48 protein-coding genes and 3 pseudogenes are annotated in these 56,043 nt (G+C 72.9%); 26 read left to right on the forward strand and 25 right to left on the reverse strand.

The window, feature by feature from the left end:
• Nucleotides 1-514: 514 nt before the first annotated feature.
• Nucleotides 515-1,462, forward strand: a complete 948-nt coding sequence (locus tag AB0O19_RS29375) for an amidohydrolase family protein (protein ID WP_363623805.1) — start codon at nucleotides 515-517, stop codon at nucleotides 1,460-1,462.
• 305 nt (nucleotides 1,463-1,767) lie between these two features.
• Here the strand turns inward: AB0O19_RS29375 and AB0O19_RS29380 are convergent, their stop codons facing one another.
• From AB0O19_RS29380 to AB0O19_RS29395, 4 genes are all read right to left on the reverse strand, one after another.
• Entirely contained in the window at nucleotides 1,768-2,469 is a 702-nt protein-coding gene (locus AB0O19_RS29380; protein ID WP_363623807.1) for a hypothetical protein, read from the reverse strand.
• Nucleotides 2,470-2,932: 463 nt separating this feature from the next.
• Nucleotides 2,933-3,709: a LuxR C-terminal-related transcriptional regulator gene (locus tag AB0O19_RS29385; RefSeq protein ID WP_363623809.1), complete on the reverse strand. Its 777-nt coding sequence runs from the start codon at nucleotides 3,707-3,709 to the stop codon at nucleotides 2,933-2,935.
• A gap of 28 nt (nucleotides 3,710-3,737) precedes the next feature.
• Nucleotides 3,738-5,513 carry an amidohydrolase gene (locus AB0O19_RS29390; protein WP_363623811.1) on the reverse strand — a complete coding sequence of 592 codons (1,776 nt, stop codon included), beginning with the start codon at nucleotides 5,511-5,513 and terminating at the stop codon, nucleotides 3,738-3,740.
• A 178-nt stretch (nucleotides 5,514-5,691) separates the two neighbouring features.
• The gene (locus AB0O19_RS29395; protein WP_363623813.1) at nucleotides 5,692-6,903 is read right to left on the reverse strand and encodes a hypothetical protein; all 1,212 of its coding nucleotides are present in this window, start codon (nucleotides 6,901-6,903) and stop codon (nucleotides 5,692-5,694) included.
• A gap of 313 nt (nucleotides 6,904-7,216) precedes the next feature.
• Between AB0O19_RS29395 and AB0O19_RS29400 the strand changes: the two genes are divergently transcribed.
• On the forward strand, nucleotides 7,217-7,732 hold the full coding sequence (locus tag AB0O19_RS29400) for a hypothetical protein (RefSeq protein WP_363623815.1): 516 nt from the start codon (nucleotides 7,217-7,219) through the stop codon (nucleotides 7,730-7,732).
• A 229-nt stretch (nucleotides 7,733-7,961) separates the two neighbouring features.
• Entirely contained in the window at nucleotides 7,962-8,699 is a 738-nt protein-coding gene (locus AB0O19_RS29405; protein ID WP_363623817.1) for a hypothetical protein, read from the forward strand.
• Nucleotides 8,700-8,845: 146 nt separating this feature from the next.
• Here the strand turns inward: AB0O19_RS29405 and AB0O19_RS29410 are convergent, their stop codons facing one another.
• Both AB0O19_RS29410 and AB0O19_RS29415 read right to left on the reverse strand, forming a co-directional pair.
• Nucleotides 8,846-9,391, reverse strand: coding sequence for a hypothetical protein (locus AB0O19_RS29410; RefSeq protein ID WP_363623819.1), 546 nt, complete (start codon nucleotides 9,389-9,391; stop codon nucleotides 8,846-8,848).
• 306 nt (nucleotides 9,392-9,697) lie between these two features.
• Nucleotides 9,698-10,306, reverse strand: a complete 609-nt coding sequence (locus AB0O19_RS29415) for a TetR/AcrR family transcriptional regulator (protein WP_363623821.1) — start codon at nucleotides 10,304-10,306, stop codon at nucleotides 9,698-9,700.
• An 86-nt stretch (nucleotides 10,307-10,392) separates the two neighbouring features.
• Between AB0O19_RS29415 and AB0O19_RS29420 the strand changes: the two genes are divergently transcribed.
• Together AB0O19_RS29420 and AB0O19_RS29425 are read left to right on the forward strand one after the other, a co-directional pair.
• Nucleotides 10,393-12,054: an FAD-dependent monooxygenase gene (locus AB0O19_RS29420; protein ID WP_363623823.1), complete on the forward strand. Its 1,662-nt coding sequence runs from the start codon at nucleotides 10,393-10,395 to the stop codon at nucleotides 12,052-12,054.
• A 683-nt stretch (nucleotides 12,055-12,737) separates the two neighbouring features.
• Entirely contained in the window at nucleotides 12,738-13,307 is a 570-nt protein-coding gene (locus AB0O19_RS29425; RefSeq protein WP_363623883.1) for a pentapeptide repeat-containing protein, read from the forward strand.
• Here AB0O19_RS29425 and AB0O19_RS29430 read toward each other — a convergent pair.
• Nucleotides 13,224-13,568 (reverse strand): annotated as a pseudogene (locus tag AB0O19_RS29430) (M14 family zinc carboxypeptidase); the annotation flags it as partial. The gene AB0O19_RS29425 and the pseudogene AB0O19_RS29430 overlap by 84 nt on opposite strands.
• A 274-nt stretch (nucleotides 13,569-13,842) precedes the next feature.
• On the opposite strand from AB0O19_RS29430, the gene AB0O19_RS29435 reads away from it, so the two are divergent.
• On the forward strand, nucleotides 13,843-14,586 hold the full coding sequence (locus AB0O19_RS29435) for a DUF4232 domain-containing protein (RefSeq protein WP_363623825.1): 744 nt from the start codon (nucleotides 13,843-13,845) through the stop codon (nucleotides 14,584-14,586).
• Nucleotides 14,587-14,640: 54 nt separating this feature from the next.
• Here AB0O19_RS29435 and AB0O19_RS29440 read toward each other — a convergent pair whose 3' ends face one another.
• The 7 genes from AB0O19_RS29440 to AB0O19_RS29470 all read right to left on the reverse strand — a co-directional run bounded on the left by AB0O19_RS29440 (nucleotide 14,641) and on the right by AB0O19_RS29470 (nucleotide 21,286).
• On the reverse strand, nucleotides 14,641-15,069 hold the full coding sequence (locus AB0O19_RS29440) for a lasso peptide biosynthesis B2 protein (protein WP_331745183.1): 429 nt from the start codon (nucleotides 15,067-15,069) through the stop codon (nucleotides 14,641-14,643).
• Nucleotides 15,066-15,323, reverse strand: a complete 258-nt coding sequence (locus AB0O19_RS29445) for a lasso peptide biosynthesis PqqD family chaperone (protein WP_363586890.1) — start codon at nucleotides 15,321-15,323, stop codon at nucleotides 15,066-15,068. The genes AB0O19_RS29440 and AB0O19_RS29445 overlap by 4 nt, the downstream gene beginning before the upstream one ends.
• Nucleotides 15,324-17,156, reverse strand: a complete 1,833-nt coding sequence (locus AB0O19_RS29450) for an asparagine synthase-related protein (protein ID WP_363623827.1) — start codon at nucleotides 17,154-17,156, stop codon at nucleotides 15,324-15,326.
• 11 nt (nucleotides 17,157-17,167) lie between these two features.
• Nucleotides 17,168-17,308 carry a lasso RiPP family leader peptide-containing protein gene (locus AB0O19_RS29455; RefSeq protein ID WP_350878647.1) on the reverse strand — a complete coding sequence of 47 codons (141 nt, stop codon included), beginning with the start codon at nucleotides 17,306-17,308 and terminating at the stop codon, nucleotides 17,168-17,170.
• Nucleotides 17,309-17,599: 291 nt separating this feature from the next.
• A complete protein-coding gene (locus AB0O19_RS29460) occupies nucleotides 17,600-18,826 on the reverse strand; it encodes a cytochrome P450 (RefSeq protein WP_363623829.1) in 1,227 nt (408 codons plus the stop codon).
• Nucleotides 18,807-20,174 carry an acyltransferase gene (locus tag AB0O19_RS29465; RefSeq protein WP_363623831.1) on the reverse strand — a complete coding sequence of 456 codons (1,368 nt, stop codon included), beginning with the start codon at nucleotides 20,172-20,174 and terminating at the stop codon, nucleotides 18,807-18,809. Before AB0O19_RS29465 ends, AB0O19_RS29460 begins: the two co-directional genes overlap by 20 nt.
• Nucleotides 20,175-20,311: 137 nt before the next feature.
• Nucleotides 20,312-21,286 (reverse strand): WYL domain-containing protein, encoded by a 975-nt coding sequence (locus tag AB0O19_RS29470; protein ID WP_363623833.1) that lies wholly within the window; start codon nucleotides 21,284-21,286, stop codon nucleotides 20,312-20,314.
• Nucleotides 21,287-21,341: 55 nt separating this feature from the next.
• On the opposite strand from AB0O19_RS29470, the gene AB0O19_RS29475 reads away from it, so the two are divergent.
• Both AB0O19_RS29475 and AB0O19_RS29480 read left to right on the forward strand, forming a co-directional pair.
• Entirely contained in the window at nucleotides 21,342-21,515 is a 174-nt protein-coding gene (locus AB0O19_RS29475) for a hypothetical protein (protein ID WP_363586896.1), read from the forward strand.
• Nucleotides 21,512-22,117: an NIPSNAP family protein gene (locus AB0O19_RS29480; RefSeq protein WP_363623835.1), complete on the forward strand. Its 606-nt coding sequence runs from the start codon at nucleotides 21,512-21,514 to the stop codon at nucleotides 22,115-22,117. The genes AB0O19_RS29475 and AB0O19_RS29480 overlap by 4 nt, the downstream gene beginning before the upstream one ends.
• A 174-nt stretch (nucleotides 22,118-22,291) precedes the next feature.
• On the opposite strand, the gene AB0O19_RS29485 is transcribed toward AB0O19_RS29480, so the two are convergent.
• Together AB0O19_RS29485 and AB0O19_RS29490 are read right to left on the reverse strand one after the other, a co-directional pair.
• Nucleotides 22,292-23,338, reverse strand: a complete 1,047-nt coding sequence (locus AB0O19_RS29485; protein WP_363623837.1) for a glycosyltransferase — start codon at nucleotides 23,336-23,338, stop codon at nucleotides 22,292-22,294.
• A gap of 214 nt (nucleotides 23,339-23,552) precedes the next feature.
• Nucleotides 23,553-23,657 (reverse strand): annotated as a pseudogene (locus tag AB0O19_RS29490) (helix-turn-helix transcriptional regulator); the annotation flags it as partial.
• A gap of 84 nt (nucleotides 23,658-23,741) precedes the next feature.
• Between AB0O19_RS29490 and AB0O19_RS29495 the strand changes: the two are divergent.
• From AB0O19_RS29495 to AB0O19_RS29510, 4 genes and pseudogenes are all read left to right on the forward strand, one after another.
• Nucleotides 23,742-24,116, forward strand: coding sequence for a hypothetical protein (locus tag AB0O19_RS29495; protein WP_363623839.1), 375 nt, complete (start codon nucleotides 23,742-23,744; stop codon nucleotides 24,114-24,116).
• A 215-nt stretch (nucleotides 24,117-24,331) separates the two neighbouring features.
• Nucleotides 24,332-24,817, forward strand: coding sequence for a hypothetical protein (locus AB0O19_RS29500; RefSeq protein WP_363586906.1), 486 nt, complete (start codon nucleotides 24,332-24,334; stop codon nucleotides 24,815-24,817).
• Between the two features lie 307 nt (nucleotides 24,818-25,124).
• Nucleotides 25,125-25,313, forward strand: a pseudogene (locus AB0O19_RS29505) (DUF4291 family protein); the annotation flags it as partial.
• Between the two features lie 115 nt (nucleotides 25,314-25,428).
• Entirely contained in the window at nucleotides 25,429-26,262 is an 834-nt protein-coding gene (locus AB0O19_RS29510; RefSeq protein ID WP_363623841.1) for an NAD(P)H-binding protein, read from the forward strand.
• Nucleotides 26,263-26,454: 192 nt separating this feature from the next.
• On the opposite strand, the gene AB0O19_RS29515 is transcribed toward AB0O19_RS29510, so the two are convergent.
• A complete protein-coding gene (locus AB0O19_RS29515; protein ID WP_363623843.1) occupies nucleotides 26,455-26,820 on the reverse strand; it encodes a hypothetical protein in 366 nt (121 codons plus the stop codon).
• Nucleotides 26,821-27,227: 407 nt separating this feature from the next.
• On the opposite strand from AB0O19_RS29515, the gene AB0O19_RS29520 reads away from it, so the two are divergent.
• Entirely contained in the window at nucleotides 27,228-30,038 is a 2,811-nt protein-coding gene (locus AB0O19_RS29520) for an SdrD B-like domain-containing protein (RefSeq protein ID WP_363623845.1), read from the forward strand.
• 124 nt (nucleotides 30,039-30,162) lie between these two features.
• A complete protein-coding gene (locus AB0O19_RS29525) occupies nucleotides 30,163-30,672 on the forward strand; it encodes a helix-turn-helix transcriptional regulator (RefSeq protein ID WP_363623847.1) in 510 nt (169 codons plus the stop codon).
• Between the two features lie 74 nt (nucleotides 30,673-30,746).
• Here the strand turns inward: AB0O19_RS29525 and AB0O19_RS29530 are convergent, their stop codons facing one another.
• From AB0O19_RS29530 to AB0O19_RS29555, 6 genes are all read right to left on the reverse strand, one after another.
• On the reverse strand, nucleotides 30,747-31,349 hold the full coding sequence (locus AB0O19_RS29530; protein WP_331745151.1) for an ATP-dependent Clp protease proteolytic subunit: 603 nt from the start codon (nucleotides 31,347-31,349) through the stop codon (nucleotides 30,747-30,749).
• Between the two features lies 1 nt (nucleotide 31,350).
• Nucleotides 31,351-31,989 (reverse strand): ATP-dependent Clp protease proteolytic subunit, encoded by a 639-nt coding sequence (locus AB0O19_RS29535; RefSeq protein WP_363623848.1) that lies wholly within the window; start codon nucleotides 31,987-31,989, stop codon nucleotides 31,351-31,353.
• Between the two features lie 216 nt (nucleotides 31,990-32,205).
• Nucleotides 32,206-34,140 (reverse strand): PIG-L family deacetylase, encoded by a 1,935-nt coding sequence (locus AB0O19_RS29540; protein WP_363623850.1) that lies wholly within the window; start codon nucleotides 34,138-34,140, stop codon nucleotides 32,206-32,208.
• A 367-nt stretch (nucleotides 34,141-34,507) separates the two neighbouring features.
• Nucleotides 34,508-35,809, reverse strand: coding sequence for a nucleotide disphospho-sugar-binding domain-containing protein (locus AB0O19_RS29545; protein ID WP_363623852.1), 1,302 nt, complete (start codon nucleotides 35,807-35,809; stop codon nucleotides 34,508-34,510).
• Nucleotides 35,810-36,052: 243 nt separating this feature from the next.
• Nucleotides 36,053-38,110, reverse strand: coding sequence for a glycoside hydrolase (locus tag AB0O19_RS29550; protein WP_363623854.1), 2,058 nt, complete (start codon nucleotides 38,108-38,110; stop codon nucleotides 36,053-36,055).
• A gap of 222 nt (nucleotides 38,111-38,332) precedes the next feature.
• Nucleotides 38,333-39,079, reverse strand: coding sequence for a tRNA-dependent cyclodipeptide synthase (locus tag AB0O19_RS29555; RefSeq protein WP_363623856.1), 747 nt, complete (start codon nucleotides 39,077-39,079; stop codon nucleotides 38,333-38,335).
• A gap of 846 nt (nucleotides 39,080-39,925) precedes the next feature.
• Here AB0O19_RS29555 and AB0O19_RS29560 point away from each other — a divergent pair.
• The 8 genes from AB0O19_RS29560 (at nucleotide 39,926) to AB0O19_RS29595 (ending at nucleotide 49,121) form a co-directional block, all read left to right on the forward strand.
• Nucleotides 39,926-40,498 (forward strand): sensor domain-containing protein, encoded by a 573-nt coding sequence (locus tag AB0O19_RS29560; protein ID WP_363623885.1) that lies wholly within the window; start codon nucleotides 39,926-39,928, stop codon nucleotides 40,496-40,498.
• A 71-nt stretch (nucleotides 40,499-40,569) separates the two neighbouring features.
• Entirely contained in the window at nucleotides 40,570-42,441 is a 1,872-nt protein-coding gene (locus AB0O19_RS29565) for a DNA/RNA non-specific endonuclease (RefSeq protein ID WP_363623858.1), read from the forward strand.
• 52 nt (nucleotides 42,442-42,493) lie between these two features.
• The gene (locus AB0O19_RS29570) at nucleotides 42,494-43,555 is read left to right on the forward strand and encodes a hypothetical protein (RefSeq protein ID WP_363623860.1); all 1,062 of its coding nucleotides are present in this window, start codon (nucleotides 42,494-42,496) and stop codon (nucleotides 43,553-43,555) included.
• Between the two features lie 231 nt (nucleotides 43,556-43,786).
• Entirely contained in the window at nucleotides 43,787-44,050 is a 264-nt protein-coding gene (locus AB0O19_RS29575; protein ID WP_363586919.1) for a hypothetical protein, read from the forward strand.
• 61 nt (nucleotides 44,051-44,111) lie between these two features.
• Nucleotides 44,112-45,557, forward strand: coding sequence for an NADP-dependent phosphogluconate dehydrogenase (gene gndA / locus AB0O19_RS29580; protein ID WP_363623862.1), 1,446 nt, complete (start codon nucleotides 44,112-44,114; stop codon nucleotides 45,555-45,557).
• A gap of 125 nt (nucleotides 45,558-45,682) precedes the next feature.
• Nucleotides 45,683-47,434 (forward strand): amidohydrolase, encoded by a 1,752-nt coding sequence (locus AB0O19_RS29585; protein ID WP_363623864.1) that lies wholly within the window; start codon nucleotides 45,683-45,685, stop codon nucleotides 47,432-47,434.
• A gap of 114 nt (nucleotides 47,435-47,548) precedes the next feature.
• Complete coding sequence (locus AB0O19_RS29590) at nucleotides 47,549-48,289, forward strand: SDR family oxidoreductase (RefSeq protein ID WP_363623866.1); 741 nt, start codon at nucleotides 47,549-47,551, stop codon at nucleotides 48,287-48,289.
• Nucleotides 48,290-48,563: 274 nt separating this feature from the next.
• A complete protein-coding gene (locus AB0O19_RS29595; RefSeq protein WP_363623868.1) occupies nucleotides 48,564-49,121 on the forward strand; it encodes a hypothetical protein in 558 nt (185 codons plus the stop codon).
• 115 nt (nucleotides 49,122-49,236) lie between these two features.
• Here the strand turns inward: AB0O19_RS29595 and AB0O19_RS29600 are convergent, their stop codons facing one another.
• The gene (locus tag AB0O19_RS29600; RefSeq protein WP_363623870.1) at nucleotides 49,237-49,560 is read right to left on the reverse strand and encodes a hypothetical protein; all 324 of its coding nucleotides are present in this window, start codon (nucleotides 49,558-49,560) and stop codon (nucleotides 49,237-49,239) included.
• 326 nt (nucleotides 49,561-49,886) lie between these two features.
• On the opposite strand from AB0O19_RS29600, the gene AB0O19_RS29605 reads away from it, so the two are divergent.
• The gene (locus tag AB0O19_RS29605) at nucleotides 49,887-50,558 is read left to right on the forward strand and encodes a hypothetical protein (RefSeq protein WP_363623872.1); all 672 of its coding nucleotides are present in this window, start codon (nucleotides 49,887-49,889) and stop codon (nucleotides 50,556-50,558) included.
• Between the two features lie 428 nt (nucleotides 50,559-50,986).
• Here the strand turns inward: AB0O19_RS29605 and AB0O19_RS29610 are convergent, their stop codons facing one another.
• A complete protein-coding gene (locus AB0O19_RS29610; protein WP_363623873.1) occupies nucleotides 50,987-52,375 on the reverse strand; it encodes an NAD(P)/FAD-dependent oxidoreductase in 1,389 nt (462 codons plus the stop codon).
• A 388-nt stretch (nucleotides 52,376-52,763) separates the two neighbouring features.
• On the opposite strand from AB0O19_RS29610, the gene AB0O19_RS29615 reads away from it, so the two are divergent.
• Genes AB0O19_RS29615 through AB0O19_RS29625 form a run of 3 tightly spaced genes read left to right on the forward strand, consistent with a single transcriptional unit; the run spans nucleotide 52,764 to nucleotide 55,943 of the window.
• Complete coding sequence (locus AB0O19_RS29615; protein WP_363623875.1) at nucleotides 52,764-53,630, forward strand: methyltransferase domain-containing protein; 867 nt, start codon at nucleotides 52,764-52,766, stop codon at nucleotides 53,628-53,630.
• Nucleotides 53,627-54,640: a terpene synthase family protein gene (locus AB0O19_RS29620; protein WP_363623877.1), complete on the forward strand. Its 1,014-nt coding sequence runs from the start codon at nucleotides 53,627-53,629 to the stop codon at nucleotides 54,638-54,640. The genes AB0O19_RS29615 and AB0O19_RS29620 overlap by 4 nt, the downstream gene beginning before the upstream one ends.
• Nucleotides 54,624-55,943 carry a cytochrome P450 gene (locus AB0O19_RS29625; protein ID WP_363623879.1) on the forward strand — a complete coding sequence of 440 codons (1,320 nt, stop codon included), beginning with the start codon at nucleotides 54,624-54,626 and terminating at the stop codon, nucleotides 55,941-55,943. The genes AB0O19_RS29620 and AB0O19_RS29625 overlap by 17 nt, the downstream gene beginning before the upstream one ends.
• Nucleotides 55,944-56,043 lie beyond the last annotated feature (100 nt).

The raw sequence follows: 56,043 nt of genomic DNA on the forward strand, positions 1-56,043 counted from the left end.
CGATCGTGCCCCGGAGGCCGTGCCGCAGAACCGTGCGGCATCCGGCGGGTTCTCCCGGTCCCGCTGAGTGGCCGAGGCCCGGGCCGGACCGGACCGGGCCGGGCCGGACCGGACCGGGCCGGACCGGACCGGGCCGGGCCGTAGCCGTGGCAGCGGCGGTGACGCGTGCCGTGTCCGTGGGCGAGCTCGTCGCCGCACTGCGGGGGGGGCGGTGGTCAGCGGCAGGGGGGATCGCTTGGGGACGGTCCGGGGGGCGGGAAAGGAGAGCCCGGCGCGGGCGAGGTGCAGGAGGCCAGTTCCCGAAGCAGCTCGGCGCGCAGTTCGAGGTCCGGGCCGGGGTCGGCGGCGAGTGCGCGGGTGGAGTCGATGGATTCCATGCATCCGGGCTCTCTCTCGCGCGGTATCCGGCATACGCCCGCGGACTCGTTGCGACCGATCCGGGCCGATCCGGATACTCGGTGCGCAAGCCGGCGCGGGCCTGCGCGGCCGCCGCCGTCGAGGAAACGAGGAACCCATGCGACTGATCGCCGTCGAAGAGCACTTCCTGCCGTCCGAGCACGGAAAGGAGGTGATGGCCGGGTATGGCCTGCCACCCGCTGCGGCGGGCCCGTTGGCGGATCTCGGCGCGGGTCGGATAGCGGTCATGGATGCGGCCGGCATCGATGTCCAGGTGCTGTCGGTGGTCGCTCCGGCCGCTCAGGAAGTACCTCGTCCGCGTGCGGTTGACCTGGCGCGGGCGCTGAACGACCGGGCGGCAGAGGCGATCCGGCAGTACCCGGGGCGATTCCGCGCGCTGGCGAGTCTGCCCATGCCCGTCCCTGAAGCCGCCGCAGCCGAAGCCTTCCGTGCGGTGCGCGATCTGGGGTTCTGCGGAGTCATCATCAACGGCCATACCGGTGGCCGATTCCTCGACAGCGCCGAGTTCGAACCGGTCCTCGCGGCGGCGGAGGAGCTCGGGGTCCCCGTATACCTGCACCCGACATATCCGCCGGCTGCTGTCATCAAGGCATACGGAGCAGGTCTCGACCCGGCTGTCGCTGCGTTGTTGATGACCGCAGGGTGGGGCTGGCACGCCGAGACCGGGATGCACGTCCTGCGCATGGTGCTGGGCGGTGTGTTCGACCGGCACCCGCGTCTGCAGGTCATTGTCGGGCACATGGGGGAGAACCTGCCGTTCTCCCTGCTGCGCGCCGATGAGGTCCTCAGCCGTCTGCGGCCGGGGAACGAGTCCGTCGCCGACACGGTGCGCTCCCACGTCCACCTCACGATCAGCGGGTACACCACCGTCGCTCCCCTGCAATGTGCGCTGACGGTGTTCGGAGCCGACCGGCTGATGTTCTCCACGGACTATCCCTTCGGAGACCCCGTCCAACACGCCACGTTCCTGCAAACCGCTCCGCTCAGCCCCGAGGACCGCGACAAGATCGCGCACACCAACGCTGAACGCCTTTTCAACATCTGAGACTTGATGTCGCCCTTCCAGGTGGCAGTGGCCGACGCGGCGCCAGCACGGGTTCTCCACCCATCCCCTTCGACCAAACACGAGGGCGCCTCATGCAAGTGACCCACCACCGAAACACCAGGGGCGGCACGCCACTCGTGAGCAGACCGCGCAGACCGCAAAACAGCAGGCGGGCACGGCGCCGGGCACCAGAACGGCGTCCTGCCCGGGCGGTTCCCCGCAGGCCCGACGCCGCGCGCGCTCCGCTCAATGGAGAGTGCCTCCGATCCCCGGTACACCCGCTTCCTCCACACCGAGTCAACCGATCAGCTCGAACCGACGCCGAAGGTCCGCAGTTCGTAGTAGTCGCCGCTGTACGTGCCGTCGGGTCCCTTCTGGAGCATGAAGGCCACCGGGCCGGAGCGGTGGAGCGGGCTGTCGATGGGGGCCCGGCCGGCGGCGAAGGCGGTGTCCACTCGGGGCTTCATGGCGTCCAGCCAGGTCTTGGTGGACTCCGGTTCCGCTCCTGGGTGATCCAGGCCGGCGCAATCATGGAGGAAATCGGCTTGCTTCGCGGCGGTGGCCGTCACGTGGCAGGACCAGGTCGTCAAGTCGCCGTCGATGGTCCACGCCGCGGCGATCCACATCGCGGTGTTCCCGTCCTGCTTGACGCCCGAGGCGTGCCAGACCGTCGGCCGGCCGGGGAAGTCGACCTTCTCCCGGGCCTTCATGGCGATGCCCCAGGTGGTGGCCAGGTGGTTCAGATACGACTCGCCGGTGTACCCGGGCTCGATCACCTGGCTCCTGACCGTCGGAGCCTCGGCGGCGGCCACCGGCTCGGTGGGCCAGTCCGCCGGACTCCCCACGCTCGGGGCGGCGCTGGAGGGTGCTGCCGTGCCAGCCGGGGGCGGTAGGTCCGGGCCTTCGCCTGGGCCGAGCCGAGTGGCGGCTTCGACTCCGGGCCGGTGCGGCTCCTTGCCGTGCGAGGACGAACAACTGGCCAGGACGGCGAGGGTCGCTGCGGTCACGGCAAGGCGCGTCAGGGGGTGACCGGCACTCAAGAACGGCTCTTTCGGGCTGCGGTGTCGCGCGGTCGACCAGGACGGCCCCGCTCGCCGACGCGAACGACGCCCTGGTCCCGCTCTGGGGGTCGTGCCTGATCCTGGCCGCCGCGATCGCCCTGCTGGCGGGCGCGACCGCGCTCTTCCTCAGCCGACGGCGGCGTCTGGAGGGCCGGCCGCAGGCCGAGCGGCTCTGGAACCAGGCCTGGTACTGCGCCCGGTGCGGCACCGCTCACTTCCCGCCCACCTCCGGGCAGGGCACCCAGGCGCTCGTCCTCGCGGACTTCCGCAAGGCGGTCTGGACGGCCGGCGGCTACGGCGACCTCGCCGAGCAGTACCGGCCGTAGGCACACGTCCGCCCGGCCTGGCCCGGCTGGGGCGGGCGTGCGTCTGCGGGGCGGGTGAGGCGGTTCGTGCTGGTGGGGCCGTGTCAGCGGGAGGGGCCGATGCCCCAGGCGGCGGCCCGGGCGGCCGCGGCCGCGCGGTTGGGCAGGTCGAGCTTGGCGAGGATGTGCTCGATGTGGGTTCCCACCGTGCGGGGCGTGATGTGCAGGCGCTCGGCGATCTGCCGGTTGGTGCGGCCGGCGGTCAGTTCGGCCAGCACCTGGAGTTCGCGTGGCGAGAGCCCGCCGGGCCGGGGCGCGTTCGCGGCCGGGCCGGGCGCGGCGAGCGCCTCGGGTGGCGGGCCCGCGTGGGCGGTGACGGCCGCCGCGAGGGCCTCGGTGAGGAGGGTGACCACGGCGCGCGCCGGATCGGGCGCGCGCCGCGGCCGGCGGGTGCTGACGTTCAGCATGCCGACGTACCGGCCGTCGGCGGCGAAGAGGCACTGGGCCACGCCGTCCTCGATACCGAGGGGGCACAGCACCTCCCGGAAGCCCGGGGATGCCGCCAGGAGCCGCCCGGGAACGTCCCCGAGCCACAGGGCGCCCCGGGCCGGCCTGCGGAGCACCGGGAACACCGGGTCGCGGTGCAGGCGGGTCTCGATGTAGGCCGTGGCGTCGTCCGGGTAGCTCCCGGCCAGGGTGGTGTGGCGCCGGCGCAGCGGATCCCACCTGGTCAGGGAGGCGTGGTCGTACTCCACCACCTCCGACAGCGCCGCCAGGACCGCGTCGACGCCGCCCGCACCGCTCGTGGCGCTCCTGGCGGCCTCGCGCACGTGCAGGGCCGCCTCCAGGATGTCCGCACCGCCGCGCCGTGTTGCCATCATCCAAGGATGATCATGTGCCCGGGTTGCGTCAATCGCGCAGGGTGTCGTGCACGACCTGTCCGTCCACGACGGTCAGGACGACGGGCATCGCCGGGATGTCGTGGGCATCGGCGGCGAGCAGGTCCCCGTCCAGCACGCAGAGGTCGGCGACCTTGCCCACCTCCAGGGAGCCCTTCCAGTCGTCGGCGAAGTCCTGCCAGGCCGCGTCGATGGTGTAGGTGCGGATCGCCTCGGCCAGACCGATGCGCTGCTCGGGACCGCTGACCCGGCCGTCGGCCTTCGACTCGCGCAGCACCATGGTCGCCACGCCCTGGCGCCAGTCCGGGAACGTGACCGGGGCGTCCGACCCGCTCGCGACCCGCACCCCGGCGTCGATGGCGTCGCGGTAGGGCCAGGCGTAGGCGGCCCGCTCGGCGCCGACGAAGTCCTCCTCCATGTCGGCGACGGTCCACTTGATGGTGGGGTTCATGTTGACGCCGAAGCCGTGCGCGGCCAGCACCTCCATGCCGTACGGGGTGAGGAAGTCGCCGTGGATGACGTAGTGGCGGGCGTCTGGCCGCGGGTGCTCGGCCATGGCCGCGGCGAAGGCGTCCGCGACGGTGTCGATGGCCCGGTCGCCGGTGACGTGGACGCCCACCTGGTGCCCGGCGGCGTGGGCGTGGCGGATGATGGCGGCGATCTCGGCGCTGCGCTCGGTGTCGCTCCGGCCGCCGACGCACAACGAGCCGCAGCCGCCCCCGACGTACGGCTCGTGCATCCAGGCCGTCTTGTTGGGCACGACACCGTCGGCGAAGACCTTGACGCCGTGGATCGCGAGGCGGCGCGGATCGGCGCCGCCGGGGGCGGCGGGTTCGAAGGGTTCGCCGGACCCGCCTGACCCACCGGACCCGCCGGGTTCGCCGGGTTCGCCGAGGGCCGTGAGCACGGCGAGGCCGCGGGTGAACTCCTCGGTGGTACTGGCCATTCCGGTGGGCAGGAGCAGGACGCCGACGCGGGCGGTCAGTTCACCGTCGGCCAGCAGCCGGCGGTAGACGTCGAGGGTCTCCGTGCCGAGCGCGCCCCGCATGATGCCGTCGCCGCCGGGGCCGAGCCCGGGCTCGGTGTAGCTGGTCACGCCGAGCCGGGCCAGCGTGGCGAGGGCCGACCTGACCGCGTCGGTCCGTTCCTGCCGGCTGAGCGCCGGCAGCGCGTTCTGGACGAGGTCCTGGGCTCCCTCGTGGAGCAGCCCGGTGGGCTCCCCCGCCTCGTCCACGACGATGGCCCCGCCGGGCGGCGCGACGGTGTGCCGGTCGATCCCGATCAGCTCCAGCGCCTTGGAGTTGACCCAGGTGGCGTGCCCGGAGAAGGAGTACAGGACGACCGGGTGGTCCGGGCTCACGGCGTCGAGATCGAGCCGCGAGGGCAGCCGCGACGGATCGGCGACGCACTCGTCGAGGTAGCCGGTGTCCCAGCCGTGCCCCGTGATCCACTGCCCGTCCGGGACCCGGCCGACGGCCTCCCGCACCGCCTCGGCCACGTCCGCGAGGGAGGGCACGGCGGGGTGGCCGAGGTGGAGGGAGAGCGGCGGCGACGCCATGCCGAAGGCGCATCCGTGCAGATGCGAGTCGTTGATGCCGGGAAGCAGCGTCGCCCCCCGCAGATCGACGACCCGGGTGCCCGGTCCGATGAGCGGTGCGACGTCGTCGCGCCCGCCGACGGCACTGATGAGCCCGCCGGTCACCGCCAGGGCCGAGGCGACGGAGAACTCCGCGTCGACCGTGACCACCTTCCCGTCGAGAAACACCAGGTCCGCATACGTGTGCACAGAAAGGCCCCTTTCGAAGACCGGGCGCACCACGGCCGCCCGGAAACGCTCTCCCGAGGACTATGTCCGTGCACCCGTCCCTCGCACATCGGTCATCCCACCGATACACGCTCCCCCGGTGGCGGGGTGACGCCCCACGGCGGTCGGGTCAGGTCAGGACGGCACCGGGCCGTGCAAGCTACATGGTCCAGCGGATGGTCAACGGCTTGCCGTAGCCCGCGAGGCCTCGAAGGAGCAGCTCACCCAGGACGATTCCGCTGTCGGTGACGAAGAACGGCATGGAGTACGGGAAGTCCTTCGACCACGCGGGAAGCGCGATGACGGACCCGTCGGGGTTCCAGCGCTGCGCGTAGAGCTGGGCGCGGGCCGGCCACGGGTCACTGGTGTACCCGACGATGACGCCCTGGTCGTTGATGCCGGTGGCGATGCTCGTGAGCGTGGTCGGCGCGAGCGGCAGAGGCGTGCCGTCGACGGCCCAGCGCGCTGCCTGTCCTCCCAGGCCGCCCACCACCGTGCCCTCGTTGTTCACGGCCTTCGCCTGGCTGCCCGCACCCAGGTCGGAGACGGCGCCGGCGGCGTTCCAGACGAGGGCGTGGTCCGCGCCCGGCTCACCGCCCGGCCGGCCGGCCCCGATCACGACGCCGGAGTCGGTGATGCGGGCCGCGCTGCTGGTCACGTAGCCCGCCGGCACGTCGAGCGCGGTGACGGTCCCATCGGGGCTCCACGCCACCGCCCGCCGGGAGACGATACCGCCGGCCGGGTACGAGTAGCCGACCGCCGTACCCGAGCTGTTGACGGCGACGGCCTCGCTCTCGGTGTCGCCCGGCAGCGGCGGCAGGACGACGGGGGCACCGCTCGGCGGCCACGCAACGGCGTGCTTCGCGGCCGCCGCGCCCCAGGAGGACCCCACCGCGGTGCCGTTGTCACCGATCGCGGCAGGGGCCGCCGTCGTGTCGCCGGGTAGCGGAAGCAGTTCGGTCGGTGTGGACGGGGAAGTCCATCGCACCGCGTGCTGCCGGCCCCCGACCTGCGCAGCGGAAGTCCCCACCACGGTACGGGCGTTGTTGATCCCGACCGGACTACCACCGGCGTCCCCCGGCAGCAGCGCGAGTGGTTCGGTCGACCAGTCCGCCCTCCAGAGCAACATGTACGTCCTGATGTTCTCGTTACGGGTGAGGTCCCCCACGATGACGAAGGAGACGCTGTCCCCGTTGCCGTTGGCGGCCTTGAGCTCACTGGAGTAGGTACCGGGCTCGATGGGCGGCGACCCGACCGAGATACCCCCGGGGTAAGGGTTGGCGGCCGCCGCCGGTGCCGAACCCACGGCCAGGGCCGCGGCCGTGGCGGCGGCGACGGCCGCCGCGACTGTGCGAGAGGTGCGCTTGCTCATGGGATGTGCAGCTCCTGTCTCTCGTTGACGTCACGGAGGCACCGCCGAGCCGATGGCACGCCGCTTCCCCGCCCCCGTGCCGCGCACCAGTCTCCGCCAGCCCGGCCGGGACGCGCAGCCCGATCGGTGATTTGCCCCCGACCGGTTCGTCACCGGATCAACGCGAACTCGCCGACAGAACACGGATGTTGCGGCACCGGAGGGCGGCTTGCGGCCGGATCCTGAGGGACGAGGGGCAGGTGTCCCGCTATGGTCGGCTGGGCACTCGGGATCCGGGGTACCGGTCATCGACGGAAGCGGGGCTGGAATCGTCATGGTCAGGTCTGTGGTGCGGTTGATCACCGGGGCACCGGGGGCGGGCAAGTCGACACTTCTGGGTCGGCTGCGGGAACGGCCGGTCGCGGTGGTCGACTTCGACGAACTGCCCGACGACGACGGTCGGTTGCTCGGTATCGACATCACCTCCCCGGACGCGTCCGGCATCTGGCCCGACTACAACCGCCTGTGGGTGCGGATCGCGGGCATGCTCGCGCGGGGAGGCGGGCCCGTCCTGGTGTCCTGCCCCATCACCCCGGCCGAGTGGGAGGCCGCCGCGGCCGATGTGCCGGACGCCCCGGAGGTCGTCTGGGCGCGGCTGGACTGCGCGGACCACGACCGCCGCGTCCGTTTGGCCGCCCGTGGCTGGAGCGCGGAGCAGGTCGAGGAAGCCGTCCAGGACGCCGACGAACTGCGCGAACTCGTCCCCACGGCCTTCACCAGCTCCGACCGTGCCCCGGCGGAGGTCGCCGAGGACGTCCTGCGGTGGATCACCGACTCCCCCAACGCCTGACCCGGCGACGATCGGAGCCGATTCCCTTCCCCCGGCCGGGTCGACCACGGCGACCGCTGCCGGCGGCTGCACGACCGGCGGCGGTGACCCCCGGCCGTCGGCCGTCGGTTGTTGGGTCTTGGGTGTTGGGTGTTGGGTGTTGGGTTGACGAGATCGTTCGTGCCCGGGAGCATGTGTCGCCGCGTGCGTGCGCGGGTGTGTGCAGACCGGATTCGTGGGGTGTGGGGTCATGAGGTTCGTGGTGTCCGAGCGGTGCGCTGGAAGGATCGGGCCGGCCGTCGGCGCGGTGCTGGTGTTGGCGGCCTGCGCGGTAGGCGGGGGCGATGGAGCGTCGGCCGGTTGGTCGGGGGCAGGCAAGCAGGCGTACGGCCCAGCCCCCACCGAGGCGGTCGACTCCCTCAACTCCCTCAACTCCGTCGGCTCCGTCGGCTCCGTCGGCTCCGTCAGGGCCGTCAGGGCCGCGTTCGGCAGGGCTGCCGGGACCATGGACCTCGCCGGGCCCGGCGCTGCGTCCGGCCCGGTGGCCGAGGTCCGGCAGGCCGGTGCGCCCGCGACCACCCTCTCGATCACGGAGGGCGAGGTCGGCGAGGTGGGTCCGCACGGGACGATCACCTACCCGTCGGTGACCAGCTGCCTGGTCGTCACCGTCTACCTGCGGGACGGCGGCAAGGTCGGCGGCCACGCCAGCCTGTTCCAGGTCCCGGGGAAGTACTACTCGGACGAGGTCCTGCCGGCCATCAAGCGTGCCGTCGGTGGCCGACGGGTGGCGGCCGTCGACGTCAGCGGGGCCGTCGGAGCCTGGAACCCCTCCTACTTTCAGAAGGCCATCGAGCGGTACACCGACGGGTCGGTCCCCGAGCCGACGGGCGACGCGAAGGGGATCGGTGACGTGGTGGCCAAGATCCTGGGCCGACAGGGCAAGGAGGTCACCGTCCGGGACGTGCCGGACGGCGACATCACCAGGTGAGCACCGCGTCGACGGCCCCCGTACACGGGGGGGGGGAATGACCACGGCCCGCGCGCCATAGCCTCCGAGGAGAACGAGCCGACGGGGCACCGACCACCGGGGCGCGGGCCCGGCCTTCGGCGGGACGGGACACCCGCCGGCCCCACTCAGAGCGCCAGTTCGACGAGGCCTGCGAGCAAGCCGACGACGATGCCCAGGACCGCCACGGCCGTAAGCCCGATGAGGAGGCCGACCACCAGGGTCATGGCCTCCGGGGCCTGACCACGCCGGACTCCGACCAGCAGCCAGCCGGCCGGCACCGCGCCCAGTACGAGAATCATGCCCACGCCGATCCCGTACTTCACGGCGGGCGCCGACGACGGCTCGTAGGCCACGCCCCGCACCAGCCGCACCGGGAGCCGGGTGCCGGCCCGGTGCTTGCCGGTCGTGCCGTTCACCACGATCGGGCGGACCTCGCCCGCGGAGGCGCCGGCCGGCGTGAACCGCCCCTGGCAGTCGGTGCCGTCGCTGTTGCCCTCGCTGTCGGACACCTCGTAACAGCGGTCCACCAGCACCACGCCGTCCGGCGGGCCCAGCCCCATGGCCGCGCCCATCCGTTCCGCGCTCAGCCACCAGGCCAGCCACACCGCCCCGGTCAGGAGCGCCGCCGCCAGCATCCCCGCCGCCACACGCACCGCCGCACGCGCTGCCACACCCCACACGCCGCCTCCCCGCGCACGCACCACGACCGCTGCCCACCGTTGTTGCTGCTGCGCCCACCGCCCCCGCCACGAAGCCGTACGAGCCGCACGAGCCGCGCCCGCGGTGCGGGGCCTGCCCGACCGCCGGGACCGGCACGGCCAACTGAGGATGTCAGCAAGGCAGTTGGCGCGCAATGCCCCACCCCGGCCCGGCGGCACCCGATGCCGGTGAACGACGCGGTGCCGGACGGGCGCGCCCGTACGCACGTGGAGGCGGTGTCGGTGCGGCGGAGGCCGCGGCCCAGTCCGCTCTTCTCCTCAGCTCGGCGCGGGCGCCGCACCGTCGAGGACGAGGTCGATGATCCGCCGGCTTGCCCGTTCCGGGTCCAGCTGGTCGGTGCTGCCCGATGCCATGCGGGCGAGGAGGGGGGACACGAGGAGTTCGGAGACCAGGTCGAGGTCGATGTCGGGGCGGATCTCTCCTCGTTCCACGCCGCGTCGCAGGACATGGTTCATGGCATTCCGGCGGGGAGTGACGATCTCTTCGAAGTAACGGCTGTGCAGCCGCGGGAAGGTTGCCGCCTCGGCGTTGAGAGCGCGCAGCATGCTGCTGGCCCGTTCGTCGACGACGCGCTCGGCCAGGGTCTGGAGAAGGACCGCGAGGTCGGCGCGGGTGTCGGCGCCGGCCGGCAAGGGCCGCGGTTCGTTGATCGTCTCCAGCACGTCGAGGTAGAGCTCGTCCTTGGTCTTCCAGCGCCGGTAGACGCTGTTGCGCGAGACCCCGGCCTGCTTGGCGATGGTCACCAGCGACAGGCCGGTGAGGGTGGCGCCCGAGGCGACCATGCCGAGGACCGCATCGATGATGGCCGTGTCGGTGGCGGGGTCACGCTGCCGGCCCCCGCGGCGGCTGGGGAGTTCCGTGGTCACGCCGGTAACGATACAGGCCTGTTGCGTTAGGGGGCCGCCAGCAGGCAATAATGGAACAGAGCTGTTCTGTTTCCTTTGGAGGGTCCATGCCCGTGCCAGGTCCCATCGCTCCCGCCACCAGAGCCGACAGCAAGACCGCTTCGTCCGCTGCCGCCCCGACGCCACCGCCCGCACGCGTCCCCGTCCTGATCGTGGGCGGCAGCATCGTCGGGGCTTCGGCCGCCCTGTTCCTCGCGGCCCGGGGCATCACCCCCGTCCTGGTCGAGAAGCACTCCGCGGTCTCGACCAGGCTGCGCGCCAAGCTGTTCTATCCGCGAACGATGGAGGCCTACCGCTCGGTCGGGGCCGACCAGGACGTCTACGCCGTCCAGCACCGACTCCCACCGGCCGACCACGCCGCGGTGGTCGCCTCGCTCAACGGCCCGGAGCTGCGGCGCTGGCGGCTACCGGCCGCAGCGGACTTCAGCCGCCTCTCGCCCTGCCCCAGCGCCTTCGTCAAACAGGCCGACCTGGAGGAGGTCGTCCGCGCCCACGCCCTTGCGGCCGGCGCCGACCTGCGCCTCGGCCACCGCCTTCTCGAACTGCGCCGCCACGACGACCACGCCGTGGCCCGGATCCGCGGCGCCGACGGCGCCACCTACACCGTGGCCGCCGACTACCTGCTGGCCGCGGACGGCAACGGCAGCGCCGTCCGCGAGCACCTGGGCATCGGCCGCAGCGGCGCCGAGGTGGTCGCGCACGTCATGGAGATCGGCTTCGAAGCCGACCTGCGCCAGGTGCTCGACGGCCGCCGGCTCGCCCTCGCCTTCACCGGCCCGCCCGAGCACGCGTTCCTGAGTTGGAACACGGCGCAGGACCGCGGGACGGTGTCGGTGACCTACGACCCCGGCACCACGGATCCAGCCGCGTTCGACGTCCAGCGCTGCCGCGGCATCGTCTCGCGCGCGCTCGGCCTGGCGCCATCGCACTTCACGCTCACCGGACACCGGCCCTGGCAGATGGGCGGCTGGCTGGCCGACTCCTACCGCGCCGGCCGCGTCTTCCTCCTCGGCGACGCGGCCCACGTCACCCCGCCGACCGGCGGATTCGGGGCCAACACCGGCATCCAGGACGCCTGGAACCTCACCACCAAACTCGTCTCGGTCCTGCGCGGCCACGCCGACCCGCGGCTGCTGGACGACTACGAAACCGAGCGCCGCGCAGTGGGCCGGATCACCGTGGACCAGGCACTCCTGCGCGCCCGCGACCGCGCCCTGGTCCCGATCGAGGACCGCCCGCTGCTCAGCGAGGCGGCAGTGGCCATCGGCTACCGCTACCCCGTCCCCGGCGACGACCCGGCCGCCGCCCTCCCGGCGGCCGACGAGCCGGAACGCTGGCACGGCGAGCCCGGCACCCGGCTGCCGCACCTGCCGCTCCCCGACACGGACCGGCCCCGCTCCACGCTCGACCTGGTCCGCGCCGGCCGCTACCTGGTTCTCGCCGGACCCGAAGGACACCCCTGGATCCGGGCCGCACGCGAGCTGGACCCGCACAACGCCTTCCTCGACACGGCACTCCTGCCCCGCCGGATCGCCCCGGCAACGGAACGGCCCGCCGACACCTGCGGCATCGGCGACCACGGCGCCCTGCTGGTCCGTCCCGACCACGTGATCGCCTGGCGCACCGCCCACGCCGCCCCGGACCCCCTCACAGTCCTCGCCCCCGCCACGCGACGGGCGTTGGGAGCCGACCGCCCCTCAGCACGCTGAGGCGGCTTCGACCGGCGGCCGCAACCACGGTGCCGAAGCAGCGGAGTGCTCTACCGGTCGCGCCGAGCGCCGGGCGTCGTCGGACGGCTGAGCGCCACGGCGGCCTGGACGGTGTTCGCCTGGTGCTCGGCCTGGCGGGCGACGGGCAGCCAGGTCGGCTGGAAGCGCCGCTGGTACTGGGCGCACCAGTCCTGGAGGAGGTGGTCGAGTCGGGCGGTGGCCGGTGTGGTGGGTGCCTTGGCCGCCTTGGCCGCCTCGGCGGCGCGGCGGAGCAGCGCGGCCGCGCGGACCGGGATCCGGTGGGCCCACAGTTCGATGCCGGCGAGTTTCGCCTCCGTCATGGGCGTCGGGTGGAGGAGGCGCTGTCCGGCGGCCCGCGGGTCCCATGCGTGGGCCAGTTGTCGCGCTGCCGTCAGCGGCGTGCGCGCGGCCCGGAGCAGGGCGGTGTCGTCCAGGTGGGGCAGAGCTTCGTCCATCAGGTCGGTGAGCAGGCGCCCTCGTTCCCGGACCTGGTCGGCGCAGGCGGTCAGGCGCGTGTGGGGGTCGTCGGCCGGGCGGGTGTCCCCGAGGTGGGCGCCGGCCCAGGCCGGCGTCTCGACGATGACCGTCTCGCCGCCGTAGCGCTGGGGGGCGAACCAGGTGGTGGCGCGGACGCCTCCTGTCTCCTGCTGGGGCTGGGCGGTGTGAGGTTGGCCGGGGCGAGGTTGGCCGGGGCGAGGTTGGCCGGTGTGAGGTTGGCCGGTGTGAGGTTGGCCGGGGCGAGGTTGGCCGGGGCGAGGTGGCGCCAGCATTCCGGTGCTGCTTTCCTGCTGGTCGATGTGGTGCGGCGCCATCATGAAGACGCCCGGGCCCGCTTCGCGCAGCCAGAAGGCGTCGTAGGGGCCGGTCTCGACCGGGATCCCCAGTCCGGCGGCGGAGTTCGCGAACGGCTCGGCGAGGCCGGCCGGATCGCAGGTCGACTGGAGGAAGGTCCCGCCGACGTCGGCGCTGTGGAGGGAGAACTGGAGGGACGGCCGGAGGTCGTCGATCAGGTCGAGGAGGATCCGGCTCTCGGGAAGTCTCCCTCCGATCGCCGGCGCCCACTCGGGCTGCTCCTCGGCGGCGGGGCGGAAGTAGTGCTCGAAGTACTCGGGCAGGCTTCGGGTGCTGGCGCCGGCCTCTGCGAGGCATGCTCCGTCGGGGTCGAGGCAGAGCAGGAAGTTCCAGGTCACCGCCTGGTGCAGAGACGGCTGTGCGAGGACGCGGTGGGCTAGTTCCACGATGCCGGCGCGGCCGGAGAACTCGTCGGCGTGCGCACCCGTCACGATCAGCACGTTGGTGGTGGCGGCGGCGTGGCCGATCGTCAGGAGCACCAGCGGCCGGCCGGCGCGGGATGTCCCGACGGTGCGCACGCGGCAGAGTTCCGGGTGTCTGGCGGCCAGCAGGTTTGCTGTGTCGGCGAGTTCTTCCAGCGTGGGGTACCGGTCGTGAAGCAGGACCGCCCTGCCGGCGCTGGTCGACGTATCGGTCAACATCGGTGCCCTCCCTTGTACGCTCGTCCCGGCCTCGCGCCAACGGCGGCCGGCTCGCACTGATCACTACCCGTCCGGCATCAAGGCCGCCCAGAACGGCTGGCTCTGACGGGCCCGAAGTGCGCCGTGTCAACCCGCGGCATCCCGAGCGAATGTCACAGTCCGGTCCTCGCGATGTCCTGGCGATTGTGACGCCGCGAATGCCACCGAAAGCCACTGACCGACCGTCATGGTGGATGTCCAGCAAGCCAGCACGCACCGCCATCAGGGAGCCACCATGTCCGTCCGCCGCCGTCACCCGCTGCTCGTCACCGCCGTCCTCGCCGTCGGCGCCGGACTCGTCCTGACCGCCTGCGGGCCCGACAACACCGACCCGGCCGCCGGCCCGAAGGCCTCCCCCACCACCGCAGCCGTCACCCCCGCCCCCACCGGCGCAGCCCCCGCAACCGGGGCACCGACCGCACCGACCACGGGCCCGGCGTCGCACACCCCCACGAACGCACCCCACACACCGTCCGGCACCAGCCCCTCCACCAGCACCCGACCCGGCACCGGCAACGCCCCCGCCGACGCCACCCCCTGCGACATCAACAACCTCTCCATCCACGTCACCACACGCCCCGGAGCACCCAGCCAACGGGTCATCGACATCCACAACACCGGCACCACCGCCTGCAGCCTCAGCTCCTCCCCCGGCGTCAACCTCGGCAACTCCACCGCCCGCGACCAGAGCAACAACATCCGGCCCGTACTCGCCAGCGGCACCCAGCGCTTCCCCCTCCCCGCCGGCCAGAACGCCTACGCCGTCATCGACCTCAACCCCAGCGGCGCCACCACCGGCACCACCCCCGACATCAACGAACTCAACGTCCTCGCCGACCAGGACGACACCAACATGCCCCTCGCCGCCACCCACAACTTCCCACTCACCAACGACACCCGCATCCTCAACCCCCACATGGGCAACTACCGCGCCACCATCGCCGACGCCGTCACCTCCATGACAGCCGCCGGCAAGTAACCCCGACCACACCACCGGCACCCACCCACGGCCGGACCCGGGTGAGCGACGAGGTCACGGGCCCGGTCGGTGTTCCGGTGCGACGGTGATCAGCGGGTGGAAGTGGGCGAGTTCGGCGGGCTCGTCGACGGGTTCGCCGTCGGCCTCGATCCACGCGTGGGCGCGGAAGGGCGCGGTTCGCACGCCCGTGCGCCAGGTCGGCCAGGTGCCGCGCGTGCGGCACAACAGCGCTGCGGCGATCGAGCGTTGGAGACATCCCTGGCCGGCGCAGCGCATGCTGAGGGCGACCACGGCCTGCCGGGCGGCCAGTGCCTCGGCCCGGCCGGCGGGGCGGGCGCCGCGCCGCAGTGCGCTCATCAGCCGACGGATCCGGGCCGGGGGGAGCCGTTCGACCAGCCGCGCCGCGCCGATCGCCGCGAGCACGGCCGGTCGCAGGTGCCAGGGCGGCCGGCCCACGTGGTCGGCGTGCGCGTGCAGGCTCATCCGGTGACCAGCCCGGCGGTGCGCAGGCTCTCGTGCAGCCGGTCGACGTCGGAACGTGCCCGGGCCGCCGTGACCGGGAACCGGCCGCCGAGGTCGGCGGCGATCTCGTCGGCGGTCCGGTCCTCCAGCAGGGACCGCAGGATGAGCAGCCCGGTGCGGTTCAACTGGAAGTAGCGGCCGGAGCGTTCGTCCAGGACGACGGCGCCGTCGTCGGTCGGGGTGAGCGTCACGTCGGGGCGCAACCGGGTGGCCATTCAAGCTCCTTGGGCGGTGGTCGGGGAAGCGGGGTGCCGGCTCGTCCCGTGGGCGCGCAGCCAGTGCTCGCAGGCGAGCGTCGCGTCCAGGGCCGCGTAGGAGGTGCCGGGCGGGTACAGCCCGAGGCAGGCCTGCCGGAGGACGGCGGGGTCGACCAGTCCGGCGCGGGCCAGGGCGCTGTCGTCGATGAGCGCGGCGAGTTCGGCGCGGTGGCGGGCGAGCCCCTGGTAGGTGTCCGGACTGAAGTCGCCCTTGCCGGTGCGCCGGAGGAGGTCGGCCGGCACGTCGGGAGCGACCGCCGCGGTGAGCAGCGGCTTGTACGCGAAGGGCGTTCCGCGGGTGGCGGGGTCGGCGGCCAGGCAGGCGTCCAGGACCTGGTCGTCCAGGAAGGGCACGCTGTACGGCGTTCCCGCGCGGGCGGTGGCGTCGATCAGCTGCCGCATGGCCGCCGCGCTGTGCCGGACCATGCGCAGCGCCTGGTGCTGGGCGTGCTCCGGCGCCAGCGGTTCCGAGCCCTGGCCGGCCCGCAGCTGTTCGCGTACCAGTTCGGCGGTCCGGGCGGTGGCCCAGGGCGGCAGCCGGGGTGCCATCCCCCAGCCGAGCAGTTGGGTGGTGCGCGGCGGGTCGGGGTGGGTGAGGCGGTCGGCGGCGCGGGCGAGCCAGGCCGAATACGGCCGGGGGTCGCTGAGGGCGCTCAGGGCGTCCGGCAGCGTCCAGCGCAGGCGGGCCCGGTGTCCGCGCAGGTGGCGGGCGGCGGTGGCCGGGTGCCGTGGCAGGACGGTGCGCAGGTAGGCGGGCAGGGCCTGCAGCACCTCGTCGCCGCCTTCGCCGCTGATCCGCAGCCGGGCGCCGTGCGTCGCGAGCAGCCGGGCGACGGCTTCGTCGCGGGCCCTGGTCCGGGTCCAGGCGAACGGTTCGTCGCCCTGCGGTCCGGGTGTGTCGATGTCGGCGAACATCGCGGGAATGTCCTCGGCCGCCAGCACGAGTCGCCGGCCGGGCAGGTGGTGCGCGGCTCGCTGCGCCCAGGCGGCGTCCTCGTGGTGGGGGTCGACGGAGCCGATGGTGACGGTGAGCAGTTCGGCCGGGCCCGTGGCGGCCAGGAAGCACAGGGGTGTGGAGTCCAGCCCGCCGGAGAGGTCGGCGGCGATGAGACCGCCGTCCCTGGTCCGGGTGTCGACGGCCCGGTGCAGGGCCTGGCCGAGCGCCGTCGCGGCTTCGGGCCGGGCTCGCCGCAGGGCCGGCGGGTGCCAGTGGGCGAGGGTGCGGGCGGGGCGTCCGGGGGCGAGCACGGCCGCGTGGTTCGGCGGCACGGCGGTGACTCCCGGCCACAGGGGCAGCGCGTCGACGGGGTGCGGCAGCGGGTCGGCGAGCCTGAGGGCGAGCCGGTCGAGGGACGGGGCGAGGCCGGCGGCGGCGGCCAGGACGTCGGCCCGGTCGGACAGCACGGGGACGCCGTCGACCTCGGCCAGGTGGAGTCGGCGCAGTCCGGACAGCGAGCCGCGCGCGGCCACGGTGCCGTGCACGGTGGCGAGGAGGTGGAAGCTGCCCGCGAGGTCGCCGCCGAGGGCGAGCACGTCCCGCGGGTCGCGAACGCGTTCGGCGTGGCGGCGCAGGCGGTGCGGGTCGGCGTCGGAGGTGCCGAACACGGCCAGCGCGACCGGTCCGGCCTGGGCGGTGACCGGCTCGTCGGCCGGCCAGTGGCCGAGGATCCAGGGACGCCCGCTGGGGTGGTGCAGGGCACGGCACTCGGCCGTGCCCCACACCGCGGCCGTCGCGGCCCCGGCTTCGGTGTCCGGAAGGACCACGAACCAGGTCCGCGGGTGACCGCTCATCGGCCGGTTCCTCAGGGGGCGAGGTAGTAGCCGTGGACATCGGACTGGTTGCCGATGTCGAAGCCCCGGGTGAGGTCCGCGAAGTCACCGAGTTCGATCAGCATCGGGGGCTCGTACACGTCCAGCGTCGGGGGCTCGTACACGTCGGTCATGACGATGTCCTCTCGTTCACAAGGAGTGGGACGCGATCACCGGCCGGTCGAGTACAACTGTTCTCTGCCGACTCCCCGATGGACAAGCGGTGCCGGAGGCTTCGGCCGGAACCTGACGGTCTCCCACCTGGGCGGCCGGTGTCGCTCCCGGGGCTGCCGGGCACGTGAGTGCCGGTCCGCGCGCACGGAGGGCGGAGGGGCTGGATCCGGCCAGAGGGAAACGCGGGAGAACGCGGGCCCGCCGCTGCCGTGGCCGGCGGCGGGCGCCGCGAGCCCTCGAAGCCCCGGACGTCACCAGAGGACCGGCATGCTCCGCAGGCCGAAGACGATGTCGTTGTGCTTGAACGCGGACTGCGTCAACGGCTCGGCCAGCCGTAGCCCCGGCACGCGGCGCAGCAGTGTGGTCAGCGCGACCTGCAACTCGATCCGGGCCAGCTGCTGGCCGATGCACTGGTGCGGACCGAACCCGAACGCCAGGTGCGTGCGGGGCGGTCGGCGCAGGTCGACGGTGTCCGGGGCCGGGAACAGGTCCTCGTCCCGGTTTCCGGACGGGATCGCGGCGACCAGCCAGCTTCCCGCCGCCACCGCGGTACCGCCGACGGTGACGCCCTCCGTGGCGTACCGCAGCAGCCCGAACTGGATCACGGACAGGTAGCGCAGCAGTTCCTCCACGGCCGTGCCGATGGTGTCCGGGGCGGCCCGCAGCGCGGCCGCCCGCTCCCGGTCCGCCATCAGCACCAGGACGCTGAGCGCGATCATGTTGGCCGTCGACTCGTGCCCGGCGACCAGCAGCAGTACGCCGAGCGTGGCCAACTCCCCTACAGTAGGGGGGTGTTCGGTCTCCTCGCCGCGGACGATCAGCCGGCTCAGCAGGTCGTCCCGCGGCTCGGCCCGGCGCCGAACGATCAGCTCGCCGAGGTAGCCCTCCAGCCGTCGGGTGGCCGCGTCGCGGGTGGCCGCGTCGGCCCCGAAGCCGATCAGCACCTCGCTGTCGTGTTGGAAGGACTCGTGGTCGTCGTAGGGCACGCCGAGCAGCTCGCAGATCACCAGCGACGGGATCGGCAGCGCGAAGTCCCGTACCAGGTCGGCGCTCGACCCGGCGAGCATCGCATCGACGTGCCGGTCGGTGATCCGCTGGACGGACGGACGCAGCGCCTCCATCCGTCGCACGGTGAACTCGCCGATCAGCAGCCGTCGCAGCCGTGCGTGCTCTTCCCCGTCCAGCTGGATCATCGAGCCCGGGGCCGGGTCGCGCCGGTCGTAGGAGGGCAGCATGTGCATCGATCCCGCGCCGCGGGAGCTCAGCCGGGGATCCGTGAGCACGCTCCGGATGTCCTCGTAGCGGCTGACCAGCCATGCGTCCATCCCGGCCGGGCAGCGCACCGGTGACACCGGCGCGTGGGCGCGCAGCCGGGCGTAGGTCTCGTCGGGGTCGAGGGGGCGGGAGTCCGGCCGGGTGACCGGGAATTCGGGGAGTCCGGGGAGTTCTGATGCCGGGTCAGGGCTGGGTTTCGTCATGGGTGACGGCTCCAGGATGAGGGAGGGAGAGCTCATCGCGCCGACGCGTACGGGGCCGGCCGTCCTCACGGACCGGGGTGGGTCCGGCGCGGCGGCCGCGCGGCCGGCTGAAGCGTCGGACCGCCGGGCGTTCGACCAGTGTGTAGAGGGCCGCCGCGAGGACGAGGCTGATCGCGACGGTGAGCAGGATGTGCACCAGCCGCGTCGACGCGGCGCCGCCCGCCGTCCCGCCCGTGGCGTGCACGCCGTCGATCGGGCCGTACTGGATGACGAGGTAGTGCACGAGGTAGAGGGCGAACGAGATCTCGCCGAGCCACACCATGGTCCGGCCGCTGAAGGGGGTGCGTGCGGTGCGTACGTCGGCGGAGGCGGCGGCCGCGATCAGCAGGGCGAGTGCGGACGCGGTCGGTCCGGCGCAGAGCCGGAACACGCCGGGCAGGTGGGACTGGACCACCACGCAGGCGATGGTCAGCAGGAACGCCGGCGTCATGCCCAGGCGGATCCACTTCCCCGAGATCACGATGCGCGCCATCAGGATGCCGAGGACGAATTCGAGCATCCTGGTGAAGGGCAGGCTGTAGGCGAACCAGGACTGCAGCTCGGCGATCGCCGGGTCCCATGAGGTGGCCGGCCGCGCCGGTAGCGCCTGGGCGGCGAACGGGACGGCGATGATCGCGATGGCGACGCCCACCGCCCACGGCCACAGCCGCGGCGGCCGGATGCGCCCGATGAGGCGGATGAGCCAGGGGAACGCGAGATAGAAGACCAACTCGCAGCCGAGGGTCCAACTCGGCACGTTGATTCCGGTCAGCCCGCCGAGGGCGTCGAAGTCGGGAATCCAGGGCTCGATCAGCAGCAGCGGCGGGATCGTGTTGATCACCATGATCGGAACGCCCGCAGCGGCCATCAACGCCACGGTGGCCGTGAAGGTCGTCAGGTGATTCGGAAGGATCTTCACCAGGCGTCGGCGCCAGAACAGTCCGGCGGTGTCGTTCGGGTCGGCGACCCAGGTGAGGATGAAGCCGCTGAGCACGAAGAAGAACGCCACCCCGACCGGTCCGAGGGTCGTGATCAGGTACGGCAGACCGGGGTGTATCGATCCGAAGATCTGACCGGCCAGGTGGGATACCACCACGGCGAACGCCGCGATGAACCGCATACCGGTCAGCGACGGCAGGCGGCTCGGACGAGCGGACGGTTCCGGCGTCTGCATCACCGCTTCTCTGTCGATGACGACATCCACGCACCAAGGCTTCCCGGGTGGAATCCGAGCACGTGCGCAGACTGTTTGGGCCACTATCAAATGCCCCGCCGGAACGGTCAAGCGGATTTTCTCGATGCACCGCATCGCACCGTGCGACCCAGCGGATCGGCCCGGCGAATCGACCCAGCGGATCGGGCAGGCAGGCCGGCCCGGGCCGGCGGACAGGCGACCCGGCACACGTCCCGCCAGAGACGGAGGGCAGGGCCGGGAATTCACCCACGTCAGGCCCCGTATCGGTCGGCGAGTGCGCGGGCTGTCGCGGCCAGCCGGGCACGCAGCTCCGGTGGTTCGAGGACCTCCACGTCGGTGCCCAGTCTCAGGAACTCGTCGTGGGCGTGGCCAAGGGACTCGATGGGCACGGACGCCCTGGTCCAGCCGTCCGCCTCGGCCACCCCCGAATCCGCGACTGCCCGGTCGAACGCGCGGCCGAGCTGCTCGCGGCCCCGGGCGACACCGCGCGGCGACAGTCGCACCGTCGCCTCCGCGGTGTGCAGTCGGGCATGGAAGTCGGCGAGCCGGTCCCGCCAGTGTGCAGCCAGGTCGAAGCTCGCGGGTATCTCGAACTCCTCTTCCAGTTCTCGCAGTTCGAGGATCTGGTCGACCCGGTACGTACGCGGGGTGGCACCGCCCGCGGCAGCGACCAGATACCAGCGGCCGGCCTTGAGGACCAGTCCGTACGGCTCCAGTCGCCGTTCCACCTCGGTGGGCGCCTTCCACCGCCGGTAGCGGACCCACACCCTGCGCCGGTCCCAGAGCGCAGCCGCGACGGCCGCCAGGTGCGGCGTCTCGTCCACGTCCCCGTACCAGCCGGGCGCATCGAGGTGGAAGCGCTCCTGGATCAGCCCGGCCCGCTCGCGGAGCTCCGCCGGTAGGGCGGCCCGCAGCTTGAGCTGGGCGGCCGCCAGGACCTCGCCCAGGCCCAACTCGGCCGCCTGGCCGGGCAGCCCGGCCAGGAACAGGGCCTGCGACTCATCGGCGGTCAGGCCCGTCAGCCGGGTGCGGTACCCGTCGAGCAGCCGGTAGCCGCCGCCGTGACCGGCCTCGCCGAACAGCGGGACCCCGGCGGCGCCGAGCGCTTCGAGGTCCCGGTAGACCGTGCGGACCGACACCTCCAGCTCGTCGGCGAGCTGCTGGGCCGTCATCCTTCCCCGGTTCTGGAGGAGCAGGAGCAGCGAGATCAGTCGGCTGGCGCGCACAGCTGTCAGTATCCACTGACAGGAGGTGTCAGTGGACCGGTTCTAGCCTGCGGCCATGATCGATTCCGACTTCCTCCACGGTTCCCGGGGCATGGCCGTCCGCAGACTCACCGGGGTTCCGGCCGGCGGTGACAGCCGGGCGCAGGAGTTCTCCGTGAACGGCGGACACAGCCGGGCGCTCGACCGGGTCACCGAGCTCAGCCGTGTCCAGTTGCAGGACGCCTCGTGAGCATCGTCGAACTGCGCCAGTACACCCTGCACCGAGGTGCCCGCGACACTCTGATCGACCTCTTCGAGCGGGAGTTCGTGACCGGACAGCAGGCAGTGGGCATCACCGTCGGCGGCCGGTTCCGGGACCTGGACGACCCGGACCGCTTCGTCTGGCTGCGCAGCTTCCCGGACATGGCGTCGCGGGCACGAGCACTGCACGCCTTCTACTACGGGCCGGTCTGGAAGGAGCACCGGGACGCCGCCAACGCGACGATGGTGGACTCGGACGACGTCCTGCTGCTGCGCGGCCCGGGCTTCACCACCCCGGCCGAGGCCGGACCGGTCGTCGCGACCATCTGCCACCCCCTGGACCCCGCCGCCTTCGCCGACCACTTCGAGCGGCGTCTGCGCCCGGAACTGGCCGCCCGGACCCCGCCGTTGGCGGTTCACCGCACCGAACACGCGGAGAACGACTTCCCCGCCCTGCCCGTACGGGCCGGCGAGGACGTCCTGGTGTGGTTCACCACGGGCGACACCGCCCCCCTGCCGGACCTCTCGACACACCTGCACTCCGCCCCGCAGCAACTGCACCTCTCGCCCGTGCCGCAACACTCCCGCTGAAGCCTGTCGCAGAGGGCCGTGGGTGGGCAGGCCGACGTCCGGCCTGACCTGCTGCGTCACCCGCCGGGAACGGGGTCGTGCGAGGTGGCGACGGCCTGCACCACGCTGGTGCGGGCCGTCGCTCCCCGCTTTCGGGCCGGTGGCCGGCGGGAACGGAGCAGTCCGGCTGGAGCACTACGAAGCGGCCGGTGGTTCCACCCGGGCGTGCGTCTCCGGCGGCACCGGGAAGCGCCTCAACAACTCCTCCATCCAGGCGGCCGGATGGGTGGCCTTCGCCGCCCCGCCGGGGAGGGCACGCGCTTTGCGGATGCCCTCGATCAGTGCCTCGACGGCGGCCCGGGTGGTGTACCGGTCGGCGACCCACTGACGGCCCGCCCGCCGCACCTCCTCCTGGCCGGGCAGGTCGAGCAGCTCAAGGGCCTTGTCCGCCAACCGATCCGTTTCGAGCTCCGGGATCCGCCACGCGGACGGCGAGTCGAACAGTTCCGCTCCGCCGCCGGCGGCGTAACCGGTCACCAGGCAGCCGCTGGCCATCGCCTCGGCCGGCGGCAATCCGAAGCCCTCGCCCTCGGGCGCTCCCAACGCGATGAACACCGACGTGTCGGACAGGACGCGAGCGACCTCCTCGTGGGGGACCGCGTGGATGTCGTATAGCTCCACGCCCTCGAACCGCGGGTCGGCGTGCAGCAGACGGCGGAGCAACGTGGTCTCGATCGGGCGCTTGCGGGACATCCACGCGATGCGCCGAACCCGCTCGGTCGACGCCGGTCGGAACAACTCGGTGTCGATGACGTTCGGCACCAGGTGCGGTTCGAACTCGGGCAGGGCGCGGCGGAACATGTCGACGCCCGCCTTCGAGATCGTCCACAGGGCCGGCCGGTCCGACCAGCCCGGATACGGGCCGGGTTCGGGGCAGGTCAGGAAGTTGACGTAGTGCCCCTGCGAGTAGATCACCTTGTGGCCGCCGGGCGCCGGGTCGTGGCCCGGCACCACGCTGACCTCGTGCAGCACGAGCACGTCCTCGGGCCCGAGGTCCAAGGTCATGCCGGACAGCGTCGGCACGTCGTCGTCGAACCACGTGTAACGGAATCCCGGCGTTGGCGTCCAGCGGAACGCCTCGACGCCGACGGCCCGCAGCAGCGAGACCTGCTGGTTCAGCACCCGAATGCCGCCCAGCGGGAACTGGAACTCGAACGACGCGTAGATCACCCGGCCGGTCATCGTGCCTCCCTGAGAAACAACGATCGGTAGGACCAGACCACGGGGGTTACGGGCGTGGGCGGTTGGGCCGGGGAGGCGGCATCGCCTTCCCGGGGCCGTGGAGCAACGTCCGTGCACAGCGGCTGGGCCTGGCCCGTACTCATACGCTCAGGGTGGCAGCAATGACCCCGCGTGTCACCGACCCGACGGGTCAAGTGGTGCGGGCTCGGATGCGAGGCGCGCCCACGAGGTCGTCGAGGGGCACGGCGTGGACCTCGGCGAGCGGCAGCAGCAGTTCCAGGGTGGGCTTGCGGGTGCCGCCCTCCAGGCGGGAGAGGGTGCACCGTGACGCGACCGCGGATAATGGCCGTGGCCGCGGGCCGGCGGCGCCGGCGGCCTCGATCGATGGAGAGGCAGAGGACGGATGACCCTGAAGGAAGGCCGGCGCGTCAGGTTGGCCGAGGATCTCGGGATCGGTGAGGCGGTCGCCGGGGAGCCCGGGGCCGTCGTCGGGTTCCTCTCACTGGGATCCGGGATGGAGGGCACCGTCGAGCGGGTGGACGGGGAACTCCCGGAGAGCCATGAGGTTCGCGAGTACCAGCGGCTCAAAGCGCTGTTCGAGGACTACGGGCACACCATGCCGGTGGCGAGCCGCGAGCGCCTGGAGGCGGAGATCGCCGCGCTGGAGCCGCAGTGGACCGCGCACCGGGAACGGGGGAACCGGGTGACGGTCCGGGTCCGGCTGGACAACGGCTTCGTCCTCGACGGGGCGGACCAGGACATCCTCACTCCACTGTGAGGGAGGACGTCTCCGGGGCCTTCGTCGGGACGGGCGGCCGCCCGGGTGCTCGTACGCCACGCCAACTGACAAACGATGGACGGGCGTTGCGAACGGTGCGGTGAACGGCGCGGGACGCACCGTCCATCGTTTGTCTGTCGGCGCGGCCCATCGTTCACCACGGCGCGGGACACCGCCCGCGCCACCCACCGAAGGCACACGGAATCGAGGGAACCATGCGTACCTCCGCACGCTTCGCGGCGCTGGCTGCGGTAAGCGCCATCGGGCTCGGCACCATCGCCACCGGCACCGCCCAGGCCGCCCCGGCCACCGCCCAGGCCACCACCCAGGCAGCCCGGAGCACCACCGTCCACCTGCACAACGGGACCGGCTGCTCGCTCTACCGGACCGGCTACGCTCTGGCCCACGGCATCTGGACGCAGGGCCAGGAGCCGCCGCAGACCCTGGGGAACACCGGCGACGCCACCTTCCAGTCGGAGAGCAACGGGTTCCTGACCGGCACCGAGGGCTGGGCGACGTTCAGCACGTACGGCTGCGAGGAAGGCTGGCGCAACAACAACACCGTCCAGCTGCACTGGGCCAACCCCTACACCGGTTCCAACAGCTACGACGAGAACGGCACCAGCAGCGTCTTCCGCACCACCCGTGAGAGCGGCTCCGGCGACAACGCCGACGTCTACTGGGGCGTGTGGAAGAACTGATCCCGGCCGTCGGGCACCGCCAGGGTCGGGCAAGCGCCGCCAGATAGTCCAGGATCTGTCCGGCCCCCGCCCCCCCCCGGCGCCTGTGTCGGGTGATCCGGCGCCTGTACCGCCGCGCCGCACGCCGCACGCCGCCGCATGAAACGCATGAGAAGCATGAAAAGACGGTGCCCCGCCACTGGGTGCCGAACGGCCCGGGCCGTTCGGCACCCGCCGGCCGGCACCGCCGGGAAGCGGAGGAACCCGGGAACACCTCCACCACGCGCTCACCGCAGGTGCCGCAGCGACCGCCGAGCGCCGCACCGGCGGCCTCGCCGGCGAGGCCGCCGAGCGTTACGCGGAGCAGTGGATCGTCTCGATCGACGACGTCACCGCACTCGCGCACACGGTCCAGGCCCAGGTGAGGGGCGGGGCTCTGGATGCCGCCCGGCAGCTCCTTCCCGCCGAGCGCCCCTATCCGGCGGACGACGCGCTGCTGAACCACCTGTGCGGTTGAGCCGGTCCCGAGCGCTCGGGGCCACGGGCTGCTCGTTCCGTCGCCGTCCGCCAGGGCAGCTCGCGACGGTCCGAGACGTGGTGCACCATCAGTTGACACCGGGGCCGGGGTAGCGTTGCCCGTTCCAGCCGCCGGTGGTCAGCCGTCGGCGGCGAGGCGGTTCAGCCACTCCCCCAGCAGATGCTGCTCGGCGCCGGCGCAGAACTTCGCCGACCAAGGGGTACGGGTGCGCCAGGGCAACTTCACCGACGCCGCCGGCCTCGCGCACGCCTTCGAGGACGCCGCGCAGGTCCTCGTCGTCTCCGTCGACAAGATGGGCGAGGAGTGCGTCAGGCAGCACCGCACCGCGATCGAAGCGGCCGTCACGGCGGGCGCCCGTCGCATCCTCTACACCAGCCAGATGGGGGCCGGCGCGACGTCGCGCTTCCAGGCCTGCCGCGACCACGCCGCCACCGAGGAGGCCCTGCGCACCTGCGGCGTGCCGTTCACCTCGCTGCGCAACGGCTTCCACGCCACCAGCGCGGCGCACTTCCTCGGCAACGCGGCACAGTCCGGCCGGCTCGCGCTCCCCGCGGACGGGCCGGTCGCCTGGACCGCGCACGCCGACCTCGCGGACGCAGCCGCCGCCATCCTGGCCGACGAAGGCCGCTTCGACGGCCCCACGCCGCCGCTCACGGGCCGACAGGCGCTCACCTTCGACGACATCGCCGCCATCACCACCGAGCTCACCGGCCGCACCGTCACGCGGACCACCGCCCCCGACGACCAGTTCCGCACGCAGCTGACGGGCCAAGGCGTCCCCGCGGAAACCGCCGACCGGTTGCTCGGCATCTTCGCCGCCAGCCGCGCCGGCGAGTTCGCCGCCACCGACCCCACCCTGGCCGACCTGCTCGGCCGCGATCCCGTCACCCTGCGCACGGTGCTGCGCGAGCAGCTGTCCGAAAGCTGATCCACCGAGGGCGCCGGCTGCCGGATGCCGGTGCCCGGTCCTGGCCGCTCGGCGGCGGTCGGGCTTCGGGCCGCCGTCCGCGCCCCGCCTACACCACCGTCCGGGAACACCTCCCGGACGGCGGCCCGGACGGCAGGGCACCCCTCTCCTGAGGGAGCGCCCCGGGTGTGCCGGCCCAGCGGAGTCGCCCGGTCAGGAGACGCGCTTCAGCTGCCAGGCGTTGTTGTTGAGGCTCGGGTTCGACCAGGCGACGCAGCTGCTGGTGTAGTACGAGCCGGTCTGGACCCAGCCCGCCGGCGGGTAGGTGGTGGAGCAGGCCTGGACCACGGTGCCGACGGGCAGTCCGGTGAGCTGCTTCATCTGCTTGATGTTGGGGCTGAAGCTCTGCGTGCCGCAACTGCTGCTGTAGCCCCAGCTGACGTCGACGTAGCCGGCCGGGGTGAGAACGCTTCCGCACGAGGTCGTGACGTCGCCCGGGGCGGCCTGGGCGGGCGCGGCGGTCAGGGCGAACGTCGCCGCGGCGCCGACGATGGCCATACAGGTGCGAAGACGGATCATGGGCGAGGGCTCCTTCTGATCACGGGTGGGTGGCCGATCAGGCCGTGGAGCCATTCCTACGGTTTGATCACCGGCTTCGGATAGCGGCTTTCAGGCCTAAAGGCCCCCGGGCAGGACGGCGTCCGGGCACCGGAACGGCGGCGTGGCAGGGGGGCGTTGTGGTAAAACGCGTTGTGGTAGACGCCGTCGGGCGGGACTGCGGGGAGTTGCGGATCCGCTCCGCCTCGGGGGTCCGGGCGCTCCGGGCGTCGGGATTTCTCCTGCGGTATGCGAACTTGTGCGGTCGTATCCGAACTTGATGCGATTTCCGGCCCTTCACCTGTCACACACACCAGTGAATTCGCCCCGAAACCAGGACGTGGACGACCGGTTGTCGCTCTCCTGGGGGTCCTGCCCGGATCGGGCAGATGTCCGCCGACCATGAGAGTGGGGATCAGGTGGGGACGAGAAGGAGAAGGAAGGGCGTCGCGCGGGCCGCGGTGCTCGCCGCCGCGCTGTGCGGCGGCGGGGCGCTGACGGCGCCGGCGGCGTTCTCGCAGACGGAGGACGGGACGGTGACGGTCCGGGTGATCCGGGCCGTGGACTCCTCCGGGGTGTGGACGCCCGCGCTGGAGCCGGGGCTGGCGGGCGTGAAGGTGACGCTCACCGGCGAGGCGCGGGCCCACGTCGAGGGCACCACCGGGGCCGACGGGACGGTGACGCTGGCGCCGCCGCGGAGCCGGGAGCACGGCGGCACGTACCGGGTGCAGGTGGTGAATCCGAAGCCGGGCGTGCTGTTCCCGGCGTTCGCCTCGCGGCAGGGGCTGGACGGCGCGCCGAACCAGCTGAGCTCCAACGAGGAGTTCGTCGACCTCTCCGGCGGCAAGAACGTCTCGTACACCACCGGGCTGTGGTACCCGGGGGACTACTGCCAGCAGAACGCGCCGCTGGTGACGACCTGCCAGAACACCACCTGGGGAGGCGGCGCGCAGCGCACGCTGGTGTCGTTCCCGTACCGCGCGCGCGGCCAGGACGGCGTGGACGTCAACGTCACGAACCTCGCCACCGACGCGCAGACGGGCACGCTCTACGGCATCGCGTGGAACAAGGCCGACCGGCGGATCTTCTCCTCGGCGGCGGCCAAGCGCACCACGGACTACGGCCCCGGCGGCGCCGGCGGCATCTACGTGACCGACCCGGCGCAGGGGCGGACCACGCTGTTCACCACCGTCCCGGACGCCGGCAGCACGGCGCACGGACCGGGGACGGACGACGCGTTCCTCGTCGCGCCGGGCAAGGAGAGCCTCGGCGGGCTCAAGGTGACGAACGACGGCAGGGACCTGTTCGTCGTCAACCTCAACACCCGCACGCTGTACCGCTACGACGCGACCGCACCGACGGCCGCGCAGCCGAGGGGCGTCTACCCGATCCCGGACCCGGGCTGCGCCTCGGCCGGGGACTGGCGGCCGTTCGGCCTGGGCCTCCAGGACGGCGTCGGCTACCTCGGCGGGGTCTGCTCGGGCGAGTCGACGGGCAAGGCCTCGGACCTGCGGGCGGTCGTGCTGCCCTTCGACCTGGCCACCGGCCGGTTCGGTGCGGCCGTGCTGGACCAGCCGCTGGACTACCCGCGCCAGTCGACCGTCGGATCGGGCCCGTGCGACGGCGCGGGCTGGTTCCCGTGGACGAACACCTACCCGACCACGCAGAACGGCCAGACCTGCGCCGGTTTCCGCGCGCAGCCGGAGCCGGAGCTGGGCGAGGTCGGATTCGAGACGGACGGCTCGATGCTGCTGGCCTTCCGCGACCGCATGGCCGACCGGGCGACGGGCCAGTCGGGGTCGGGCGCGGCGGTGGGCGAGGTGCTGTCGGGCGGTGACCTGAACAAGGCCTGCCTGAGCGGCGGCACCTACGTGCTGGACGCCAACACCGGCTGCGGGCTCTCGCCCCGGGGCGCCCGCTTCTTCGACACCAGCCGGATGGGCGTCCACCACAACGCGGCCTACGCCGGGATGGCGCTGTCCAAGGTCGAGAACACCATCGGGACCTCCGGGTTCGACCCCAACAGCACGGCCTTCGGCTACGGCACGTCGTTCGTCCAGCGCGACGGCAGGCAGGACCCGGCGTTCGGCCTGCGGCTCAACCCGGCGAACGTGCCCGCGCCGTTCGGCAAGGGCGCCTCGATGGGGGACCTGGAGGTGCTCTGCGACCAGGCGCCGCTGCAGATCGGTAACCGGGTCTGGTACGACGCCGAGCACAAGGGCATCCAGAAGCCGGGCCAGCGCCCGGTGGAGGGCGCCACCGTCCACCTGTACGACGGGCCGGGGAAGCTCGTCGGCACGGCGCGGACGACGGCGCGCGGCGAGTACTACTTCGACGACTCGAACGTGGACGGCGGGCTCAAGCCGCACACCAAGTACACGATCCGGCTGGACAACCCCGCCGACTTCGCCCAGGGCGGCCCGCTGTACCAGTGGGTGCCCACCCGGCACGACGTCGGCGACAACCCGTTCATCAACTCCAAGGGCGTCGTCCCGCCGGGCGGAACGTACGCCGAGCGGGAACTGACCACCGGCGGGCCGGGCCAGGACGACCACACCTTCGACTTCGGCTTCCGGCCGCAGGAGGGCGCGCTGACGCTGGTCAAGCACGACCAGGACGGCAGGCCGCTGGCCGGGGCGACGTTCCAGCTGTGGCGCTGGAACGGCGGGCCCAGCTGGCCGCAGACCGCCGGCGGGCACCAGGACTCGCCGGTCGGCGATCCCTGCACCACCGGGGCGGACGGCATCTGCCGGATCGTCGTCGGACCGGGGACGTACTACTGGGTGGAGGTGAGCCCGCCCGACGGCTACGCGGCGCCGGCCGTCACGGTCTTCGGGCCGCTGGTGCTCACCTGCGAGACCCTGGACGACGGGATCACGGTGACGGTCGTCAACCGGCTGCTCCCGTCGGCCGGTTCGGGCGCGGCCCCGTCGTCGCCGGATGCGGTCTCGACCCCACCGCCGACCCCGGCACCGAGCCCGTCGTCCTCGGTGGCGGCGGTGGCGTCCTTGTCGCCGCCGTCGCCGCCGCCGTCGCCGAGCGCCTGGCCGTCCCGGCCCGATGAGCGGCCCGGCGGCGCGCTGCCGACCACCGGGGCCGGCAGCATGCTGCCGCTCGGTGTGACCGGTGCGGCGGCGCTGCTGGGTGCGGGCGGCGTGCTGGTCGTGGTCGCGCGCCGGCGCGGGGCGCGGCACGCGTAGTGGAACCAGGCCGGGCCCGTGGCGAGTTCGACGGCCACGGGCCCGGCCGGGCGGCCCGTACGGCTTCACCCAGGGCAGAACGCCACTCCCTTCCCCTGGTGCCCCGGATCCCTAGGCTGGAGGGGTGAGCACTCATGCGCCGAACGAAGCCCGCGTCATCCCCCTGCGCCCGCACACCTCGTCGCCCGGTTCCGGCGGGGCGACCCGCGCCCCGCAGCGGCCGGCGGGAGCGTCACCGGCGCCCGTGCCCGCGCCCGCGAACGCGCCGAGGGAACCCCTGTGGCGCGACCTCGTCGGCGACGCGCTGCGCCGCGAACGGCTCGCCCAGGAAAGGACGTTGAAGGACGTGGCGGAGGCGGCCCGGATCTCGATCCCGTACCTGTCGGAGCTGGAGCGCGGGCGCAAGGAGGCCTCCTCCGAGGTCCTCGCGGCCGCCGCCCGTGCCCTCGGACTCGGCCTCGCCGACCTGCTCTCGCTCGCCCAGGACGAGCTGACCCGGCACACCCGGAGCCAGATGGGCCGGAGCCAGGTGGGCCAGAGCCAGGTGGGCCGGGGCGCGGTGGGCCGAAGCCGGTTGGACCGGAGCCGCACGTCGCCCACGGCGCAGTACGACGGGCTCTGCCTCGCCGCCTGATCGGACCTGCCCCGGCCGACGGCCGGTACGACGGTGGTGCGCCCCGCCGTACCGGCCACGCCCGCACGGAGAAGTCAGCCGAACGCGAGCCGTCGGCTCAGCACCTCGTCGGCGAGCCCGTAGGCGACGGCCTCCTCGGCGGTGAACACCTTGTCCCGGTCCATGTCCGCGCGCAGTGTCGCCACGTCGTGGTGCGTGTGCCGGGACAGCACCTCCTCCACCTGCGAGCGGGTGCGGACCATCTCCTTCGCCGCGAGGCTGAGGTCGGACACCGTCCCCTGCCGGCCGCCGCTGGCCGGCTGGCCGAGCAGCACCCGCGCGTGCTGGAGCACGAACCGCCGCCCGGGGTCTCCGCCGGCCAGCAGCACCGCCGCCGTCGACGCCGCCTGACCGACGCAGAACGTGGAGATCGGCGCCTGCACGAACGTCATCGTGTCGTAGATCGCCATCAGCGAAGTGAACGATCCACCGGGCGAGTTGAGGTAGATCGAGATCTCGCGTTCCGGGCTCTCCGACTCCAGGTGCAGGAGCTGCGCGATGACCACGTTGGCGACCCCGTCGTCGATCTCGGTGCCGAGGAAGATGATCCGCTCGTTCAGCAGCCGGCTGAAGACGTCGTAGGAGCGCTCGCCCTGCGCGGTCCGCTCGATGACATAGGGAACCGTGTACGACCCCATGTCACAGCCCCATCCGTCGGCGCGACGCGGCCGGGCGGATGTCGGCGACCGACTCCACCACCCGGTCCACGATCCCGTACTCCCTGGCCTGCTCGGCCGTGAACCAGCGGTCCCGGTCGCCGTCCCGCGCGATCGTCTCCTCGCTCTGACCGGTGTGCTCGGCGGTGATCCGCTCGATGGCCTTCTTGGTGAACTGGAGGTTCTCCGCCTGGATCTCGATGTCCGCGGCGGTGCCGCCGATGCCCGCCGATGGCTGGTGCATCATGATCCGCGCGTTCGGCAGCGCGAACCGCTTGCCGGGCGCCCCCACGGTGACCAGGAACTGGCCCATGCTGGCGGCGAACCCCATCACCAGCGTCGAGACGTCGTTCGGGATGAGCCGCATGGTGTCGTAGATGGCGAGCCCCGCGGTGACCGACCCGCCGGGGCTGTTGACGTACAGGCTGATGTCGGTGCGCGGGTCCTCCGCCGACAGCAGGAGCAGTTGCGCGCACACCCGGTTGGCCGACACGTCGTCGACCTGGGTGCCGAGGAGGACGATCCGCTGGGCGAGCAGCTGCGCCGCGAGGTGGTCGTCGAAGCGGCTGGGCGGCGTGCCGCCCTCCTCCGCGCGGGGCGCGAGCGTGGTGAGGGGAGTCATCCGGTCTCCTTGTCGAGATGCCGAGGTGTCGAGGTGTCGAGCCGAGGTGTTGAGGCGGGCTTGCCCTCGACTCCACTCTTGACCCCGGGAGACCTCCGGATGCGTTTTCTCTGCCTGCCGCAGATTCGCCACGGGCAGAGGCGACGGCCCGGCCCGGCTGCGCACGGCCCGGCGGCCGGCCGGGAGAGCCCCCGACCGGCCGCCGGGCGGGACCGGTCAGAGCGGCAGGCCCTGCCAGCCGCCGAAGGTGGTGGGCGTCGCGCCCGTGCGGTAGTAGACGCGGCCGTCCGAGCCGATCGCGAACACGTGGAGGACGCCGCCGCCGTCGACGAGTGCGGCCGGGTAGTCGAGGACGGTGCCGCCGAGGTCCTGCCAGGTGCCGTAGCCGGAGTTCGGGGCGGTCTGGGCGGTGGTGCTCACGCCGCCGCCGCGGTTGCGCTCGAACAGGACGACCCGTCCGCCGACGGTGGCCGCCGCCGGCTCGCCCACTCCCCCGTCTCCGCCGAGGGGGGCCGGGGACCGGCTCCACTCGCCGCCGGGCCGGGTCTGGTAGCTGACCAGCATCGCGCCGGTGCCGACCTCGCGGTAGGCGAGTTCGATGCGGCCGTCCTGGTCGAGCGCGGCCTTGGGCGGGCTGGCCGGCCGGGCACCCGGGATCGGGCCCGGGCCGCCGAAGGCGCCGTTCGGGGCGCCCTGCCACCAGCCGAGGATTCCGGTGCGGGTGCTGGCGAACACCTCGATCGCCCCGACGCCGTTGCGGATCGCGGTGACCGGGTCCTGGAGGTCGGTGCCGCCCAGGTCCGTCCAGGTGCCCGTCCACACCCCGCCCGGGGTGGTCTGCCGGATGCTGCTGAGGCCGCCCCCGCCGTTCTTGACGAACAGTTCCAGCCGCCCGTCCTGGTTGCCGGCCACCACGGGCACGCCGACCTGGTCCTCGTTGCCGAGTCCGGTGTTGGGGTTGCCGTGGTCGGCCCAGCTGTTCCACCACCAGCCATTGGGCGCACCCTGGGGCAGGGAGATGATGTGGTGATCGGTCAGGCGGCGGGCGAAGACCTCCAGCCGGCCGTCGGCGTTGGTCCCGACCGCGATGCCCGGCGCCAGTCGCCCACCCGGGTCGGCCATCCGCACCGGACCGCCCCAACTGCCGTCCGCCTGGCGCCAGTAGGTGTAGAGGGCGCTGGCCCGGACGACGAAGACCTGAGGCCGGCCGTCCTGGTTCAGCCCGGCCCAGGAGGTGCCCCGCGACCAGCGGTAGTACATCCGGGAGAACCAGGCGTCGGAGTAGTTCCCCGAGTGGTCGTGGCTGGCGTACTCGGAGACGAACACGCCCTTGGCGCCGGTCGTCGCCGGGTCGAGGTTCACCGGGGAGTCGCTGATGTTGTAGTCCCGGTAGTTCACCTGGATCAGCGGGCCGCCGTACAGCAGGGCCGCCTGGCCGGCGAACTTCGCGGCGGAGACGTGGTCCGAGTGGTCGCCCGAGTAGCGGCTGTCCGGGAGTTCGTCCTGGGCCCGGAGCACGGTCGGCTGGTACATCACCATCAGCTGCCGCAGCACCTCGACGACGTCCGCCGCCGTGTAGGTCGACGGCCCGGACAGCGGGCTGCCGACCGGGACGACCGTGGTGTCGGTGCCGCCGGCCAGGACGGCGCCGAGCCCGGCGTCGTGCAGGTTGAGGAAGATCAGGTGCACTGGGCGGTCCTTGAGGACGTACCGTTCGACCTGCTTGCCCGCGACCGTCCACGCCTCGGCCGTCCAGTGCCCGACCTCGTCGGTCGCCGGGTCGGTGTCGCCGACCCCGGTCATCCGGGAGTAGGCGTTGATGGCGCCCATCTGCCGGTTCCAGGTGCGCAGCGGCTCGCCGGCCGTGTCCCAGCAGGACGTGGCGCACGGGTCGCCGGTCGCGTTGCCCGCGGTGACGAACACCGTGACGGACGGGGTGCCGATGGCGAGCGCGTTGGACAGGTCCGGGTTCATGAACAGGATGTCGTCGTCCTCGTGCGCGACGACCTGCATGAACAGCGGCCCGGAGGGGGCGGCCGGGGCCGCCCCCACGGCCGCGGCCGCGCGGGTCGCGGTCCCCTTGGCCAGGACGGGCGCGGCCAGGGCGGTGAGCGCGACGGAGGTGAGGAGTTGCCGTCGTCCGATTGCCATGTGATTCCCCCCAATTCGAGATCGGCATGTGATCACGCCAGGACGAGGCTAGCGCATATCGGGAAGGCAATACCCTGGACCGCATCGCGCAAATTGCCATCGGGGGAAGTCAATTGACGCATCATCAAATTACTTCAACCGCTCCCCGCCCATCGGGCCTCTTTCCGGACGATCCCGTTCCTTTCGGAGATGGAATCGGCCCAGCGAGCGATAAGACGACAAGCCGAGTCCAACCCGTGCGGCCGGGTGGGGCAGAAGACCGGTCCGTGCGGCCGGGTGGGGCAGGAGGCCGGTCGCGCGAGGTGACGGCGTGTCGGCAGATCCCGTCGGTCGGTCCTCCCGAGCACCCGGCGGCGCCCCGCGGCGGTCAGCCGAGCGAGTCCACCAGTTCGGCGATCGCCGTCAGCGGCTGGTGGGCCGCGAGTTCGGCGGCCAGGTCGGCGGCGTTGGCGCGGTAGGCCGGGTCGGCCAGGACCCGGTCGACGGCCTCGCGCAGCTCCGGCTCGCCCGGGCGCCCGGTGCGCAGGTCGATGCCCACACCGCGCCAGGCCACCCGGGCGGCCACCTCGGGCTTGTCCTCGCTGCCGCCCGCGACCACCAGCGGCACCCCGAAGGCCAGCGCGGTGTGGACACCGCCGTAGCCGCCGTTGCTGATCAACACGTCGGCGTGCGGCAGGAGCCGGTCGAACGGCAGGTAGCCGGCGGCCCGCACGTTGTCCGGCAGGCCGCCGAGCGCCTGCGCCAGCAGCTCGGGCCCGTCCGGGCGGACCGTGGCCGCGACCACCAGCAGGTCGGGGCGGTCGGCCAGCGCCCGCACCGCGGGGATCAGCAGCTCGGTCAGGTCGTCATTGGCCAGGGTGCCCTGGGTGACCACCACGACCGGGCGGTCGGAGGCCAACTCCGGCCACCACTGCGGCAGTTCCACCTCGTTCCGGTTCTGCGGCGCCAGCGCGCCGATGTAGCGCAGCGAGGCCGGCGCGTCGCTGCGCGGGTACTCGAACCCCGGGACGGTCAGCTGCAGGTAGTGGTCGGGCCCGGTGACGGCGGCGTTCGCCCGTGGCCCCGGCGGCAGTTCGGCCCCGACCCCGGCGAAGACCTCGGCCGCGTACTGCCGCAGCGGCTCACCGCGCAGCGCCGCCTCGGCGTTCAACTCCCGGTTGCGGGCCAGCCCCTCCGGTCCCGCCTGGGGCGCCAGCGCAAGCCCGAAGGGCGCGGTGTCGACACTCTGCAGCATCGGCGGGGACACCCCGATGCCCACCACGGCCGGCCGCTCGCCGCGCGGATGGGCCAGCGCCAGAGCCACCGCGCCGTGGAAGAAGCAGTCACCGAGCACGACCGTGGCCGGGAACTCCGCCAGCAACGCGCGCAGCGCCCGGTACTGCGCGGGCACCGGGTCGATGAAGATGTTCCGGGCGTCGAAGGCCAACCGCTGTGGCCCGGGCGGCAGTTCGGCCCGCCCCGGGAAGGAGTCGTTGATCCGGCGGTCGTCGAAATCCGCCTCCGGCGGCAGGGCGACGAAGCGCGCCCCGGTCTCCTCGGCGGCCCCGGCGAACCGCGCCCCGCCGAGGAAGACCACCTCGTGCCCGCGCGCCACCAGGTCGGCGGTGATCGCCAGCATCGGCGCGGTGTGCCCGTGCGCGGGCATGGCGGCAGTGATGATCCTGGACATGTGAAACCCCCCATAGTCGTTCGTCGGCCGGTCCGTACGCACCCCGTGGTCGCCCCCGCGCACCCGGCCCACAGCGCAGGCTAACCCACCACGCCGCGTCCGCCCGACACCGACACCGGCGGCGGGGCGGCGGGGCGGCGGGGCCAGGCGGGACGGGCGGGGGTGCCCGTCCCGCCGGCTCGTCAGGCAGTCAGGCAGTCAGGTCCTCAGCTGGTCAGCTCCTCAGCTCGTCAGCCACGGTCGTCAGGAGACCACGTCAGCCGGGCAGAGCCGCTGGGTGCCAGGGCGTCCGCGCACGGTGGCGTCCACGCAGCCGCCCGGCAGGCCGTCGTGGACGGTGGTGCCGAAGTTGGCGGTGACGGTCAGCGCGCCGTCGCCGAAGACGGTCCGCTGCACCAGGTGGTCGCCGGTCAGCCAGCGGAAGGAGGTCAGCTGCTGGGCGCCGGCCGCCTGGTGCAGCGGCGCGAAGTACTGCTGCAGGGCGGCCAGTTCCCGAAGGTTCTGCCCGTCGTGCGGGTCCTTGTCGCTGAGCACGAAGTTGAGCGGGGTGTTGTCGAGCATCGCCAGCAGCGCACGCGTGGTCTTCTGCTCCGGCAGCTTGCTGAAGGGCAGTTCCCAGCGTTCGACGTTGACCAGCGAACCGTGCAGCGCCGTCTCGTACAGCGGCACCCGGTACCGCGGGTCGTACATCGCCTTCAGGGCGGCGGCCACCCGGGCCTGGTGCTCGGGCTTGAAGTCCGTGGTGCGCACCGGCTTGAAGAAGGTGGCGGCGGCCTGTTCCGGGGCGTAGCCGCCCCAGGCGCCGTCGTCCTTGGGGTCCTGCGGCCCGTTGTCGAAGTGCCCGGACTCCATCGCCCACAGCCGCCCGTCCACCGGGGTGCCCGAGCCGTGGTCGAAGGCCAGCACCTGGTTGGCCCAGGAGCCGGCGGACTCCGATCCCAGGACCAGCGGGGCGGGCCGGCCCGTGGACGCGTCGTACGAGCCGTCCGTCAGGCGCCGCATCCGGGCGAGCCGGTTGGTGCGGTCCTCGTCCATGGTCATCGCGTGGCCGGGGTCGAAGTCCTGGAAGAGCTCGCCCGCCGCGTCCACGTCGAGGAAGTAGCTGTCGGCCCCGTTGGCGACCAGCGAGCGGGTGCGGTCCGCGAGGTAGTGCTGCTGCGGCTCGGCCTGCTCGAACGCCTGCGAGCTGAGGTAGCAGCCCTTCTTGTGGAAGCCGGGTTGCGGCGTTCCGTCGGCCCTGAGGACGCAGAACCGGGGGTAGACGTCGTCCGGCCAGACGGAGTTGGGGGACGAGTCGTCCGTCTTCTGCTGGCCGTTGGCGAAGGAGTCGTACGGCCCGACCAGGTAGCCGGCGGCCTCGGCGGCCTTGACGTCCTCGCCCGTCATCGGCGAGTCGTCGGAGTCGTAGCCGAGCCAGAGCCGGGAGACGCCCAGTTCCTTGAGCCGGTCGAGGTAGGCGGGCCGGCGGGCGCCGCCCCAGGCGTAGGCGTGGAAGGCGCCGAGCAGCTTCGCGGTCTGCGGGTTCTGCTTGATCTTCTCGCTCAGGCTGCCCAACTGCCCGTGCTCCGAAAGCCAGTTGCGGTAGTCCACGGCCGGGGCCACCGGGGAGCCGTCGGTGAGGGAGAAGGCCACGGTGTACGCGCCGGTGCCGTTCCCGGCGGAGAATCCGTGCTCGGCCGTGGCCCGCAACCGCCCGTCCTGGGAGGCGAACGTCAGCGACGTGCCGATGTCGGTGGGGACGATGTAGCTGACGCCGGCCCGGCCGGAGCGGAGCGTGTAGCCCCACATCGGCATGGACAGCTGCGAGCTCAGCTCCTGCTCCTCGCCGACCAGCGCCCCGTCGGAGGAGTTCCAGAACGGGTCGTCGACGGGAACGGACAGCCCCTCGCCGCGCGGGAGCTGGACCTCGGCGGCGGCCGCATCGGTGGCGGTCACCGGCCACCGCACCGAGGTGTCGCCGCCGCTCCCGGTGAGGGCGGTCCCGGTGAGGGTGACCAGCAACCGGCCGTGATCGGGACGGACTTCGGCCCGCAGGCCCTTCTCCGGATACGACCAGGCGGCGCCGCTCGCCGTCCTGACCGGGGCGCTCGCCCTGCCCAGCCCCTGGGCGGCCGGAGCGGACAGCAGGACCACCCGCCCGTCCTCGGTCCGGGCCTCGGCCCGCAGCGTGGCCGCGTCGATGGTGGCGGTGCCGCCGCGCACCGGCACGTCGACGCGCCCGTCATGGACCCGCACCCGCATCGGCGAGGCGGAGCTGCCGGTGGCGCTCGCCACGGTTGCGGACACCAGCGCGGTGGCCATGGCGAGGACGAGAACGGCGCGCGGAACGTGCCGGCGGGCGGGGCCCGCAAGGGATGACGTATGAGTACCGGTGTGCATGACACAGTGATACGGAGGACTCCTAAGAAGTCCTTAAGAACCGACCATTGACCACCGGTCATGCTGACGCGGCACCCGAGCTTGGACGTGCTGGTCCGGCGGTCCGGCGGTCCGGCAGGGCGCTCGGTGGGGTGAGGGACGCCGTCAACGCCTCCGCAGATCGAGCGAGACGACGGTCAGCCGACGCAGTTCCTCCGGAGCGTCCGGGTGCCTCCCGTCGGTGATCTCCGAAAGGGTGCCGAACGAACCGGGGTAGACCATGACAGAAAGGCCTTCCTGGACAAGACACGCGAATATTGCGGACTCCTCCAGAAAGTACTGTGCGGACATTTCGACCCGCCTCTCCAGGTCGGCCTCGGCAAGTTGGCCGGAATGCCTGGTGTGGAAGCTCCGCCCGAACGCGTCCACGGACTCCCGGAAGTTCCGGTCGGCCCGGTGGTAGTCGGTGAGGCTTCGATGCTGCTTTGCGTAGGAATCCCACCGCTGCACTTCGGAGCAGCGCAGGAACGTGAATTCGGTCTGCTCGCGTTCGGCCGCGAACAGGGCCCGGGTGTCGGCGATGAAGCGGTCGCCCAGGGCCAGCGCCCGGGAGAGCGCCTCGTCCTCCGGCAGGCCCCGGGTGGACGCCAGGGTGATCCGGTGGATGCTGTCCCCGACCAGCACCGTGCAGCGGGGGAACCGCCTGGCTATCCAGCGGAGCATCGCGGCGATCTTGCCCGGAGCGAAATTGCCGCTCTCCAGACTGACGCCGAGGAAGCACTGCCCCTGATCCGCCAGTCCGGTCCGCCGGGCCGAAGGGGAGACCAGGTCAACACTCGCCTTGTAGGAGGTTTTCGGTTGATTCTCGGAAATTCCTGATATGCCGACAGGGGTCTGTTCGTAAGGAGGCATGCGAAAACCCCTCCGGGCCATCGAACGAGTGAGCGACGATCAGTACGGGGTCGACGTTAGATTTCGTCTGACTGATCGTCAAATCTCTTCAACTCGCCCACGAAACAGGGGCGGTGGGGCATGGGTGCGACAGAGGCCCTGACCTTGACGGACAGTCGATGACAACGGGGACGACCGTCGCGGGGGGAGCCGGCGGCCCGTCAGCGCGCGGCTTGTCCGAGGCCGTCGAGGATTCGGCAGACTGGCACTCGCCCTGCCCGACGAATGATGTCCACGGTCGCCGCCGACAGCGCACCACCCACCGGCAGCCCCTGGGAGCTCCGATCCTTCGGCTCTGCGCGGCACGACACGGGTTGATCCAACTTCGGGGCTCTGGGTGTCAGTTCGCGGTTTCGGCGAAATGCTCAGACGGTCCTCAAATCCGACCGGAAGGTCTTGCCCCGCCGCGTCGGATGAGTGACGGTATGTACCGGCTTCGTTTGCAGAACGCAACCTGAGTCGCCCGGATGGCGGCGTGTCGTGGGGGAGATCAGCGTGGCCGAAGACGCCGACTACATCATTTCGCCGCCGACGGGCCCGGGCGGTGGTGGCCCGGCAGGCGCTGGGGCCCGTCCTGCTGGGCCGCCTTCGGCATCCGGCGCGGCGCCGTCGCCGTCGCCGCAGTCGCAGTCGCAGTCGCAGCCGCCGGTTCCGCAGCACGCGCCGACGGCAGGCCCGGGCAGGCCCCGGCTCGCTCGGGTACCGCGCCACTGGCAGCTGATCGTGGCCGCGGTCGTGCCCTGCCTCGTCCTGGCCGGCGTCGGGTGGTGGCTCTGGCCGCAGCAGCCGACGAGCCTGCCGCCGCACGTGGCCGCGGGTACGGTCCAAGCGGACCTCGTGAGCCCTGACAGCGTCAGTCGGCTGGCCGGGACGACGCTGGTCGCCGGCCCGCAGTCGAACCGTCCGCACGCCCCGCTCGCCGTGTCGCCGTCGGAATGCGCCGTCGCGGCGGGGCCGACGACCCAGTCGGTCTACGGACAGGCGTGGACCGCGTTCCTGTCGGCGACCTACCAGGACGCGGGGGCCACGGGCGCCTACACCGTGAACCAGGTCATCGGCGTGTTCCCGGACAGCGAGAAGACCGGCGCGGCCTTCCAGGCGCTCACCGACGGTCTCACCAAGTGCCCGTCCTCGACGGTCACCGACCAGGCAGGTCGTACCGCGAAGTGGGCCTACACGGCCCACCCTCCCACCGAGGTCGCCGTGGCGTGGACGGCGGCGCAGGACGGCGCACAGGACGGCGGCGCGCAGTGGGCCTGCCACCACCAGGCGCGGGTGAAGGGCACGAGTCTGGTCCAGGTCGCCGTCTGCCAGGCGGGCGACGGCCAGCCGACCACCGCGAAGCTCGCCGACGAGCTCACCGGGAAGGTGAGCGGATGACCGCGTCCCCGTACGGCCCGGCCGCTCGCCGCCGGCGAACCGTACGGACGACCGTACGGGCGACTGTGCGGATGACCGTACGGACGGCCGTACGGCGATTCGTTCTCCTGGCGCTGGCGGCCGTGCTGGTGCCGGTCGTCGGCGCGGGAGCGCCCGCGTTCGCGGCCACCGGCGCTGCGGCCGTCCTGGCCCAGTCGGGCGGCGTCGCTGTCCTGGTCCCGTCCGGGGACGTCGCGGCCGCCTCGGCGCAGCTCATCCGGGAGGTCGAGGACTTCAACCGGCAGGAGGCGGAGATCGCGCAGCAGGAGAAGGCCGTGGTCGCCGAGGCGGAGCAGATCACCAAGGATGCCGCCGCCCTGCGCAACGACACCGCGGCGTTCGAGACCAAGGCCGCTGCCGCGAAGCAGAAGGCCGGCAGCTTCGGGACGCGCGCGGCGGCCCTGGCCTCCAGGATCGATGCCCACAACAACAAGCCGCACACCTTCCAACTGCCCGCGCAGGCCGCCGCGTCCAGCGCGTACGACGCCGAGGCGAGCGAACTGAGGACCGAACAGGCCCAGCTCCAGGCCGAGAAGGGCAGCCTGGAGAACGAGCAGTCCCAGCTCGGGCAGGAGGAGTCCAAGCTCAGTTCCAGGCAGTCCCAGCTCAGCGCCGCCGCCAAGGCCCAGGAGGCGAAGGCCAAGGAGCTCCAGGCCAAGGAGCAGCAACTCCAGCCCCGGGCACAGCAGTTGCTCCAGCAGATGGCCCAGGCCACCCAGAGCCTCGCCGACAATCCACCGGACCCGGCGGCGGCGATGGACCAGGGCGGTGACGCGGCCGCCCCTCCGCAGCACCGCACTCGCGCCCCGTCCCAGAGCCAGAACCAGAACCAGGGTCAGAGTCAGAACCAGTCCCAGAGCCGGAGGCGGGGGGTCGACACCGTCGACACGGCCGACGCCGCCGGCACCGCCGACAGCCCGTACCAGCAGCCGCGAACCTCCGCCCTGAAGGCCTACGCGAAACAGGCCGGCACCACCGTCGACATGCGCCCGGGCACGGCGTACCTGCTGCCCGAGGCCGTCGGGCAGCTTCCCGCCGCCCAGGCGGCACAGCTCGGCAGCCCGTCCATCGCCTACGACGGGCTGGTCCGCAAGCCCGACGGGAACTACACGGCCCTCCAGGTGCAGATGCCGGGGGCTGCCGCGGCCCCCGCCCTGGAGGTCTTCAGAACCGCCATGGACCGCCGGGGCCGGCTCGTCGCGTACAAGGCCGGCGTGAAACTCGTCATCGACGAGATCAAGACCGTCCAGCCGGCGCCGGAGCCTCCGGAGACCGGCCCCGGGAGCCCGTCGCCCTCTCCTTCCGGCAAGGCCGCCTGCCTGACCCAACCCCGGGGCAGGCCGAGCGGCAGCGGATGGATCCTCAACACCGAGCAGCCCGTGCCCAGTCGCAACCGGACCGCGGGCCCGAGCCCCTCCGGCTCCCGGGCCCCCGCGCCGGCCACCAGGGCCGGCAAGGCGGAGGCCTGCCTGACGAACCCCCTGGTCAAGGGGGACGAAGCCGGCGGCGACATCACGGGCTGGGAGGACGCGAACGCGCAGTCCCCCGGCGGCGGCCTCGCCCGCTGCCACCTGATCGCCAACGTCCTCGGGGGAAGGGGCAGCCACAAGGAGGACTGGATCAACCTCGTCCCGTGCTACCAGCTCGGGATGAACATCAAGGGGATCAGCATGAGGATGTTCGAGGCCAGGGTCCAGAAGGAGGTGAACGCGCTGTCCGCGGACGGGGACGCCGCCGTGTACTACGTGGTGACGCCCCTCTACCGGGACGACGGCAGCACGATCCCGTGGGGCGCGAGCATGAGCGCCACGGTTCAGCTGCCCGACGGCGCGTCATGGCCCGTCTTCAACGAGCAGACCCTCCTGAACGTCCCCGGGGACGGCGGGCCCAGTCTGGGGAACTGAGACCGGGAGACCGGGACAGGGGAACCGAGACCGGTACGGCTGGGAGGCCGGAATGACCCGCACCACCCCGCCGAGGCCGGATGACATCGTGGCGGCCTTCCCACGGCTGGCCCCGCTGGCCCGGACGGCGACCCGGCTGCACCCGCGGCCCGGATCGCCGTCCCCGCGGGAGAGCTCGGTCGGAGGTCCGCTGCTGTGGCCCGCCGCCGAGCCGTGGCCGCACTGCGAGGGCACGCACCGGGTGCCGGCCGTGCTGCCGGCGACCTCCCCGGCCGATGTCCGGTTGTTGCGCGAGATCCGGGCGGCTGCCCGGGCCCGGCCACCGGGCGCCCGCTCCTACACCCCGCAGGAGCGCGCCGTGCTGGCTCGGGCCGGCGCCGGCCGCCCGTGCCCGCAGGGGCCGGTCGCGATGCTGGCCGTGGCCCAGCTGTACGTCCGCGAGGTGCCCGACCTGCGTCCGCCCGAAGGCGCGGACCTGCTCCAGGTGCTGTGGTGCCCCTTCGACCACCCCTTCGACCGCCCCTTCGACCACCCCTGGGGGAACATGCCGAGGACCGAGCTGTTCTGGCGGTCCGCCACCGCGGTCGGCGAGGTCCTCACCGCGCCTCCGCAGCCGCCCGCGATCCAGTACGAGGACTACCTGCCGCAGCCGTGCCTGGTCTCCCCCGAGCAGGTCACCGAGTACCCGTTGGCAGTGGAGCTCGACCCGGACCTGCGCGCGCGGGTCCGGGCGTGGAGCGCGCGGCGGAAGACCGGCGCGGAGCCGGGCAGCGCCTACGACGGGGCGGAGGACGGCTACTACGACCGGGAGTTGTCCGTCGCCCCCGGTTGGAAGGCCGGCGGCTGGGCTCCCTGGAGCTTCACCGATCCCGCTCCGCAGTACTGCCGCGCCTGCGGCTGCCGGATGGACCCGATGCTGACCATCGCCACGAAGGAGCACCGCGCGGACGTCCACAGCTGGATCCCGTACGAGGACCTGGCCGCCGCGAACCGGGCCGCCGTCCACCCCGACCCGGCGGCACCGACCATGATCACCGTCGGCGACGGGTACAACCAGCAGATCTACGCGTGCCCGGCGGCCCCGGACCACCCGCACACCGCACTGCTGCAGTAGCCGGCCGGAGCCGCCGCGCTGCGCCCGGGCCGACGCCCCGTGACCCGAACGGAGTATGCCGCGCCCGGAAACCCGGCAGCGCCCACCGCGGGCGACGGGCGGCGGGAAGCGGCCGCGCCGGTGCGTGGACGTCGAGCGGCTGGTGGGGCGGTCGCGGACGCGGATCGGCAGAATCGAGGCGTGGGGGCGGCCCCGGCTGCGCCGCAGGCGGCTACGTGAGAGGACCATGCCATGCCCGACTTCCACCCGAAGCACGATCATCTGATCGTCAAGCCGATCGGGGTTCCGACCCCGCAGGACCCGGAGACGTGGACGGGCGAGGTGGTGGCGGTGGGGCCCGGCCGACAGCTGGGGAGCGGCAAGCCGCACCCGGTGGACGTCAAGGTCGGCGAGAAGATCCTCTTCAACAGGCTCTCCGGTTCGGAGATCCGGGTGGAGGGCGAGGAGTACGTCGAGCTTCCCGAGGACGAGATCCTCGCGCTCTCCGCCGAGTAGTCCCGACAGCCCCGAGTCGCTGTACCACCGTGCCCCCGAGACCCCCTTGGAGATTCCCGCCATGACCGAGCAGGCACCGGCCCGGATCGGCGTCACCGGATTGGCCGTGATGGGCCGCAACCTGGCCAGGAACTTCGCCCGCCACGGCTATCGGGTGGCCGTGCACAACCGCACGGCGGCGCGGACCACGGCGCTGCTGGAGGAGTTCGGGCACGAGGGCGAGTTCGTGGCCGCCGAGACCACGGAGAAGTTCGTCGCGGCCCTGGAACGCCCCCGCCTGATCGTGATCATGGTCAAGGCCGGGGCGCCGACCGACGCGGTCATCGACGAGCTGGTGCCGCTGCTCGACGAGGGCGACGTGGTGGTGGACGGCGGGAACGCGCACTTCCTCGACACCAGGAGGCGGGAGGCGGCCCTGCGCTCACGCGGCCTGCACTTCGTGGGCAGCGGCATCTCCGGCGGCGAGCAGGGCGCCCTGGAGGGGCCGAGCATCATGCCCGGCGGCACCCCGGAGGCCTACCGGGTCCTGGGACCGCTGCTGGAGGACATCGCGGCCAAGGTCGACGGCAAGCCCTGCTGCACCCACGTCGGACCGGACGGCGCCGGCCACTTCGTCAAGATGGTCCACAACGGCATCGAGTACGCCGACATGCAGCTCATCGCCGAGGCGTACGACCTGCTGCGGCACGGCGCCGGACTGCAACCCGACGCGATCGCCGAGGTCTTCCGGACCTGGAACGGCGGGCGCCTGGAGTCCTACCTGATCGAGATCACCGCCGAGATCCTCGCCCACACCGATGCGGCGACCGGGAAGCCCTTCGTCGACATCGTGCTGGACCAGGCCGAGCAGAAGGGCACCGGCCGCTGGACGGTCCAGAGCGCGCTGGAGCTCGGCGTGCCCGTCAGCGGGATCGCCGAGGCGGTCTTCGCCCGGGCGCTGTCCGGCAGCGTGCCGCTCCGGCAGGCCGGCCGGGGGCTGCCCGGCCCCACCGAGACCTGGCTCGACAGCGCGGCGGCGGACCGGTTCGCGGACGACGTCGAGCAGGCGCTGTACGCCTCCAAGATGGTGGCCTACGCCCAGGGCTTCAACCAGATCCAGGCCGGCAGCGCGGAGTACTCCTGGCAGATCGACCCCGGTGAGATGGCCGCGATCTGGCGCGGCGGCTGCATCATCAGGGCCCGGTTCCTGGACCGGATCAGGGCCGCGTACGAGGCCGACCGGGAGCGTCCCACGCTGCTGACCGACGCGCACTTCCGGGAGGCGCTCGGCTCCGCGCAGTCGGCCTGGCGGCGGGTCGTCTCGACGGCGGCCCAACTGGGGGTGCCCGCCCCCGGCTTCGCGACCGCGCTCGCCTACTACGACGGCCTGCGGGCGGAGCGCCTCCCGGCCGCGCTCGTGCAGGGACAGCGGGACTTCTTCGGCGCGCACACCTACCACCGTGTCGACCGGGAGGGGACCTTCCACACCCGTTGGGAGCTGGAGAGGCGCCCGGAGGAACAGCGCTGAGACACCTGAGACACCCGCAACCACCGTGCGGGAGCGGCATACGGACAGACCGGCGCCACAGAAGGTGATTCCGCGGTCACCATGGGTAGGAGCGTGGCGCAATCCCCTACCTCCAGGAGACCCGCATGGCCCAGCAGGCCGACCTCATCCTCCACGGCGGCGAGATCGTCACCGTCGCCGAGAGCACCGGAAGCACCGCGAGCAGCGAAAGTGACGCCCGGCGCCCCGAGGCCGAGGCCGTGGCCGTCAAGGACGGCACGATCGTCTTCGTCGGCCCCCGGCAGGAGGCGCTGGACCAGTGGCGCGGCCCGCACACCGTCGTACGGGACCTCAAGGGCCGCGCCCTGCTGCCCGGCTTCGTCGACGCGCACGGGCACCTCGGCGGCATCGGCCTCCAGGCCACCATCGCCAACCTGCTGGCCGCGCCGGACGGCGACGTCACCGACCTCGACTCGCTGAAGGACAAGCTGCGCGACTGGGCCGGGAGCACGGTGGGCGCGGACTCCGAGTGGATCGTCGGGTTCGGGTACGACGACGCGATGCTCGCCGAGGGCCGCCACCCCACCCGCGACGACCTCGACGAGGTGTCCACGGACCGCCCGGTGCTCGCCATCCACCAGTCCTTCCACCTCGGCGCGGTGAACAGCCTCGGCCTGGAACGGCTCGGCTACTCGGCCGCCACGCCCGACCCCGAGGGCGGGGTGATCCGGCGGCGCGAACTCGCCGTCCCGCCCGCGTACGGCGAGCCCGACGGGGTCCTGGAGGAGAAGGCGTTCACCCCGGCCTCGGACCTGGCGCTCGCGGGGCTGCCGGAACGGGCACAGCTGATGCTGTTCATCACCGGCGCCGCCACGGCGGCGAGCTTCGGCTTCACCACCGTCCAGGAGGGCGGCACCACCCTCGCCAACCTCAAGGCGCTGCGGGACACGGCCGCCGCCGTGCCGTTCGCGGTCGACGTGGTCGCGTACGTGAAGGCCGGCGAGGCGACCTCCTCCGCACTGGACGACCCGATCGGGGTGAGCGACGAGTACGTGGACGGCGTCCGCGCGGCCGGGGTGAAGCTGGTGCTGGACGGATCGCCGCAGGGCCGCACGGCGTGGCTCACCGCGCCGTACCTGACGCCGCCGGCCGGGCAGCCCGAGGACTACTGCGGGTACCCGGCGGAGCGGGACGACGCGGTGGTGGCCAAGCAGGTCAGCACGGCGGTCGAGCGGGGCTGGCAGGTCCTGGCGCACGTCAACGGCGACGCGGCGATCGACCAGTTCCTCCGGGCGGTCGAGGCGGCCGGGCCGGGCCGGCGCCCGACCGTGGCCATCCACGCGCAGACCGCCCGCGAGGACCAGGTCGAGGCGTTCGCCCGGCTGGGGATCGTGCCGTCCTTCTTCTCCATGCATACCTACTACTGGGGCGACTGGTACCGCGGGACCGTCCTCGGCGAGGAGCGGGCGGCCGCCATCTCCCCCGCCCGCTGGGCGCTCGACCGCGGCCTGCGCTACACCTCGCACCACGACGCGCCGGTGGCGCTGCCCGACTCGATCGCCGTGCTGTCCAGCCAGGTGACCCGGCGCACCCGAACCGACGGGGTCGTCCTCGGACCGGAGCAGCGGGTGTCGGCCCTGGAGGCGGTCCGCGCGATCACCCTCGACGCCGCCCACCAGTACGGCGAGCAGGACCGCAAGGGCAGCATCGAGGTCGGCAAGCTCGCGGACCTGGTGATCCTGAGTGCCAATCCGCTGACGGTCGACCCGGAGGCGATCCGCGACATCGAGGTCGTCGAGACGATCAAGGCGGGAACGACCGTCCACCCGCCGGCACCCGCCGCCCGGGCCTCCGCGACCCCGGCCACCGCGCCCACCCCGCAGTGGGGCTGCTGCTGAGCGTCCGGGGCCGGGCCGGGGAGCTCCCGACACACGTATTCCGACACGAGACGAGGGCGTAGAGCAATGGTGTCAACCACACAGCAGGGGCGCTTCGCAGGCAAGGCGGCCGTCGTGACCGGTGGGAGCCGCGGGATCGGCGCGGCCGTCGCCCGGCGGTTGGCGGGCGAGGGCGCGGCCGTGGCGATCGGCTACCGGGGCAACCAGGCGGCCGCGGACGCACTGGTGACCGAACTCGCCGCCGCGGGCGGCCGGGCGATCGCCGTCCGGGCCGACGTCGCGGAGCCGGAGCAGATCGCGGCGCTGATCGAGCGGACGGTGGCCGAGTTCGGGCAGTTGGACGTGGTCGCCTCCTGCGCGGGCATCGAGTACTTCGGCGCACTGGAGACCATCACGCCGGCCGACTTCGACCGGGTCTTCGCGGTGAACACGCGCGGGCAGCTGTTCACCGTGCAGCACGCCGCGCCGCACCTGCGCGAGGGCGGCCGGATCGTGCTGACCTCCTCGGTGAGCGCCGGCAAGGCCGTCTTCCACCACACCTTGTACGCGGCCAGCAAGGCCGCCGTGGAGTCGATGGTCCTGAACCTCTCCGCCGAGCTGGGCACGAGGGGTATCACCGTCAACGCCATCGCCCCGGGCGGGACCGACACGGACATGGCCGTCGAGAGCGCGCCGCACTACGTGCACCCCGACCTGGCCGGCACGCAGGACCTGGCGCGGCTGCTCGGCACGCTGACCGCACTGCGGCGGCTGGCCCGGCCCGAGGAGGTGGCGGCGGGGTACGCCTTCCTCGCCTCCGACGACGCCGCCTACATGACCGGCCGCACCCTCCAACTGGACGGCGGGACGTTCTGAGCACCCCGCGCGGACCTTCTCCAGGGAACCGGGGCCAGCCGGCGCGGGCGGGCCGGTGACGCGGGCGGGCCGGCGGGGGTGGCAGGTGGGGGGGGTGGCAGGCGGGGGGGCAGGCGGGGGGTGGCAGGCGGGAAGCTGCCGGTGGATCTGCCGATCGGCGGCGCGACGCGGACCTAACGTTCGGTGCGGCGCCGGACGCAGCGGGGCGGGCGCCGCAGGAATCCCCCGCCGGCTCGTCAACTCCGCTGTCCCCGGAAGGACTTCAAGCCCACCCATGTCCAGACTCCGCTCCCGGGTCGCCGCCCTGGCCGCCCTCGCCACCATCGGGTTCGGCGCCCTCACCACGGGTACCGCCGACGCCGCCCAGGCCGCCGCCCCGGCCCCGGCCGCCGTGACCGCCGCGCCGTCCGAGCCCACCCACATCCCGATGAACAGCCTGCTGAACCGCGACCAGGCCTGGTACTCGCCGAACGGCCACATCATGCTGGCCATGCAGGGCGACGGCAACGTCGTCCTGTACCGCGACACCACCCCGATCTGGGTGGCCAAGGGCGCCGTCCCCAACGGCAACGTCCTGGTCATGCAGGGCGACGGCAACCTCGTCGTGTACTCCGCCGCCAACACCCCGCTGTGGGCCAGCAACACCGGCGGCAACCCCGGCGCCGAACTGGCCGTCTACAACGAGGGCGCGATCGCCGTCCAGCTGAACGGCAAGATCCTGTGGACCAGCGCCCCGTCGACGCCGACCCTGCCCAAGTGCCCGCCGTGGGGCCCGCCCTACCCGGGCCAGGTCACCTGGCCGTGGTGCCCGACCTGGCCCTTCCCGAGCTGACCCCCACCCCGGACGGTCACGCGACCGGCCCGTGCCCCAGCCGCCCGAACGGCGGCAGGGGCGCGGGCCGGTGCCGTGACGGTCGACCGGCGTACCGGCCGGCGGCCGTCCGCGCCTACGCGTCGGACCCGCGGATGTCCTGGAGCGCGAGCCGCAGCAGCACGTGGTCGGCGGCGGAGCGCCAGCCGCTGTCGACGGTCAGCGAGTGCGCACGGTCGGGGAAGTGCTCGAGGTCGCTCGTCGCCGTCGAGTCGTCGTACAGCTTGTACACCGAGCGGGTGACACTGTCGGGCACCATGCGGTCCTCCTGGCCGGAGATGAGCAGCAGGGCGCCCGCCGCGCGTTCCCGGTGTCCATCCTCCGGCGCGGGTGTGCCGCGCCGCCCGCACAACGCGTGCAGCCAGGCACCGTGGATGAGGACGACGGGGGTTCGGGTCACGGAACAGTCCCCCGCGGGGCGTCGGCGGGTACCCGGCAGGTGTGTGCGGGAGCGGAAGGGAGCAGGGTCGTCCATCGGTGCCCACGGCGGAAACAGTCGAATGACGTAACGTCGCGGAACAATGTCCCCGACCATGTCGCCGACCGCGCGATGTCCTGTCGGCGCCGCCCCGCCGTGTCGGCGCTCCCCGCCCGCCCGTCGGGGATGGTCGGGAATGGTACTGCACGGCCCCGGGGGAATGCCGCACACTGCCGGCACCCTCCTCCACGGAAGCTCCGGCGTGGGTACCATGCGCAACGTCATCCATTACTAGGGAGTGAACGGTTGTGACCAGCCAACCAGCCAGCACGCTCCGTACGCGGCTCGTCGATCAGGCCGCATCGGATCTGGAAGAGAACCGTCGGCGTCAGCAGGAACTGGCCGAGGAGGCCAGGATGCTGAAGCAGGAGGAAGCCCTCCTGGTCGACATCCTCCGCCTCGCCGAACGGTACGAGGGCCTGTCGGAGCCCGCGTCCCTGCCCGAGCAGGCGCAGGACGAGCCCGTGCTCACCGGGGCGAAGCGACGCCGGGCGTCCGCTTCGGCCCCCGCCCGCACACCCGCGCCGCGCTCGCCGCGTTCGGCACGGACGGGGAAGAGCACGAAGACCGGGAAGACGGGGAAGACCGGGACCACGGCGCGGACGGCACTGACGGTTCGGACGGGGAAGCCGGCACGGGCCGCCGCGGCGGGGACGTCGCGGCAACCCCTGCTCGGAGAGCTCCTGTTGGCCCTGCTCAGCGGTCACGACGAACCGCGCCTGGCGAAGGAGCTGCGGGAGGAACTGCTGGCGAAGCACCCGGACCGCACCCCCACCCCGCAGGTCGTGCGCAACACCCTGGAGTCGCTCGTGGCCAAGGGGAACATCCAGCGCCACAAGCAGCAGCGGTCCGTGCTGTACACCCTCGCCGAGTCCGGCCGACACGCGCTCGCGGCGCAGGAGAGCGCTCAACGGCCTTGACCTCAAATGCCGTTGAGTACGGGAGGCCCCCGATCCCGGGCTTCTCCTCGTTCGGCGCCCAGGAACGCGTATGTGTGTCCAACGGCCTCGCGTACGACAGTCACATGTCTCGCCGATGCGGTCACGTGACTGTCATACGTGTGAGAGAGCCGGCCGGACGGCGCTCCAGCCGCGCCTCCGGGGCGGGCGCTCTCCGCCGCCCCGTCCTCATCGCGGACCGGCCGTCGCCACCCCCTCGCGCCGGAGCGGACGCTGCCAGCCCGTCGCCCGTGCCGTCTCGGACGCGGCAGGGGCATGCTCCTCCAGCCTGTTCAGGGCGTCCCCGAGGGCGACCCACGTCGTGATGCCCGGCTTGGGGAAGATGCGGTACAGGTGGGCGCTGACGGTACGCGGGGATGCCGCCCGCCGGGGAAAGGGCGTTGGTCGCCTCAGGTCGCGAGGGGCAGGTCCAGGACGCGGCGCGCGGCGCGTTCGCCGGTGGCGAGCGCGGCGTTGGTGGTGCTGTAGGCGAAGTGGTCCCCGGCCAGTTGGACGGGGGAGGCCGGATCCAGGCTCGCGGTGAAGGCGGCGAGGTCCCGGTACCCGCCGGCCGGGCGGGCGAGGACCGCGTTCTCCCAGCGCTGGACGACGGCCATCTCCCGGTGGTCGTCGATGTGGGCGGCCAGACCCGGCATCACCTCGCCCACGGCCGCGCGGGCGTCGGCGATCACCGTGTCGTCGTCGAGGGCCATCCGGGCGGCGTTCCAGTGGTGCCGGAAGACCAGGGTGACCAGGCCCCGGCCGGCGGGGGCCCGGCCGGGGCCGAGGTTGTGCTCGTACAGCGCGACGCACAGGTCCGGGTGCTCCCGGCGCGGCACGGCGACGCCCAGGGCCGTCTCGGCGGGAGGCCGACGCAGCCCGAAGGTGACGTGAACGTCACTGGTGTACCGGACCCCGTCGAGGTAGCGGCGCTGGTCGTCGTCGAGGGTGGTGACGATCCGGGCCGCGACCGGGGCGGGCACGGCCACGACGCAGGCGCGGGCCCGCTCCGTCCGGACCTCGCCGTCCCGCTCCCACACCACCACGGCCCCGCCCCCGTTCCCGTCCCGGCGGACCTCGGTCACGTGGGCGCCCAGTTCGACGCGGGTGCCCGGGGCGCGCATCACGGGGGTGTCGAGGAGGTGTCCGGGGAGGCTCCCGACGCCGCCGTCGAAGGTGAAGCTCGCGGCCCCGAACGTGCCCCACATGATGCAGAAGGCGCCGACGGCGGCGACCTCCTCGGCGGGTACGAGGAACTGGGTGCTGCACAGGGGCTCGATCAGGTAGTCCAGGAGCTCCCGGTCGAGCCGGCGCAGGGCGTGCTCCCGAGCGCTCTCCCCGTCGATCCCGGCGGCGCCGGACATGTCCTCCCAGCGCAGCCGGCGGCGGGCGGCCGCCAGGTCGCGCAGCAGGTTCAGCGCCTTGAACTTGGCGCGCCACCCGAGCAGTCCGGTCCGCAGGAGTCCCGAGGCCTGGACGAGTGAGAGCCGGTGCACCCGGCCCTCGCGCAGCACGCCCAGCTCGTCCGAACACGGGAGCATGCGCGTGGCGAGCCCCGCGTCCTCCAACAGCCGAATCATGGGCGCGTAATTCCGGGAAAGCCAGCTCGCGCCGCGGTCGACGCGATATCGGACGTCTCCGACCGGCACTTCGCGGGTGGACATCCGGCCTCCGACGTGGTCCTCCTTTTCGAACAGAGTGACGTCGCAACCGGCCTGGCGCAGCCGAAAAGCGGCGGCCGCTCCCGCGATTCCGGATCCGACCACGATCACGCGGTCCTCACGACCCTTTTCGGCCATGTAACGCCTCCTCGGACATCCCGGTTCCCCGGGTTTCTTTTCGCGTGGGCAGAAACACTCTGGGACGACGCGGAGTTGTCCGTCAACCCCACCGGATCTCCTGCGGCACGACCACCATGGCGCTCCTGCCAGTACCTTGACGCCCCGTTGACACCCGTGGACACCGGTGTTGAGATCGATGCGAATCGAGGGAGGCGGCGGTGCGCCGCCGTCACCGTCGCCGTGTTCACTGCCTCCCACGCCCGAAACCGCGAGAAACCGTGAGAAGCCACAAGAAGCCGCGAGAAGCGAAGCACGAAATCCGGTGCGCCGCACCGAACGGACTGGCGTGTCGCCAGGGGGCGGTACAACGGCACTGATCCAATCGGCGAGGAAAAGGAGGTACCGCATGCGGAAGGAACCGCCGACGGAACGCGAACTCCCGGCGTACGGGGACGAAGTCCTCGCCTTCGCCCACCCCGCGCAAATGGAACGCCTGAACGCCCTGGCCGATTTGTGCGATCCCGCGACGACCGGCGATCTGGCGCGTTGGGAATTACCGGCCGGGGCCCGTTGTCTGGAAATCGGGGCGGGGGCCGGGACCTTGGCCCTGTGGCTCGCCCGCCGTCACCCCGAGGGCGAGGTGACGGCCACCGACACGGACCTCCGCTTCCTCGCGGGCCCGCGCCACCCGGCCCTGCGGGTGCTGCGACACGACGTGCGCACCGAAGGGTTCCCGCCCGACACCTTCGACCTCATCGTCGCCCGCAGTGTCCTGTGCCACCTGCCCGATCGCGCCTCGCTGCCGGGGCGCATGGCGTCCTGGCTGAAGCCGGGCGGCCGCCTGTACATCGAGGACCCCTCGTTCTTCCCCTCCGCCTCCTCCCCCGATCCGGTCGTGCGGCGCCTCGGGGCCGCCGTCACCACCACCCTGGCCACGACGCTCGGCAGCGACGTGGCGGCCTGGGCCCGGTCGTTCCCCGCCCCGCTGCGGGGCCTGGGGCTCGGCGAGGTGGGGATGCGGGTCCACTGCCCGACGCTGACGGCGACCAACGCGGCGGGGCGGGCCTGGGCGCTCTCGATCGCCGATCTCCTGCCCGCGATGGCACGCTCCGGCGCCCTCGGGGAGGCGGAAGGCGCCGAGGCGCTGGCCCACCTGCGCCGCCCCGGGTTCGTCGACACGGCGCACGCGATGATCGCCATGTGGGGCGTGCGCCCGGCGCGACGCCGGCCGGAACGACAAATGGCGCGACAACCGAAGGCGGGGGCCGCATGACGATCGACGTGCTCAAGGGCTCCGCGATCCGGGACGTCCCGGCCCGCCACGGCGACCACGCCGGGACCGCCGACGCGCAGACCCTGCGGTGGGTGGAGGCCGCCGGCCTCTGCGAGACGCCGGCGGAGCTGCGCAACCTCGCGCGGATCCGTCCCGGGCTGTTGGCGGCGTGGTGCCATCCGCGGGCCGACCGGTCGGACAGCGCCCTGGTGGCGATGTGGATGGCCTGGCTGTTCCTCCTCGACGACCGGATCGACGAGGGCGACCTGGGGCGTGACGCCGATCGCCTGGAGGAACACCTGCACGAGCCGCTCGGCATCGTCTCGTGCGGGTCGGCGCCCACCTCGCCCATGGGGCGGGCCCTCGCGGAGATCGTCGAGCGGGCCTCGGACGCCATGCCCGACGCCTGGGTCCTGAGGTTCCGTCGTCACGTGGCCGACTACCTGTCCGGCTGCGTCTGGCAGGCCGCCCACCGGCAGGCCGGCCACGTCCCGTACCCGGACGGGTTTCCCGCCTGGCGCCGGGCCTTCGGAGCGATCATGCCCTCGTTCGACCTCGTCGAGCGAACGGACGGCTGCTTCCTGCCCCCGTCCCTGTACTACTCCCGCCCCTTCCAGGAACTCCTCGTCGCGGCGGCGGACCTGGTGTGCTGGACCAACGACCTGATGACCGTGGACAAGGAGGCCGCCCAGGGCGACCCCCACAACCTGGTGCTCGTCACCGCCCACCACAGCGGCATGGACCGGCACGCCGCCACCCTCCTCGTGACGGACGCCTTCGAAGACCGCCTGCGCGCCCACGCCCGGGCCCGCCGCGAACTCACCGGCCTCGCCCGCGCGCTCGCCACGCCACCCGCCCTCCGGCGGCAGGCCGACCACTGCGCCGAGGCGCTCCTCGACTGGGCCCGGGGCCACCTGGAATGGGGCCTGAGCACGCCCCGGTACCACACCGGAACGACAACAACCGCGCCTGCGCCCACGGGAGAGGACCACCATGCCGACACCCCCTGACCCCACCGGCCGCCGCCCGGCCCGGGTGCCGGGCGCCGTCCCGCTCCTCGGGCACGCGATCCGGCTGGCCAGAGCGCCCCTGGCCTTCCTCGACGCCCAACGCCGCTACGGGGACGTGGTCGAGTTCCGCATCGGCCCCCGGCCCGCCTACCTCCTCAACCACCCCGACCTCGTCATGGCCCTGCTGACCGGACCCGGGGGACGCTTCGACCGCGGCGAGATCTTCACCAAGTCCCGCCCCCTGTTCGGCACCGGCATCGCCGTGGCCGACGGCACCCACCACCGGGACCGCCGCCGCGTCGTCCAACCCCTGCTGAGCGCCGCCCGCCTGCCCGGATACCTCGGCACCATGGCCGAACTCGCCACCGCCCGGGCCGACTCGTGGCGCCACGGCCAACGGATCGACCTCAACGCCGAGATGGCCGAACTGACCCTGAACGTGGTCGCCGCGACCCTCTTCGGCCGTCCGCTCCCCGCCGGCGCCGCCTCCGTCGTCCACCACGCCCTGCCGGTCGTCGTGGCCGGACTGGGCCGCAGGGCCTACGGGCCCGCCGCCGCGTTCCTCGACCGGCTGCCCGGCCCCGAGCGGCGCAGCTACCACTCCGCCCTGAACGACCTCCACGGCGTCGTCGACGCCCTCATCGACGCGGACCCGCACAACGCCGCCCTGACGCACCTGTCGGTCGGCGCCGACCGACGGCAGGTCCACGACGACGTGACCTCCCTGCTGGTCGGCGGCTCCCACACCAGCGGAGCGGCCGCCGCCTGGCTGTTCATCCTCCTCGCCCGCCACCCCGAGCTCCGCCGCCGGGTCCGCGAGGAGGTCCGCCGGGTCGTCGGCGACCGCCCCGTCGAGCCGGCGGACCTCCCCGCGCTCGTCCTCACCCACCGCGTCGTCCAGGAGACCCTCCGGCTCTACCCGCCGATCTGGCTGTTCCCCCGCCGTACGGGCAGTGCGGTGGAACTGGGTGGCCACCGACTCCCGCCCGGGGCCCAGATCTTCTACAGCCCCTACGCCCTGCACCGGGACCCGCGCTGGTACCGCAACCCGGGCGCGTTCGACCCCGACCGCTGGGACCCGCAACGGCACCCCGCTCCCCCGCGCGGCGCCTACCTGCCCTTCGCCGCCGGTGTGCACGGCTGCCCCGGCGGCGACTTCGCCCTGGCGGAGCTCACCCTCCTGACGGCGGCGGTCACGGCCGCCTGGCACGTGGACCCGGTCCCGGGCAGCCGCCCCCGCCCGATGGCGGCGGCCACCCTCGGCCCCGCGCCCCTCACCGCGACCGTGACCGCTCACTCCTGAGCCCGCCCCTGAGCCCGCGCTGGGAGGCCGACGCCCGGGCGCACGGATCGACGGCGCCGGGACGTTCCGGATCTTCTGGTCCGTCGTCCTGCCGATGTCC

It is taken from the genome of Kitasatospora sp. NPDC091276, assembly GCF_040684355.1.
In the GTDB taxonomy this organism is placed as follows: domain Bacteria; phylum Actinomycetota; class Actinomycetes; order Streptomycetales; family Streptomycetaceae; genus Kitasatospora.

Coding starts and splice junctions, on each gene's coding strand:
- AB0O19_RS29375 (WP_363623805.1), top strand. CDS start 515: ATGCGACTGATCGCCGTCGAAGAGCACTTCCTGCCGTCCGAGCACGGA.
- AB0O19_RS29385 (WP_363623809.1), bottom strand. CDS start 3,709: ATGATGGCAACACGGCGCGGCGGTGCGGACATCCTGGAGGCGGCCCTG.
- AB0O19_RS29395 (WP_363623813.1), bottom strand. CDS start 6,903: ATGAGCAAGCGCACCTCTCGCACAGTCGCGGCGGCCGTCGCCGCCGCC.
- AB0O19_RS29400 (WP_363623815.1), top strand. CDS start 7,217: ATGGTCAGGTCTGTGGTGCGGTTGATCACCGGGGCACCGGGGGCGGGC.
- AB0O19_RS29405 (WP_363623817.1), top strand. CDS start 7,962: ATGAGGTTCGTGGTGTCCGAGCGGTGCGCTGGAAGGATCGGGCCGGCC.
- AB0O19_RS29420 (WP_363623823.1), top strand. CDS start 10,393: ATGCCCGTGCCAGGTCCCATCGCTCCCGCCACCAGAGCCGACAGCAAG.
- AB0O19_RS29435 (WP_363623825.1), top strand. CDS start 13,843: ATGTCCGTCCGCCGCCGTCACCCGCTGCTCGTCACCGCCGTCCTCGCC.
- AB0O19_RS29440 (WP_331745183.1), bottom strand. CDS start 15,069: ATGAGCCTGCACGCGCACGCCGACCACGTGGGCCGGCCGCCCTGGCAC.
- AB0O19_RS29445 (WP_363586890.1), bottom strand. CDS start 15,323: ATGGCCACCCGGTTGCGCCCCGACGTGACGCTCACCCCGACCGACGAC.
- AB0O19_RS29450 (WP_363623827.1), bottom strand. CDS start 17,156: ATGAGCGGTCACCCGCGGACCTGGTTCGTGGTCCTTCCGGACACCGAA.
- AB0O19_RS29455 (WP_350878647.1), bottom strand. CDS start 17,308: ATGACCGACGTGTACGAGCCCCCGACGCTGGACGTGTACGAGCCCCCG.
- AB0O19_RS29460 (WP_363623829.1), bottom strand. CDS start 18,826: ATGACGAAACCCAGCCCTGACCCGGCATCAGAACTCCCCGGACTCCCC.
- AB0O19_RS29465 (WP_363623831.1), bottom strand. CDS start 20,174: ATGCGGTGCATCGAGAAAATCCGCTTGACCGTTCCGGCGGGGCATTTG.
- AB0O19_RS29475 (WP_363586896.1), top strand. CDS start 21,342: ATGATCGATTCCGACTTCCTCCACGGTTCCCGGGGCATGGCCGTCCGC.
- AB0O19_RS29485 (WP_363623837.1), bottom strand. CDS start 23,338: ATGACCGGCCGGGTGATCTACGCGTCGTTCGAGTTCCAGTTCCCGCTG.
- AB0O19_RS29495 (WP_363623839.1), top strand. CDS start 23,742: ATGACCCTGAAGGAAGGCCGGCGCGTCAGGTTGGCCGAGGATCTCGGG.
- AB0O19_RS29500 (WP_363586906.1), top strand. CDS start 24,332: ATGCGTACCTCCGCACGCTTCGCGGCGCTGGCTGCGGTAAGCGCCATC.
- AB0O19_RS29515 (WP_363623843.1), bottom strand. CDS start 26,820: ATGATCCGTCTTCGCACCTGTATGGCCATCGTCGGCGCCGCGGCGACG.
- AB0O19_RS29520 (WP_363623845.1), top strand. CDS start 27,228: ATGTCCGCCGACCATGAGAGTGGGGATCAGGTGGGGACGAGAAGGAGA.
- AB0O19_RS29530 (WP_331745151.1), bottom strand. CDS start 31,349: ATGGGGTCGTACACGGTTCCCTATGTCATCGAGCGGACCGCGCAGGGC.
- AB0O19_RS29535 (WP_363623848.1), bottom strand. CDS start 31,989: ATGACTCCCCTCACCACGCTCGCGCCCCGCGCGGAGGAGGGCGGCACG.
- AB0O19_RS29540 (WP_363623850.1), bottom strand. CDS start 34,140: ATGGCAATCGGACGACGGCAACTCCTCACCTCCGTCGCGCTCACCGCC.
- AB0O19_RS29545 (WP_363623852.1), bottom strand. CDS start 35,809: ATGTCCAGGATCATCACTGCCGCCATGCCCGCGCACGGGCACACCGCG.
- AB0O19_RS29550 (WP_363623854.1), bottom strand. CDS start 38,110: ATGGCCACCGCGCTGGTGTCCGCAACCGTGGCGAGCGCCACCGGCAGC.
- AB0O19_RS29555 (WP_363623856.1), bottom strand. CDS start 39,079: ATGCCTCCTTACGAACAGACCCCTGTCGGCATATCAGGAATTTCCGAG.
- AB0O19_RS29565 (WP_363623858.1), top strand. CDS start 40,570: ATGACCGTACGGACGGCCGTACGGCGATTCGTTCTCCTGGCGCTGGCG.
- AB0O19_RS29570 (WP_363623860.1), top strand. CDS start 42,494: ATGACCCGCACCACCCCGCCGAGGCCGGATGACATCGTGGCGGCCTTC.
- AB0O19_RS29575 (WP_363586919.1), top strand. CDS start 43,787: ATGCCCGACTTCCACCCGAAGCACGATCATCTGATCGTCAAGCCGATC.
- gndA (WP_363623862.1), top strand. CDS start 44,112: ATGACCGAGCAGGCACCGGCCCGGATCGGCGTCACCGGATTGGCCGTG.
- AB0O19_RS29585 (WP_363623864.1), top strand. CDS start 45,683: ATGGCCCAGCAGGCCGACCTCATCCTCCACGGCGGCGAGATCGTCACC.
- AB0O19_RS29595 (WP_363623868.1), top strand. CDS start 48,564: ATGTCCAGACTCCGCTCCCGGGTCGCCGCCCTGGCCGCCCTCGCCACC.
- AB0O19_RS29610 (WP_363623873.1), bottom strand. CDS start 52,375: ATGGCCGAAAAGGGTCGTGAGGACCGCGTGATCGTGGTCGGATCCGGA.
- AB0O19_RS29615 (WP_363623875.1), top strand. CDS start 52,764: ATGCGGAAGGAACCGCCGACGGAACGCGAACTCCCGGCGTACGGGGAC.
- AB0O19_RS29620 (WP_363623877.1), top strand. CDS start 53,627: ATGACGATCGACGTGCTCAAGGGCTCCGCGATCCGGGACGTCCCGGCC.
- AB0O19_RS29625 (WP_363623879.1), top strand. CDS start 54,624: ATGCCGACACCCCCTGACCCCACCGGCCGCCGCCCGGCCCGGGTGCCG.